We start from the raw sequence: 57,671 nt of genomic DNA, 5'->3' as shown, positions 1-57,671 counted from the left end.
CTATGCTTACTGGCGTCAGGATCGTGTTCCTGGGCGGGGACGCGAGACAGCTTGAAGTGATTCGGAAATGTGTGGAATTGGATGCGACGGTAAGCGCTGCCGGGTTCGATAAGTGGGAGACCCCTAGCCCAGGGGTGAGCCTGGAACAATTGACGGTAGAGCTGCTGAGTAATGCTGATGTATTAGTGTTGCCTACGGTAGGCTGTGATGATGAAGGAAATATTAGTGCTCTATTTTCTTCTGAGCGTTTAACGATTCTGGAGGAGCATTTCACTGCGCTGCCATCCGATTGTTTGGTCTATACCGGTATGGCTAAAAGTTACTTGCGCGGGATGTGTACCAAGCACTCACTGAAGTTAGTCGAACTGCTTAATCGTGATGATGTGGCTATTTATAACTCTATCCCGACAGCGGAGGGAGCGCTGGTAATGGCCATTCAGAACACGGATTTTACGATTCACAGCTCGAAGTCAATGGTGCTTGGTTTAGGTAGAACTGGATTTACAATGGCTCGAAGTCTACAGGGGCTGGGGGCTAGTGTAAAGGTTGGTGTCAGAAAACAAGAACATTATGCACGTGCTGAGGAAATGGGCTGGAAGCCTTTTATGACCAATGAGTTGCTGCTTCACGTACCGGATGTGGATCTTATATTTAACACGATACCAAGTATGATCATCACCGCGCAGGTGCTCTCGCGGCTTGCGCCGCATTGCGTAATTATTGATCTGGCATCTGCACCAGGCGGCTGTGACTTTCGTTATGCTGAGAAACGTGGGATTAAGGCGATGCTGGCTCCAGGACTCCCTGGCATTGTAGCTCCAAAAAGCGCTGGGATTATTATGGCAAATGCGCTGGTACAGTCGATTTCGGACGAGGCTTTAATCAAGGGGGACGAATAAAATGGATTGGCACGGAAAAACAGTAGGGTATGCGATCACTGGATCTCATTGCACTTTTGCTGAGGTAATGCCACAAATTCAGCGCTTCGTAGACGGGGGAGCAAACGTAGTACCTATAGTTTCTGCATCTGTATTAGGAACAGACACCCGCTTTGGGACATCGCAAAATTGGTTAAAACAGTTGAAAGATATAACAGGGAATGATATCATTTCTACAATTGTTGAAGCGGAGCCGCTGGGTCCTTCCAAGCTGCTGGATGTGCTGACAATAGCACCTTGCACAGGAAATACAACGAGTAAACTGGCTAATGCCATGACGGATAGTCCCGTGCTAATGGCAGCTAAATCGCAGATGCGCAACGGACGTCCACTAGTTCTAGCGATATCTACAAATGATGGATTGGGCCTAAATGCCGCAAATATTGCTAAGCTTCTGGTGGCTAAACATATTTATTTTGTACCATTCGGTCAAGATAACCCTGAGGGTAAACCTAACTCGCTCGTGGCACGCATGGATCTTATCCCGGAAGCTTGCTATGCCGCTTTGCAAGGTAAACAACTACAGCCGATGATCATCGAACGGTTTCATTCAGCTTAGAAAATTAACAGAGCTCGGCTGATTTTGTTGTGGAGAATAAAAGGGGAGATGCACCAAATGAGCAATGAGAAGTGCCAAGATAACGTAGTGGAACCAGCTAAGTTCATTGCTATTTAAAAAATATAAGCAGTATTGCTACCGTCCTCAGGTTAGAGGGCGGTACAGCCATTTACCAACTTACTTAACGAATAAGCTCACGTACCGTAATCTTTTCACGAATGATTAGTGTGTTTGCTTTGATAATAATGGGGGAATTATACATGGGTATTCTGGTACAAAAATTCGGAGGAACATCGCTATCCACACCGCAAGCTAGAGAACACGTAATCCGTAATGTCAAAAGGGAGCTGGCAAGTGGCTATAGTCTTGTAATTGTTGTATCCGCTATGGGCCGTCGCGGAGAGCCTTACGCAACTGACACTTTGCTGGATTGGGCCGTGCAGAACGGAGATGCACTTCCAGACCGGGAAAAAGATCTCTTGATGTGCTGTGGTGAAATTATTTCAGCTACTACTCTATGTGGGCTGCTAGAGAATGAAGGCATCGCTTCTACAGTATTAACGGGAGCTCAGGCAGGATTTCTGACAGACAGCAACTACGGTAATGCCAGAATTCTGGATGTACGTCCGGAACGTATTCTCCGTGAGCTGCGTGAAGATAAGGTAGTTATTGTTACCGGGTTCCAGGGCCAGACTGAAGCGGGTGATTTGACAACTTTAGGCCGTGGCGGCAGTGATACCTCTGCTACAGCACTGGGTGCTGCTCTTCATGCTGATATGGTGGATATTTATACGGATGTTAACGGGATTCTTACAGCAGATCCACGGATCGTTGAAGATGCTAAGCCATTAACTTACGTTAGTTATACTGAAATATGCAATATGGCTCACCAGGGAGCAAAAGTTATTCATCCACGTGCGGTTGAGATTGCTATGCAGGCACAGATCCCAGTACGTGTTCGTTCAACCTTTTCAGAAGCTGAAGGTACGTTAGTTACGAATCCAGAAGGATTTAACGATATCCAAGCAGGGGGTATTGTGGATCGATTCGTTACAGGGATTGCTTATGTCAGCAACGTTACACAGATTTCTGTGGAATGCCCGGACGGTAACGGAACCGGAGTGCAACTGCAAATCTTTAAGAGTATGGCAGATAACGGGATAAGCGTTGATTTTATTAATGTAACACCTACGGAAGCCCTTTATACGGTTTTTGATGACAAATCAGAGAAGGCCATTTCTGCTCTACAGCAGCTGGGTTTACGACCTAAGAGTTTATCGGGTTGTGCCAAAGTTTCTGTTATCGGGGGCGGAATTAATGGTGTGCCTGGTATTATGGCGCGCATCGTTGAGGCGCTTAGCTCACAAAACATTCAAATTCTACAATCCGCGGATTCGAATACAACGATATGGGTGCTTGTGAAAAAAGAAGATATGGTGCAGTCCCTGCGTTCGCTGCATGCTATGTTTGAATTGCACCGCTGACAAGGAGGAATTCAAAGTGGATTTCGGAAGATTAATAACAGCCATGGTAACCCCTTTTGATGGGGATGGAGAAATCAACTGGGATGTAACTTCACAGCTTGTCGATTATTTGATTGAGGTACAGAAATCAGAGGCTTTAGTTGTCTGCGGAACGACAGGGGAATCGCCTACGTTAAGCGATGAGGAAAAGCTGCAGCTGTTTTCTTTTGTGCTGGAAAAGGCGAACGGACGTTGTAAAGTTATTGCTGGAACTGGCAGCAATAACACGAAGCATTCCATTCATCTGACGAAGGAAGCGGAGAAAATAGGCGTAGATGGAGTGCTTTTGGTCGTTCCTTATTATAATAAACCGAATCAGGAAGGCCTTTATCAGCATTTTTCCACGATTGCTTCAGAGACTTCATTACCAGTGATTCTATATAATGTTCCAGGTCGAACAGGTGTAAGTATGAGCGTGGCCACTACCCTGCGACTTGCTGAGATTCCGAACATCGTTGCTACGAAAGAATGCGCGTCTGTAGATCAGGTAACACTTATTGCCTCTGCTTGTTCAGATGATTTCCGTGTATATACGGGTGATGATGCTTCAGGTCTTGCCAGTCTGGCTGTTGGTGGATATGGAATTATAAGTGTATCTAGTCATGTGGTTGGTGCGCAGATGTCAGAAATGATTTACGCTTATACCTCCGGCAAAGTTCAGCTTGCTGGAGAGATTCATCGCCAGCTGTTTCCAATTTTTAAAGGAATGTTTGAATGCCCACAACCGCTGCCCAATCCTTCAGCTGTAAAATATGCTTTAGGACTCAAGGGGATCCCTGTGGGTGGAGTCAGATTGCCGCTTATTTCGCCAACCGAAGCGGAAGCGGCTTTTATTGAGGCACTATTTCACTAAGAATTAATCATTGCTGATGTACGTTCTAAACCGGCTACTCTATTGGGGGAGCCGGTTTTTGCATTTATATTTTTTTTCTGAAATATTGAGGTGAATTTAAGGAAAGAATTTGGATACGAGGCGGATGACTTGTCTTTTGCCAAAAAAATCATGTATAATGATCTTAAGTGACTGGGTGCGGTTAAAATTAAATATGCGGTAATCTTCCGTCAATGTAATACATTGTGAGACAGGATAGGTCCCAAGATGAGTCTGTTTAAATAAATGACATGTCTTCGCGCGAGGGGCGCGACGGTGAATTTTGACGGCGTTTGTCCGCTTCAATATGAACTTTACTGCCCGGAATCGGGAGCTTTCGCATTGCGCATTTTACAGATTTCAGGAATTTCCTCGTCGATTGGAAGTTATTGGCTGTTTGAAAGAAATGTGTTCAGCGCCGCTGAAATAATCGAAGTTCGATATTTACCAATAAAAGTATGACGTCCAACATCATAGGAGGGTTAGATTCATTTGTCCAAAAAAAACAACAACGATAAATTGACGATTTTCGCATTGGGCGGAGTCGGAGAAATCGGGAAAAACATGTATGTTATTCAATACGGAGCTGACATTGTAGTCGTGGATTCGGGACTCAAGTTTCCGGAAGAGGATATGCTCGGTATTGACATCGTAATTCCTGATATCTCGTATTTGACAGAGAACCGTGACAAGGTAAGAGGTATTGTGCTTACTCACGGACACGAGGATCACATCGGTGGTCTGCCTTATGTCCTGAAAAATTTGAATGTTCCAGTTTATGGAACAAGATTAACTTTAGGCCTTGTAGAGAACAAATTGAAGGAAGCGAACCTGCTGGGGGACACCAAACGGATTCTGATCAACGAAGATTCAGAAATTCAATTGGGGAACTCACTTAAAGTAACTTTCTTTAGAACCAACCACAGTATTCCTGATTCCGTGGGTGTATGCATTGAGACTCCGGAAGGAAATGTTGTTCATACGGGCGATTTCAAATTTGACCACACCCCAGTCAACGGTCAATTTGCAAATCTGCATCGGATGGCAGAGATTGGCCAAAAGGGCGTACTTGCTCTTTTGTCGGATAGTACAAATGCTGAGAAACCAGGCTTTACCCCATCTGAGAAGAATGTCGGTATTGTGCTGGAAGATATTTTCCGCAAGGCTGAGCAACGTGTCGTTGTAGCAACTTTTGCTTCCAATGTGCATCGTATTCAACAAGTGGTTAATGCAGCAGAATCTACGGGTCGTAAGATTACAGTAATTGGCCGTAGTATGGTCAACGTTGTATCCATCGCTTCAGAGCTTGGATATTTGAACGTACCTGACGGAATGCTGATCGAACCGGAAGAAATGAATAGAATGGCAGCAAATCGTGTAGTTGTTCTTTGCACAGGCAGCCAAGGCGAGCCAATGTCTGCATTGACACGTATGGCACGTTCTAGTCATCGTAAAGTAGATATCCTGCCAGGCGATACCGTTATTATTGCGGCAACACCTGTACCAGGTAATGAGAAGTATGTAGGCCGTACTATCGATGAATTGTTCCGTCTTGGCGCTAATGTGATTTACAGCGGTTCCAACTCCGGCGTTCACGTATCCGGTCACGGTAGTCAAGAAGAACTTAAGCTGATGCTTAACCTGATGAAACCGAAATTCTTCATTCCGATCCACGGTGAATACCGCATGCAGCGCAAACATGCTTTGCTGGCTGAATCCGTTGGCGTAGAACCACAGAACATTTTCATCACTGAAATCGGTGAAATTGTTGAAATCCAAGGCGGTGCCGCTCGTAAGGCTGGTAAAGTAACAGCTGGTAACGTATTGATTGACGGACTAGGTGTAGGCGATGTTGGTAACATTGTATTGCGTGACCGTAAGTTGCTGTCTCAAGATGGTATCTTGGTTGTCGTGGTTACACTTAGCAAGCAGAATGGTGCAATTGTTTCTGGACCTGACATCATTTCGCGTGGTTTCGTTTATGTTCGGGAGTCCGAAGGGCTGCTCGACGAAGCTAACCGAATTGTATCCAGTACATTGCAACGCCTGATGAGTGAAAAAGTAAATGAGTGGGCTTCCCTTAAAACAAGTGTAAAAGATTCGCTGGGCCGTTTCTTATATGAACAAACGCGCCGCAGACCGATGATTTTGCCAATTATCATGGAAGTGTAAGGAGAGTTTCTCCTTCAATGAATATATAGCTAGGGCTGAGCCCCTTTTCCCCGGAAATATTGGACGGTTTCCACGGGAGAAGGGGTTTTTGTATATTCAAAAGCTGAAAATTGCATAATGCAGCACCCTGAAATGTCATACTAAGGATTGTTAGTAAGGCAACAGCAGACTAGAGCTGCATATAACAAGGGAGAGCTGCGAAGATGAACTACATCGAAGGATCAAATGGAGCAAAAAATGAGGAAGTTGTCCCAGGAGAAACTAATCCGAACCCTAATGAAAATATGCCGCCCACTACAATGGGAGCGATTAAGGAGCTTGGACAAACAGTAGTCCCAAGTGGAGAGCCTGATATTTTTTGCTTAACGATTATTGGTCAGATTGAAGGACATATTGTTATGCCTCCACAGAACAAAACAACAAAGTATGAGCATATCATTCCGCAGCTGGTGGCAGCTGAGCAGAATAAAAACATCAAAGGCCTGCTTATCATTTTAAATACGGTAGGTGGAGATGTAGAAGCGGGATTAGCAATTGCGGAAATGATTGCATCTCTCTCAAAGCCAACAGTAACCGTAGTCATTGGAGGCGGGCATAGCATCGGGGTGCCGATTGCAGTTTCCTCCACTTATTCGATTATTGCTGAAAGTGCAACGATGACGATTCATCCGATTCGAATGAATGGTTTAGTGATCGGAGTGCCGCAAACGTTCGAGTATATGGAGAAAATGCAGGAACGTGTCGTTAAATTTGTGACTTCCCATTCGCGTATTTCTGAAGAACAGTTCCGTGATCTCATGTTTAAGACAGGTGAGCTCAATCGTGATATAGGGACGGCCGTGGGGGGCTTGGATGCCGTTAAATATGGTCTGATGGATGAGGTCGGCGGGATCGGAGCTGCTCTAGCACATCTCAACCGGATGATTGGCGGGGATTTCTCAGCATCGACTCCAGGAGGGATTACGCAATGACACTGTACACAGTAGTTGCAATGGATCAGGTGTGGGAGGGGGCATTTAACAATTATGCTGCAACCCTAGAAGTGAGTGTGCAGGGCATGCTGATGCAGGTTGAACCGATGGAGGAGGGGCGTGCGCGGATCGTGAGATTATTGGATTGTCCACTGAACCGTTATCTAGATCCGGCGTTCTCTCCAGGTTCGATAATTACATTAACATAAAGATTCATTTTCTGACAAAAGAGAACATAGGTACGCCACGCCATTATATGGTATAATGTTGTTCCGGGGGTGGCTGGCGTGGCTAAACGAAAAAAGAAGAAGAAAAAAGCGCTGCTCGGCAGCGTTTTAAAATATGAAATATATGGAATTTTATTAATAACTATTTCCGTCATTGCACTGTCTGGTGAAGCAGCCGTAGGACGCTCACTTTCAAGTATGGCGGGTTACTTATTAGGGAGATTTTATTTTGTGTTGCCGCTTGTCGGCATTTTTTATGGACTTATGGTGATGATCCATCGAAGATGGCCTTCCTCGTGGAACAGCAGGCATACTGGCGTGCTTCTGCTTCTATTGTCTATGTGCCTTATGAGCACAATATCTGCAATGGAGCAGAAGCTTGGCCCGTTGTCTTTATTACATCCCGGCAATGTAATGACACAAATACATAATGATCTTTCGGGATCACTTTCACCTGGCTCGAACGACAGCAATGTCTATATGCTGGGGAAGGATATAAGCGGAGGGTACATCGGCGGGTTGGAGTATGCAGCGTTGTTATGGCTTTTTGGTAGTCTGGGCGCTAAGCTGCTTATGATCGTCATGCTGGCGATCAGCTTTATGCTAATTACCAACTTGTCCTATGTGGAGATTTTTACGCTTTTGCGAGTGCGCTTGGTTAAGTTTGTGGAGGGGATCCGTCTCCATGCTGCAAACCGTCCGAAGGCGGTTCCGGTAGCGGCCAGACCTTCTAGAGCCGCTGCTCCAGCTAAAGCTCGGCAGGTGAAGCAGCCTGTCTATGATGACGAGGATGAAGAAGACGAAGACGATCGGTATTTGCCTAATCGCAAACAACCTGTCCTTTTGAAAAAAATATCTGGCTGGTTCTCAGGCTCCACGCGTTCACAGGTGGAAGCAGATCCTGAGGATGACGATCAGGGTCCAATTGTGACAAGTGCTTCAACCGGTCCGATTATTTCGGGATTAACTCCAGATAGTCGTGTAATTCCATTAGACGATATCGATCATGATTTTGATGATGCGGATCTGGATATTGAACCTGTGACGCCTATTATTCGTGACTTCTTTGAACATATCCGTTCAGAAGGGTTAAACGAAGAAGATCGGGAAGAGTGGAGTGAATTCTCACCCACTGCTCGTGGTGAAGCAGCTAAACCTGCTGTAGCCGGACCTAATGCCGTTAAGCAACAGCCTACGGATGAGTCTGAGGAGAATGTAAGCATAGACTTGGAAGGCCTACTAGGTGCTTCTCCAGATGGAGAGATTATTCCCGCTCCTCCAGCACCACCGCCACCGAAGCCATATAAGCTGCCATCGTTCCGTCTTCTAGCCAAACCTAACAATGGTGGCAAAGCTGGAGATCAGAATGATTATATGCAGACAGCCCGTAAGTTAGAAGCAACACTTGAAAGCTTTGGGGTACGGGCTAAGGTGCTGGAGGTAGTAAGAGGCCCAGCAGTTACGAGGTATGAGATACAACCGGATATTGGGGTTAAGGTTAGCCGTATTGTAAATCTGACGGATGACATTGCCCTTGCACTTGCAGCCAAAGACATTCGGATGGAAGCACCGATTCCGGGTAAATCTGCGATTGGGATAGAAGTTCCGAACTCTGAGGTGTCTATTGTTACCATGCGCGAAGTTATGGAAACACAGATTTTTCAGGAGGCTGAATCCAGATTATCGATTGCTTTTGGCCGTGATATTTCCGGCCAGACCATTATTGGAAATCTGGCTAAGATGCCCCATTTATTGGTGGCCGGTGCAACGGGCTCCGGTAAATCTGTCTGCATCAACGGGATTATTACAAGCATCTTATACAAAGCAAAACCTGATGAAGTCAAATTCCTCATGGTCGATCCAAAGATGGTAGAGCTGAATGTGTATAATGGAATTCCCCATCTTCTGGCTCCGGTTGTCACAGATCCCAAGCGGGCAAGTCTTGCTTTGAAGAAGATTGTTGTGGAAATGGAGAAGCGTTACGAGCTATTCTCCAAATCGGGAACACGGAATATGGAAGGTTATAATAAGCTAATGGCTGAGAATCCAGCGGCAATTCTCCCGTATATCGTTGTTATTGTGGACGAGCTTGCGGATTTGATGATGGTTGCAGCCAATGATGTTGAGGATGCAATTTGCCGACTTGCACAAATGGCGCGGGCGGCTGGAATTCATTTAATTATCGCTACACAACGACCTTCAGTAGATGTCATCACAGGTTTAATTAAAGCTAATATTCCATCCCGGATCGCTTTTGGCGTATCGTCCAATGTGGATTCACGTACCATTTTGGATATGCCCGGTGCAGAGAAGCTGTTAGGCCGAGGTGATATGTTGTTCTTGCCAATGGGCGCATCTAAACCTATTCGTGTACAGGGAGCTTTTATGAGCGACCAAGAAGTAGAGACTATCGTTCAATATGTCAGCAGTCAAGGTGAAGCCGAATACGATGAGTCCATCGTTCCTGAAGTGGATGATACAATCACTGAGGATCAGGAGCCACAGGATGAATTATACGAGCAGGCCGTACAAATTGTGCTGGAGGCTAAGCAGGCTTCAGTGTCGCTGCTACAGCGTCGCATGCGGGTCGGTTATACCCGTGCAGCCCGGTTGATTGACTCTATGGAGGCTCGTGGGGTCATCGGTCCTTACGAGGGCAGCAAGCCGCGTGAGGTACTAGTGTCACTTGAGCAATATCAGCATAACAAGATCAGCTCGTAAGCTGGACAAGCCTGTCGAAACCTTCTATAGACAGTAAAAGAGATGGCCACTTTAGAAGTGGACCATCTCTTTTTTTGTATGTTGAGTACTTATTTGACCCTTGGCGCAGCAAGCAAAGCTTCAACAATATAATCCAGTTGCACATTTAGAGAATAGATATCACTGTAATATCCTAATCCAAAATCAATTTCCATCAAACGGCCTTCTTTTACGGCAGGGATATTGTTCCAAATTGGGTTTTGGGTCAGATCAGCCATACCATCATAAGAGGACCGGAAGATATAATCACCGCTGTATTTGCTAAGGACTTCAAAGGATACGGATTCCCCATCCGCACCTGTTGCCGTATCTATTTTCTGTTGGATGATCTCCGGCGCCTTCATGCCTAAATATTCATAAATGATTTGCGAACCACGTCCGAATTGTTTGCTCGCCACAACAGCCATACTATTGTCTTTTCCACCTTCCATGATGGATATTGTGTGATCCAGAATACCAGTTTCTTGCAGCTTTTGTTTGCTGTCTTCAACTTTTTTATGGAAATCAGTAAATAATTCTTTTGCTTGATCTTCTTTGCCTACGACTTGTCCAATAAAGGACACCCGTTCTTCTGTTGACATTCTTTCATACGGAACTAACACTGTTGGTGCAATTTGGTGGAGGGCTTCATAAGTTTCCTCTGACGGCACGATGATAAGATCGGGATTTAGAGCAAGGATTGCTTCAGGGCTAGCCTCAAACCAGGTACCAAGCTTTTGCACATCTTTTAGCTCATCTTCAAAAGCAGCACCCTCGGATACATCGGATACGCCTATAGGTTTAATGCCTAGAGCCAGTACATCACCGAGCAAATAAAGAACTACGACTCTTTGTGGACTAGTGGGAACGGCAATGTCTCCTTTAACTGTGGAAATTATCCGGGTTTGTGCTTCGACAGCAGCTTTGTCTGTATTTGCCCCTGTACTTGTTTCTGCTGAAGGGGTTGGTGTCCCGTTGCTTGACGCATTTAAATTTGTGGTTCCTGTGGAACAAGCGCTTAACACTATGGTAAAGCATAATAAAAGGGTGAGCAGTAATGATGGTTTGGCATTTCTAAACATTGGTAATTCCCCTTCTCCGTTATATTGATAATGATTATCATAATCGATATAACGGAGAGGTTGTGTTCGGGCAATGTCAATTTGTGCACCTTGGGATGGCATATCACGCCAGCTAGGTTGGGTGATCAATTTATTTTTGTATCGGACAGGGGAGATTCCGTAATATTTTTTAAACATTTTTCCTAGATAATAGCCATCAGGATAACCTACTGCAATTGCGATGTCATGCAAGCTCGCCTCTGTGTTCAGGAGCAGTATTTTCGATTTTTCCATGCGGATGCTGATTAAGTACTGAGCAGGGCTAGTCTGCAGCCTTGTTCTGAATAATCTGGATAATGTTCTAGGGCTGCTGTTTACCGCTTTAGCTAACTTTTCAAGAGAGAAGGTTTCCTTATAATAAGCCTGCATATAGCGAATGGCTTGATCTAGCGGATCAGGTTGGATTAACTGTGTTTCCAGCGTATACAGCTGCCTAAGCATCTCATAAATCCATTGATAAAACAGTGTTTTAACATGCAGCCGATCCAAAAGACCTGCTTTGCCCCAATCAGTAAACATGTTCTCCATCTTATCAAATAAGGGCAGTGGACTAGTAGGTGTAAATCCATATTGGAGATTAAAGGGATTATTGTGTTCCATAATTTTCTTTAGATTGTTGTGTGAGGCGAGTGAAAGGTTTGCTTTATATAAAATTAAGTAATACTCCAGTAGTTCCTCCGTGCGTAAAAATTGAATGTTCATTCCTTTTCCACCATGAAGGATATGAAAGTTGCCGATCTCGTGCGGGACCTCGTCAATCAGTATTTCGGCCTTGCCGTTTATGATCAACAAGAATGCGCTTGAGGGCAGCTGATAATGTGAATTCAGATCACCTGATCGTTGAAAAGTATGGCGTATATCAATAATTTCTATTAGTGCGTGGTTCCACAATAAAATGTGGTCCTTTAAATTCATGATTAATATCAACTCCAACGTTTTCTTATTTCGATTATAGTTGATAATTATTCTCAATTACAATGAAATGCTATTACTTCTTTTTTAGGAATGCATAGGATGTCCTGACAGTCGTCATAATAACTTTAGCCATCCATGCAGAACTCACAAAAGAAAGGTAGAGCGAACCCCTATGAAGAAACATAAGTTGTGGATCTTTGCTTCTTTAACCCTTGCACTTGCTGCCGCGCCGTTTGCAGGAATGCTGCTCCAGGGTAATGGCATAGTACAGACCAAGCAAAGTGCTGCTGCGTCATTTGTCCATGAACTAAATCATCCTGAAGAAGAGGCCTTGCCTGCCTTCAGCACGACTCCGATTAAACTCGGTTCTTCTGGTCAGGATGTTTATGAGTTGCAAGGACGTTTAAAACATCTGGGCTTTTATGAAGGGAAAATAGACAGTCAGTTTGGTCCGAAAACGAAAAATTCAGTAACGTGGTTTCAATGGAAGTTTGGAATGAAGTCTGATGGCATCGTAGGCGCTAAGACTAAGCTGAAATTGTATAACGCAACTAAGAATTGGAAGCCGACAGAATCGGCTTCAGCAACCGGAAATAATACAGCAAACAACAACACCGGTAACAAAACTAATACAACTAATAATTCGGATTCAGCGTCCCTGTCTTCAGGGAATACGATGGGATTATCAGAAAATGATCTCAAAATTATGGCTAATGCCGTCTATGGTGAGTCGAGAGGTGAACCTTTCGAAGGTCAAGTTGCTGTTGCTGCAGTAATCTTGAACCGGGTAAAATCTCCGAGCTTTCCAAATACACCGTCTGGCGTTATTTTTCAGCCTGGAGCTTTTACAGCTGTAGCTGACGGGCAGATTTATTTGGAGCCAAATGAGCAGGCACGAAAAGCAGTACAGCAAGCGCTGAATGGCTGGGATCCTTCGGGTGGGTGTTTGTATTATTTCAACCCTAAAACGGCGACCTCCAAATGGATTTGGACTCGTCCACAGGTCAAGACTATTGGCCAGCATATTTTCTGTATGTAGATAAGTAAAGAAGTAAATCCAGAGAGCAACCGGGAAGAGGCATCCGGTTGCTTCCTTACTTTGGAATGGTTTAGAATGGTTATTAATTCATAAACATGTTAATGAGCAACTATCCACGCGGTAAAGGAGTTTTGGACTTGACTAATAATGTATTTCAGCATGGCAACGTGGCAGGTATGCGTATTCACGTGATGCCTACCAAGGCGTTCAAGACCTACGCCATCTCACTTTATGCCGGTGTCCCACTTAATGAGGATACGGTCACCCCTACAGCACTTGCTCCATTTGTGCTCCGCAGAGGTACCGCTTCTTATCCAGAGACTACTCAATTCCGCGAGCGTTTGGAGGAGCTGTATGGCGCTGGATTTGGTTTTGATATTTATAAAAGAGGCGATTATCAGATTGTTCAGTTTCGCATGGACACCATTAATGACTCCTTCGTGCAGAGTCAGGAGAGCTTGCTTGAACAATCCTTTGCTTTCCTAGGAGAAGTCCTGACCCGTCCGTTGGTGGAGGATGGAAGCTTCCGTCCTTCCTATGTTGCAACAGAGCGAGAAACAGTGCGCAAGAAGCTGGAATCTATCGTAAATGATAAGATTCGTTATGCTGCGGAACGCTGTATCGAAGAAATGTGCCGTAACGAGCCTTATCGTCTTCATCCACTGGGTCAAAGAGCGGATTTGGATCGGATTACCCCAAAAAGTTTGTACGAATCTTATAACTCATGGTTGGATGGAGCTATTTTGGATCTCTATGTTGTGGGAGATACGACTACTGAGGAAGTTGAAAAGCTTGTGCAGCATCACTTCGGACGCATTCAGTCGGAGGTGGGCTTATATAGCTCCAAGTTTGTCCCGGTATCCGTCAGTGAGGTGCGGACGGTAGAGGAGAAGCTGGATGTCAGTCAGGGCAAGTTGAACATGGGTCTGCGCACATCGATTACGTATAAGGACGATACATATGCGTCCGCACTTATGTACAACGGAATATTAGGAGGGTATCCACACTCTAAACTTTTCGTCAATGTACGGGAGAAGGCCAGTCTTGCATATTATGCCTCTTCACGCTATGACGGTCACAAGGGGATTGGAACGATACAATCAGGCATAGAAACGCAAAATTACAACAAAGCTGTTGAAATTATAGAAAAACAATTGGAAGAGATGAAAGCTGGCAATATCACAGACTTGGAGTTAAGCCAGACGAAAGCCATGATCCGTAATCAGCTTTCCGAAATTCCGGATTCTGCTTTTGAGATGATCTCTTACGACTTCAACCGCCAGTTGTCAGGAAAAGAACGGACAGCGGATCAGCTGCTAGAAGAGGTGGAACAAATCGGTGCAGGGGAAGTAAAAGCTGCAGCGGAGACCTTTCAGCTGGATACGATTTATTTCTTGACAGGGAAGGAGGAATAGAGATGGAACAAATTCAATACGACAGACTTCAAGAGACCCTTTATCATGAGGTGATGGATAATGGGCTTCAGGTTTATGTATTGCCAAAACCAACATTTCAAAAAACTTACGCCACATTTGCAACTAAATACGGTTCTGTAGATAACCATTTCCATGTCGCAGGTGGAGAAGAGACCACTGTTCCTGATGGTATAGCTCACTTTTTGGAGCACAAAATGTTTGAAGAGCCTGAAGGCGATATTTTTGCCACTTTTGCCTCAAATGGAGCTTCAGCTAACGCTTTTACAAGTTTCGATCAGACGGTTTATCTTTTCTCGGCAACAGAGAACATAGAGACCAACCTTAGTACACTCGTTGATTTTGTGCAACGACCATATTTTACGGATGAGAATGTAGAAAAGGAAAAAGGGATCATTGGTCAAGAAATCAATATGTATGCAGATAATCCAGACTGGCGCGTATACTTTGGCCTTATTGAGGCGATGTATTCGAAACATCCGGTTCGGATTGATATTGCCGGAACTATAGAGTCGATTAGTACGATTACGAAAGAAACACTGTACACTTGTTACAATTCTTTTTATCATCCCAGCAATATGCTGTTGTTCGTAGTGGGTGGTGTGGATCCGGAGAAGGTATTCTCCTTGATTCGCAGCAATCAGCAGGGGAAATCTTATGGTAAACAAGGTGAGATTAAGCGTATTTTTGAAGAGGAACCGGAACAAGTCGCTACGAAGCGCTTAGAAAGCAAACTGGCTGTTTCGATGCCTAAGATTATGTTTGGATTTAAGGAAAAAGTTGATGGTCTTACAGGTGAAGCTGCGCTTAAGCGTGATTTGGCCACCAAGCTTATGCTTGATTTGCTGGTTGGCAGCAGCACAGCGTTGTACCAAAAGCTCTATGATGAAGAACTGATCTCAGACAGCTTTGGCCATGAATTTAATAGTTCAGAACAATATGCTTTTTCAGCTATGGGTGGAGATACCAAGGACCCTGATTTGCTTCTAAAACGAATAAAAGAAGAAGTGGATCAGATCTTAAAGTCTGGCTTTGCTGAGAAGGATTTCGAGCGGGCACGGAAAAAGAAAATAGGCGGATATTTGCGCATGCTGAACTCCCCTGAAAGTATCGCACATGAATTTACACGTTACCAATTCCGCGGTGGTGATCTGTTTGAAGTTCTGCCTATTTACGAATCGATTACTTTAGCTGAAGTGAATGAGCGTTTACATGCCCATGTAAATTGGGAGCAGCTCGCTGTTTCACTAGTGGTGAGTCCTTAAATGGCGCTTTTGGGAGAGAGCAACAAACCATTAGGAGAAATGACAGTTCTGGTGACAGGGGGCAGCGGGGGAATCGGTGGTGCCATTGCAGAACGGTTTGCCTCTGTAGGCATGAATATTGTTATTCACTACAAGCACTCACATGAAGCTGCTAATGATGTCGCTCGGCGTTGTATGGCCCTTGGAGCAAAGGTAATGACTGTAAATGCGGATATGAAGGATCGCAGTCAGATTGTACGAATGGCGGAGAAGCTTGAAAGTAATGGAATGCAGCCGGATATTCTTGTTAACAATGCCGGTAAATCACATTATGGGATGCTGGCTGATGTGAGTGAAGAGGAATGGGACGATATTATGGCCATTAACTTGAAAGGTACCTTTATGTGCAGCCAGATTTTTATGCCGTACATGGTATCCCAGCGTTATGGCCGAATCATCAACGTTTCCTCCGTGTGGGGAATATCGGGAGCCTCTTGCGAGGTCGCTTATTCAGCCAGTAAGGGTGGAGTAAATGCTTTTACCAAGGCGTTAGCCAAAGAATTAGCACCTTCTGGCGTAACTGTAAACGCGGTAGCTCCAGGAGCGGTTAATACGAATATGTTGTCTAACCTCCAGGAGGATGAGGTCCGGATGCTTGAGGATGAGATTCCGGCGGGACGTTTGGCTACTCCTAATGAAATCTCCTCACTGATTTACTTTTTGGCCCTGCCAGAATCCGGGTATATTACTGGACAGATCATTAGCCCTAACGGTGGCTGGATTACGTAATGCTTAACTTGGAGAAAAGCTCCAGCATAAGAATCTATCTTCTGAGACATATTATAAGTGTTGTTTTTTAATCTCTCGTAAGGCGGCTTACAGCCTGTATGCAGGTGTTTGACCGTAAACATGAAGGAGGATTTAAGATGACACAAGACGATAGCGTAATCAAAAATTTTGACACCTGGAAGAAATTCCTAGGTAAACGGGTTGTACAGGCGGAGAAACTTGGGATGAGTCAAGACACAATCTCAAAGCTGGCTTTTGAAATCGGGGAATTCCTTGATGAAAAAGTGGATCCAGCTAACACTCAAAACCGTGCGATCAAAGAGCTATGGGATGTCGGCAACGATGAAGAAAAGCAAACGATTGCTAAACTCATGGTCAAGTTGGCGAAAGACAACGCCTAAGCTTGCGGAAAAGCTCCCCCTGTGGGAGCTTTTCTGCAATTATTACAGGACTGACCTTGCCTTTCATTTTTATTTTATATATCATTAACATGACCCGTGTAAAAGACCGCTTTGCCGGGGCAGCTTTTTTTGCTGTATTGGCAAAGGGTAGGGAAAAGGAATCTATGAGGTGTACAAGTGGAATATAAACAGTGGTATATGGAATACAAGATTCACAAGAACAGACCCGGTCTGCTTGGTGATATCGCTTCAATGTTAGGGATGCTGGAAGTTAACATTCTGACGATTAATGGAGTCGAAGGAAAAACTCGCGGAATGTTGCTGGAGACCAATGATGATGAGAAAATTATGCTGATGGGTGAAATGCTCAAAAAAGTTGATAATATTACAGTTTCAGCTCTGCGGTCTCCAAGGCTCGTGGACAAGCTGGCTGTGCGCCATGGGCGATATATTGAACGGGATTCAGATGATCGGAAGACGTTTCGTTTCACCCGCGATGAGCTAGGTTTATTGGTTGATTTTCTCGGTGAGCTGTTTAAAAAAGATGGGAATCAGGTTATAGGACTTCGTGGTATGCCCCGTGTAGGAAAGACGGAATCCATTATAGCTGGCAGTGTCTGTGCTATGAAACGCTGGACATTTGTCTCGTCCACACTATTGCGGCAGACGGTGCGCAGTCAATTGGCTGAAGATGAGATGAACCCACATAATGTATTTATTATTGATGGTATAGTCAGTACGATCCGCTCTAATGAGAAGCATTATAATTTATTGCAAAATGTTATGAGCATGCCAAGCACAAAGGTTATTGAGCATCCAGATATTTTCGTACGCGAATCTGAGTATAGTTATGATGACTTTGATATTATTATTGAGCTGCGGAATAATCCAACTGAAGAAATCTTGTACGAGTCATTTACGACGAGCTACAGTGATGATTTATAGAACACAAACGATGAAGAATACACTTCCGAGCATGTTTTTTTATAAAGCTGGTTAAGGAAGTTTACATTCATAGAACTTACAGGAGGTGATGGTATGTCGGAACTGGGCCGGCAATTGAAAGAGGCACGTCTGCAAAAAGGGATGAGTCTTGACGATGTCCAGGAAGTAACAAAAATTCGCAAAAAGTATTTGGAAGCCATCGAGTCTGGAGACTACAAGGTGCTTCCAGGAAGTTTTTATGTGAGGGCGTTTATCAAAACGTATGCAGAAGCAGTAGGCATGAGTCCTGACGAACTGCTTGAGGAGCATGGGAACGTACCTGCACCACCCGCAGACACGACCATGGAGACGGTGATTCAAAAGCGCAGCCGTAGACCCGAAACCGAACGGAATGCAAAATGGCTGCCAACAGTGCTGATGTGGACATTCCCTATATTGATTATTGTAGTGATTTACATTTATGCTTCTAGTTTAAACAAAGCAGACCCTGATCAAGTTGATCAAACAAATATCACAAATAATGTGCAGGATCCTAATACAGCACAAACTTCTCCACCCGCATCAGGAGGCGGTGTTGTAGCACCTACTTCCTCGGCAGGTGCAGAAGCAACTACTGAGCCAACTACGGAGCCTACGCCAACACCGACACCAACGCCGTCTCCTCAATCTATCACGGTTACACCAGATGGGAAGTCAGGCAAAACAACGAAATTTAAGGTTACAGCTCCTGCCGGAAGCGAAGTTAAGGTTGAGATTGTTGCATCTGGAGTAAGCTGGCTTGAAGTTTATAAAGGCGAGAACTCTAAAGGTGAAAAACTCTCCTTCGGAAATACTGCAGCAGGAGAAACTATGAGCTTCGTTCTGGGCAGTGAAGGTATGTATATTAAGTCTGGGTATTCCCCAGCAACTGAGATTACCGTAAATGGTCAAGTAATCACGGATGAGAAGACGTCCTCACGTCTCCTGCTTAATCTTGACGACGGTTCTGGAAGTGAAGGTACTCAAAGTGAAGGGACAGGCGAATAACAAATAGGATGTATAGACTTTGTCTTTAGGGAGAACATAAGACTGTTTTCAGTTTTAGCCAAAGTGAGGTGTACATCTTATGACAGTTAGCTGGATTGTAGCTGGCCTTGGGGTTGTTGTCAGTCTTATCGGATACTATTTGACACCAGGTGCTTGGGGATACGGAATTCTCGGATTCGGTATTGCACATATTGTGCTAGGAATTCTGGATATGTTTCGTAATCCGGTCCGAAGCAGATAGAAGCTGTAGAAATGAACGTCTCCAACGATTTACTTCCGTTGGAGACGTGTTTCTACCCTTTGAACCAAACTCACTCGAAGGAAAAGCTCCACTTAGTGGGGCTGTTTTCTATGTCGGGTGAGCTACATAATGATTTATCCAAAATTAGACTTAATAGTACCATTCTCTTATAATAGTAGCAGACTAATTGTATAAAGGACGTGGAGTTTAATGAGTTCAGAATGTTCATTTGATATTGTATCCAAAATGGATATGCAGGAGTTAACGAATGCTATTCACCAAACAGAGAAAGAGATCGACAACCGCTTTGATTTTAAGAACAGCAAAAGCAGTCTGAAGATGGAGAAAGACGCACTTATTATCGCCTCTGAAGACGAATATAAGCTAAATGCTGTTATTGATATTTTACAATCAAAGATGGTGAAAAGAGGCATTACCCTAAAGAATCTGGATTTCGGTAAAGTAGAACCGGCTTCCCTGGGATCTGTGCGTCAACGTTTAGGGCTTAAGCAAGGCATTGATCAGGAGAATGCGAAAAAGATTAATATTCTGATCCGTGATTCAAAATTAAAGGTGAAGAGCCAGATCCAAGGGGATCAAATTCGTGTGACTGGTAAGAGCCGCGACGATTTGCAGCAGATTATTCAGATCTTGCGTAAAGCTGATTTACCACTGGATTTACAATTCATGAACATGAAATAGAATTTTGTGCCCCGCAGTGCTTATTAGCACTAACAACGCGGGGTGCTTTCTGTTTTTTTGACACCTATTTATTGCTATAATATACTTGCTTATGTAGAAATGGATTAGCCTGATTTAGGCAATTTGTATGAACGATTTAGGGGAGGAAAACTTCAGTGAATTTGCCCAACCGCATCACGCTAGCTCGTATTTGCCTGATCCCGATTATGATGTTTTTTTTACTGGTGGATTTCAGTTTTTATCCAGAACCGATACATTGGGGCTCGTTTCAGCTATCTGTTAATCATTTGGTAGCAGCTGTAATCTTTTTGCTTGCGGCCAGCACGGATGGAATAGACGGCTACATTGCTAGGAAATATAATATGGTCACCAATCTCGGTAAACTCCTTGATCCACTTGCGGACAAACTGCTGGTATCTGCAGTTCTGATTTCACTTGTGGAGCTAGGCAGATGCGATTCATGGATTGCTATTGTAATCATCAGTCGTGAGTTTGCAGTCACCGGACTTCGCCAGATTGCATTGCTAGAGGGAAAAGTGGTTGCCGCCAGCAAATGGGGCAAGATAAAGACGGTTGTACAAATTGTTGCGATCTCACTGCTGTTGTTGAATAATTTCCCATTTCAATTTGTCAGTATTCCTGTAGACGATATTGCTATTTGGGCCGCAGCGCTGATCACTATTTATTCTGGAATTGATTATTTTGTGAAGAATAAGGATCTGCTACAGCTGCATAATGCGTAAGCATGTAAGCTGGATATACAAGGAAAGGTAATAGGTGAAGCACCTATTACCTTTTTTGAAATCCAAAAGCAGTGTACCTACATTATAACGAGGAGGCGAAAGCCAGGTATGAAAGCGGAGATTATTGCAGTAGGGACAGAGCTTTTGCTCGGTCAAATCGTGAATAGTAATGCCCAGTTTTTGTCTATAGAGCTAGCTGCCATCGGGATCGATGTATACTTTCAAACCGTTGTCGGTGATAACAGCAGCCGCCTGCAGCAAGCCATCGAGATCGCTCAGAGTCGGGCCGACGTTATTATCTTTACGGGCGGAATTGGCCCCACTGAGGATGATCTGACTAAAGACGCACTGGCTGCATCGCTAGGTAGAACGCTCCATATTGATCGTTTGGCGATGGATCATGTACAACGTTTCTTTGATGATCGTAAGATCGTTATGACCGAAAATAACCGCAAACAGGCACTTATAATTGAAGGAACTACACCGTTGCCGAATGAAATCGGTCTTGCGGTTGGGATTGCTTTTGAGCATGAGAAGAAATATTATATTGTGCTTCCAGGTCCACCTCGTGAGATGAAACCGATGTTCGTTGATAAAGCAGTACCGTGGCTACAGCAGCAAGCTTTGACGAACGAAACACCGCTTTATTCAAAAATGCTCAAATTTGCCGGCATTGGAGAATCGTTGCTGGAGGACAAGCTCATTGAACTGATTCGCAGTCAGACTGATCCAACGATTGCTCCGTATGCCAAAGAGGGAGAGGTAACTGTTCGTATTTCGACAAAGGCCCCTTCTGAGCATGAAGCTACAAAGAAGCTGGAGATACTGGAACAACAAATCAAGGAGATTTTGCCGGAACATTTGTATGCGAACATTGATGTACCGCTGGAGCAATTGATTGTGGATTGGATGGCGGATGCCGGCCTGACCTTAAGTGCGGCAGAGAGCTGCACCGGAGGTTTGCTGATGGAGAGCATAACAAATATTCCAGGCAGTGCTTCGATGTTTGCCGGCGGAATCGTCTGCTATTCGAATGACCTAAAGAAAAAGCTACTGAATGTGCCAAGTGCTTATTTGGAGGGACCCAATGCTCCTGGAGCCGTAAGTCGAGAGGTTGCCGAGGTGTTAGCTGACCAAGTGAGAATGATTGCAGACAGCGATTTTGGCTTATCTGTTACAGGTGTAGCCGGACCGGGTTATTCTGAACGCAAGCCTGTTGGACTTGTATTTATCGGCTTGGCTGAACGGGGACGTAAGACAGAGGTCTATGAGCTTAATCTTAAAGGTACACGGGAAAATATCCGGTTGCGTACTGTTAAGGCTCTGCTGTATCGCCTCTGGCGGAGACTTGAGGAACGCAAGGTGGAGACACCTCTTGAGGGTTCAGACTTGTAATGGGAGATTAGCCCAGTTATAATATACACATACGGAAGAACCGTGGCACTGAGATTTCTTTGCTGCGGTTTTTTGTATATTTGCAGAGATTTTGATCACGATGGCTACTCATGATCATAAGTCGTTGATGTCCGGTGAAGTGGGGAATTTAATTAACTTCTATCTCCGGAGGGAGGCTTACAATAAAAGGGATAAATAACGCCCAAGACAAAAAAAACGAATGTATGTTCGAAAAAAAGCTTGGCAAGACCTTAAAAACACGTTATTATATTACTATAAACAGTGAAGGAAGTGGTCTGATTGTCAGATCGTCGTGCAGCGCTTGATATGGCGCTTCGTCAAATAGAAAAACAATTTGGTAAAGGTTCGGTAATGAAACTGGGAGAATCCACGCATATGCAAGTGGAAGTTGTACCTAGCGGATCTTTGGCACTTGATATTGCGTTAGGTATAGGCGGACTTCCAAAGGGACGTATTATTGAAGTATATGGACCGGAATCTTCAGGTAAAACAACAGTTGCTCTTCATGCTATTGCAGAAGTGCAAAGACAAGGCGGACAAGCTGCATTTATCGATGCCGAGCATGCGCTTGATCCGAAATATGCACGTAACTTGGGCGTAAATATCGATGAGTTGCTGCTTTCTCAGCCAGACACGGGTGAACAAGCGCTGGAAATCGCCGAAGCACTCGTTCGTAGTGGAGCCGTTGATATTATTGTCGTTGACTCCGTTGCTGCTTTGGTACCTAAAGCTGAAATTGAAGGCGATATGGGTGATTCCCACGTTGGACTGCAAGCTCGCTTGATGTCTCAAGCACTTCGTAAGCTTTCTGGTGCCATTAGCAAATCCAATACGATCGCTATCTTTATCAACCAGCTTCGTGAGAAGATCGGTGTTATGTTCGGTAACCCTGAGACAACTCCGGGTGGTCGTGCATTGAAATTCTACTCTTCTGTACGTTTAGATGTACGTCGCGTAGAGAGCATCAAGATGGGGAACGATGTGGTTGGTAACCGTACTAAGATCAAGATTGTGAAGAATAAAGTAGCTCCTCCATTTAAACAGGCTGATGTTGATATCATGTACGGTGAAGGGATTTCCAAAGAGGGAAGTCTTGTAGATATCGGTACTGAAATGGATATCGTGAATAAAAGTGGTGCATGGTATTCCTACGAAGGCGAGCGTCTCGGTCAAGGTCGTGAGAATGCTAAACAGTTTTTGAAGGAACATCAGGATATAGCCCTTATTATTGAGAATAAGATCCGTGAAGCAAGTAATTTATCCACTATTGTTGCTGCGCCGAAGAATGAGGATATTATTGCAGAGCAAGAAGAAGAAGAGAAATTGCTTCTCGAAATCGAATAGTATATTAAGCAATAGGACGCCCTGTGATTGATTGTTGCAGGGTGTCTTTTCTTAACAAGTAATGAAAGTAAGACGATAACTGATCTATTGCTATGAGGTGACAAACAACTATGGTAATACAACTGGATTTTGAAGCAGAAGAACAAGATGAGCAGGTGTTATCTGATTTTCCTGAAGGAGAACTCTTAGAGATCACTAAAGTAGAACGTCAAAAGAAATCTGATCACCGTTATATCATACATTTCGGAGCATATAACATGACTGTGCACGAGGACGTCATGATTAAATATCGAATGATTTCTGGTAATTCTTTTATGAAGGCCGATCTGGAGGAAATTGTTGTAGCTGATGAGCGTCAGCGAGCTTATGTAGAAGGCCTCCGTTATCTGGAACGTAAACCACGCACCGCTATGGAAATGACTCGCCGTTTACGCCAGAAGGAAATAGGAGAGACTATTATTGCGGAAGTGGTGCAGCGGCTGCAGGAGGAAAGACTTCTTGATGACCCTTTATATGCTAAGCAATGGGCCGAGCAACGAATAGCGAACCAGCGAAAAGGGAAGATGTGGATTCGACAAGAGCTACGTGAGAAAGGGATTGACAAAACCCTTATATCGGAAGCTTTGGAGAATATTACTCCTGAACAAGAGCTGGAGAGTGCACTCGAAACTGGGCGCAAGAAATGGAATCTCATCCGTGGAGACGCTTCTGATAAACGAAGAAAGACTGGAGCCTTCCTTATGCGCCGTGGATTCTCGGGCGATATGGTTCGCCAAGTGATCAATACTTTACTTGCGGAAGACAATTATGAAGGTGAAGATGAGGAGTTTTACTAGAATCACTGATTCTCTTGACATTAATGCGTATATCGACTCTCTTGACAATGTCTTTTTATAAATAATAAAATATAACATGAATCGGCATAAAATTAGAATCCTTTTTCCTTCCCAAAAAGGAGACTGTTTTAAACGGTTCACGTACAACTCATATGAAATGTAATCGCCGGATAAGGCGGGCAGTGTGCATGTGCAGCATGTGCAGTATGGCAATCGGTTGTTTACCGGTTTTTTGTATGGTGATGAACGGATAGTTAAACAACTGCACAATTCCCAGGGATATACCTTGGAGAGGAACCAACGAGGAGGTGAACAGATGCTGGAATCATGGATCTGGGTCATTATCGTTCTCGTTGTAGCTGCAATATTCTTTGGGTTCGGTTATTTTATTCGTAAATCCCTTGCAGAAGCTAAAATCCAAAGCGCAGAAAGAGAAGCCGTTGTCATCGTTGAGAATGCGAAGAAGGACGCTGAGGCGCTGAAGAAAGAAACAGTATTGGAAGCTAAGGACGAAGTCCATAGAATCCGTACTGAAGCTGAGAAAGAAACTCGTGAACGTCGGAATGAAATCCAACGGCAAGAGAGACGTTTGCTGCAAAAGGAAGAATCTCTGGATAAAAAAATGGAATCGCTTGAAAGAAAAGAAGAACAAGTAGCTAACAAAGAGAAACGAATTGATGAAACCCAACAGCAAATTGATGTTATTTACAAAAACCAAGTCACTGAATTGGAACGTATCTCCAATTTAAGCATCGAAGATGCAAGAAGTATCATTCTTAGCAATGTTGAGCAAGAAGTTCGCCATGAAACGGCACAAATGATCAAAGAAATTGAACAGCAGGCGAAAGAAGAAGCGGATAAGAAATCCCGTGAAATCATTACACTCGCTATCCAACGCTGTGCAGCTGATCACGTAGCGGAAACAACGGTTTCAGTTGTTACGTTGCCGAATGAAGAGATGAAAGGTCGGATTATCGGTCGTGAAGGCCGTAATATTCGTGCTTTGGAAACTCTTACAGGTATCGACCTCATTATTGATGATACGCCGGAAGCAGTTATTTTGTCGGGATTTGATCCAATCCGCCGTGAAGTGGCCCGTACGGCACTTGAGAAATTGGTGGCTGATGGACGTATTCACCCCGCTCGTATTGAAGAGATGGTGGAGAAATCCCGCAAAGAAGTGGACGAACGGATTCGGGAATATGGTGAGCAAGCTACTTTCGAAGTGGGCGTTCACGGTTTGCATCCAGATTTGATCAAGATTCTGGGGCGTCTGAAATTCCGTACAAGCTATGGTCAAAATGTATTGAAGCACTCCATGGAGGTTGCTTATTTAACAGGACTGATGGCCGGTGAGCTTGGGGAAGACATCGTGCTTGCAAAACGTGCAGGATTACTCCATGATATCGGCAAAGCGCTGGATCATGAAGTGGAAGGTTCGCATGTTGAGATTGGCGTTGAACTAGCGAAGAAATATAAAGAACATCCGGTTGTTATCAACAGTATCGCATCTCATCATGGAGACTGCGAAGCTACTTCGGTTATTGCTATGTTGGTTGGTGCCGCTGACGCATTGTCGGCAGCTAGACCTGGTGCTCGCCGTGAAACACTGGAAACGTATATTAAACGTCTAGAGAAACTGGAAGAAATCTCAGAGTCGTTCGAAGGCGTTGAGAAATCATTTGCTATTCAAGCGGGCCGTGAGGTGCGCGTGATGGTACAGCCAGAGAAGATTGACGATGCAGAGGCATTCCGTCTTGCTCGCGATATTACGAAGATGATTGAAAGTGAACTGGATTATCCAGGACATATCAAGGTTACCGTTATTCGTGAGACACGGGCTGTTGAATACGCTAAATAGGCAATAAGTAGATAACATACGCTTTGGAAATAACGATATTTATGATCGTTTCCTGGTACATGTTTCTGCTAGGAATATAAGGTTAAAGGATAAGATATAACTTATACTTTCTTATATTTGATGAAAATTGGCCCCTAAGCGGGGCCTTTTTTCTTTTAAATATGAAGACTTATCCGCTAGATGGAGAGGTTAAGATTAGGAGGAGAGAAACATTAAAGTACTATTCATTGGAGATATCGTAGGTAGTGTGGGCAGGAAGGCACTTCGGGAGATGTTGCCCTCATTAAAAAGCAAATATCAACCACATATAATCATAGTTAACGGTGAAAATTCTGCTGCCGGTAGAGGTATTACTAAAGCGATCGCAAATGAATTTTTTAACTGGGGCGTTCACGGAATCACCATGGGTAATCACACATGGGACAACAAGGATATCTTCGAGTTTATCGACGATGAGGCTCGGATTATCCGTCCTGCTAACTTTCCTCCAGGAACACCGGGAAGAGGATATACAGTTGTTAAAGGTAACGGCAAAGAGCTAGCTATAGTTAACCTGCAAGGCCGTACATTTTTGCCTGCGATTGATTGTCCTTTCCGTGTGGGTGAAGAAATTGTGGAAGAACTGCGTAGAGATCATAAATGCATTCTCGTTGATTTCCATGCAGAGGTTACCTCTGAGAAAATCGCCATGGGCTATTTCATGGATGGTCGCGCGTCAATTGTAGTAGGGACCCATACTCACGTTCAGACGAATGATGATGTGATTTTGCCGGGTGGAACGGCTTACTTGACCGATGCGGGCATGGTTGGTTCAAGCGAAGGGATTCTGGGTATGGAAAGAGATGCAGTACTTTATAAGTTCACTACACAGCTTCCAGCACGATTTGTTGTTGATGAAGGCAAATGGCAGCTTCACGGTTTATTTGCAGAATTAGACGAGAATACTGGCGCGGCTACCCGTCTGGAGAAAATACGGCTACGTGAAGATGAATGGGTAATGAGCTAGTAGTAGGATAAGATAAGCGATTTTCCGGGTAATTTCGCCGAATAAGGGTAAAGTGTGATATTTATTATATCGAAAAAGAGTATCTATTGTACCATTTTCTCCAGAGTAGTCCGCAAAAAGAAGGAATTATTTCTTCTCTCGCGAATAACATCTAAAGTAGTGGAAGAACACCATTATTTTCCCAGGGGAGGTACTTACTATGGATGTATTAAAAGTATCAGCTAAATCCAATCCAAATTCCGTCGCCGGCGCTTTAGCAGGTGTTCTTCGTGAACGTGGATCGGCCGAATTACAAGCTATTGGAGCTGGAGCACTGAATCAAGCAGTCAAAGCAGTTGCCATTGCCCGGGGATTTGTTGCACCAAGCGGAGTAGATTTGATCTGCATTCCGGCATTTACAGACATTGTGATTGATGGAGAGGATCGAACCGCGATTAAATTGATTGTAGAACCCAGATAATAGAAGCATAGAACGGATGAACCTGTTTACTTATGTAAACAGGTTTTTTGCTTTTGATATATAGTCTGGTGTTTTTAAGCATAGAATCTGGAATAGGGCTGCATGAAAGCGAGGGCTTGGGATGAGAACCGATAAGCTACAGGTTGCGGATTTTCATTGTGATGTGCTGAGTAAAATGCAAGCGTCACCGGATATGAATTTTATGAACGATCCTCGGTTGGATGTTACCGGAGAGCGGTTGGTAGCGGGCGGTGTGGAATTGCAGATTTTTGCAATATACCTTTCGGCAAGTAGAGGTAGACCTAGCTTTGAGAATGTTTTAGGACAAATTGATTTGTTCCGGCAAAAAATAATAGGCTCAGAGAGCCTTCAGTGGCTGCGTTGGAAGGAGGAGGTAGGAAAACGAACAGCTGGAGCATCCCCGTGGGGAATGCTCTCTCTGGAGGGTGTAGACGGTCTAGAAGGGAACTTGTTTTATGCACAGCTCTGCTATGAGCTTGGCGTGCGGTTTTTGGGGATCACTTGGAATTATGCCAATTGGGCAGCGGACGGTGTTCTGGAGCAGCGCAACGGCGGTTTTACGGAGAAAGGGCACAAGCTGATTGAATGGTGCAACGACAGTGGAATGCTGCTTGATGTGTCGCATTTGTCTCAAGCAGGTTTTTGGGAGCTAGCCGACTTAAGCACACGTCCGTTTATAGCTTCCCATTCGAACGCTGCAGCAATCTGTGGGCATGTTAGAAATTTAAATGATGAACAGATTAAAGCTTTGATTGCAATGGACGGAAGAATGGGCCTGACCTTTTATCCGTGGTTTGTATGTGATGATGGAAAAGCTCGTATGAATGATTTGTTAAAGCATATTGATCATGTATGTAGTCTAGGTGGCGAGAAACATATGATGTTTGGTTCGGATTTTGACGGCATTGACACTTGGGTAGAGAACATGGAGCATCCGGGAAAGTACCCTGAGCTCGCGGAGCACCTGCTTCGTTACTATCCAGAAGCTTCCGTAAAAGGTTGGTTATATGAGAATGCGGTCTCCTACCTGCGCACAAACTTACCTTCTCAGGTGTCCAAATCATGACAATCCTGTTCTAAAAGTATGAATTATCGAAAAAAAGGCCCTCGTTATGATGTGGGGCTTTTTATTTTTGGTTAAGAAGATGTATAATGGTTAATGGCTTGTACAGATACTAGAGAAAATACAAGGAGTGACTTTACTATGAGTAAGACTGTACCCGTAGGTGTGTCGGCTAGACATATTCACCTTACGCAAGAGCATGTGGAGGCTTTGTTTGGCCCAGGATATCAATTAACGGAGTTCAAACCCCTCTCTCAACCAGGACAGTTTGCAGCAAATGAGCAAGTAGCAGTTATCGGCAGCAAAGGTAAATTTGACAAAGTAAGAATTTTGGGACCTGCTCGTCCGGCTTCCCAATTAGAAATTTCCCGTACTGATTCCTTCGCACTTGGCGTGAAAGCTCCAGTTCGCGAATCTGGAAATATTGATGGAACACCTGGCATTACGCTTAAAGGACCTGCTGGCGAAGTAGAATTGGAACAAGGCGTTATCATCGCCGCTCGTCACATTCACTTCCATACTTCTGAAGCTGAAGCTTGGGGCATTGCTGATAAGCAATTGCTTAAAGTTCGTCTCGGAGGCGACCGTGGTCTCGTATTGGAGAACGTAATTGCACGCGTATCAGACAGCTTTAAACTGGATATGCATATTGACACTGACGAAGCTAACGCTGCAGGTGCCAACAACGGCGATACTGCTGAAATCGTAGAATAGTCATCATAGTTATAGCAAAGATAAGAAGCGGGGGAGAAATCCTCCGCTTTTTTTGTGTGGCAGATCCGCATGCTGTAAGGATTGCGTGTTTGATCGGCGTGCTGTAAAGATTGCATGTCTGATCTGTGTGCTGTAAGGATTGTGTGGCTGAACTGCGTGCTGTAAGGATTGCGTGATTGATCGGCGTGCTGTAAAGATTGCATGTCTGATCTGTGTGCTGTAAGGATTGCGTGTTTGATTGGCGTGCTGTAAAGATTGCATGTTTGATCTGTGTGCTGTAAAGATTGTGTGGCTGAACTGCGTGCTGCAAGGATTGTGTGGCTGAACTGCGTGCTGTAAGGATTGCGTGGTTTACCCGACCGCTTGTACGTATCGGACTGTATCGCAGCTATTTCAGCATTTTGATCTATTTTGTCAAGGTATCGGACGGCATAGCTCTTATTGCTTTATATTTGTACTGATTTGGGCTTCAAAAGTGTGAATAACTGCATCTGAGTCCGATAGCATCGCCAAAATCAATGAATCTTCAAAATAAGGGTGTCTGAGTCCGATAGGTCAGCAGGATCAACATGATCAAAAGGATCAACATGATCAACATGATCAACAGCAGGATCAACAAAAGATACGCCGCAGGGATAAATTGAGGAGGAGTATTTTACGATTAGCAAAATATTTCTGTAAGAGTAGAACGGATTGTATCCTGAAATGGATTATTAATGAAAATTGGTGTGATGATAAAGAAAATCTATTATTATGTAACTTATTGTGTTATGATTATGGTTTATGACGTGATAAAAGGATTTATTGTTAAGAATATATGTATTAGAAATTAAGGAGACCCAATGACATTTAATGAACTGAATATTGTGCCTGCAATTTTGAAGGCTTTAAGCAAAGAAAACTATACATCACCTACACCAATACAGGAGCAGTCGATTCCAGCTGTATTAGCGGGTAGAGATTTACTTGGATGCGCGCAAACGGGAACAGGAAAAACAGCTGCATTTTCCGTGCCAATTATTCAATTGCTAAGCGAACAATCCAACCCAAACAAATCCAATAATGTGCGACGCATTCGCTCGTTGATTTTAACACCGACAAGAGAACTAGCGATTCAAATTGCTGATAACATAAAAGCGTATAGCCAATATACAGATATCCGCTCTGCTGCCATTGTTGGCGGTGTGTCACAGAAAGTGCAAGAGCGCGCACTGAATCAAGGTGCCGATATTCTTATTGCTACCCCTGGTAGACTTATCGACCTGATCAATCAGAAACGTGTAGATCTGCAATATGTACAAATTTTAGTTCTGGATGAAGCTGACCGGATGCTGGATATGGGCTTTATTCATGATGTGAAACGAATCATTGCCAAAATGCCTACGAAGAAGCAGACTTTGTTTTTCTCGGCAACGATGCCAACTGAAATTTCTAAATTGATCAAAACATTGCTTGTGAATCCAGTCAAGGTAGAAATCACACCCGTGTCATCTACTGCGGATAGAATCAATCAATCGATCTATTTATTAGAGAACGGAAATAAGCAAAACCAGTTGAATCTGCTATTACAGGATAAATCCATCGTTTCAGCTTTGGTGTTTACTCGTACCAAACGTGGTGCAGACCGTGTTACCCGAGATCTGGCTAAAGTGAACATTGCTGCTCAAGCTATACACGGCAATAAATCACAAAATGATCGCCAAAACGCCTTGCGGAATTTTAAAAGTGGTGCGACACGTGTTCTCGTAGCTACGGATATAGCTGCCCGCGGAATTGATATTGATGAGCTGTCTCACGTAATCAACTTCAACTTACCGAACATTCCGGAAACCTATGTGCACCGGATCGGTCGTACAGGCAGAGCGGGATTGAGTGGAACGGCAATTTCCTTTTGCGAAGCTGAAGAGCTTCCTTTCCTGAAAGATATTGAAAAATTGATTGGAAAATCGATTCCGGAAGTTAAGGATCATCCTTATCCGATGTCTCGTAAAACGCAAATGAAGACAGATCGTTCGGCGAAACCATCAGGTTCGAAAGCAGCAGCTTCGAGACCATCGTCTTCGAGACCGTCGAATTCCAAACCAGCAACTGCTAAACCTGCGGCAACAAAACCGGCAGCAACAAAATCAGCGGTCAAACCAGCAAAAGCAAAACCTAAGTCTAACCCTCCATTGAAGCCAAAGTCCGAGTGGTTCACAAAAGGAAGACAAAAAACGAGCAGCAGATAAGTTAGTTTGAATCCGTATCGTTTCTATAGCAAAATAAAAAAACCGTCAGAGTAAATCTGATGGTTTTTTATGTTTTAAGTCCTGATGATTTACAACAAAAACCAGCCGCTAAACAGTTCCTCACTGTACAACGGCTGTTGTTATTTCATTTATGCGGTTGCTTCAATTGTATTGTCCTGAACATAGGGGCTCAGTTCTTGCTGAAGTCCTGTGCTGATGGAAGTCATAGGGAGGCGAAGCGTATCCGAGGACAGTAGGCCGTTTTGGCTAAGCATCCATTTGATTGGAGCAGGATTCGATTCCTTGAACAATAGGCGGATGATCGGCAGTAGTTGTTCAAAGCTTTCTTTAGCGAAGTCCACTTGACCAGATGTAAAGGCTTCAAAGATACGAAGGCATTCTGCTGGATAAACGTTGGCAGTAGCGAGCATACCCCCAGCTGCTCCGCAGCTAAGCATTTCATAAAAGAGGGAATCATCGCCGCCAAGCACAGGTTTGGCACCTGTACGTACTAACTCCGTAACCATTTTTGTACTGCCTGAGCAGTCTTTTAAACCGACAACATTATTCATTTCTAGGATTGTACGTGCTGTATCTACCGTCATGGCGGTACCTGTACGACTTGGAATATCATAAGCCATGATAGGTATGCCTACTTCTGCAGCTTTGCGGAAATGGGCAATGATACCCTCTTGTGAAGGACGACTATAATAAGGTACGACTACTAGTGCACAATCAGCACCAAGCTTTGCAGCAATTTCCGTGCGTGCAACCGTAGAGGCTGTATCATTGGTACCTGTACCAACTACTAAGGGGATTGATGTGGATTGTAGAAGCTCACGGGAAGTGTTTACTAGAAGCTGCATTTCATTTACGGTTACAGTGGGCGATTCTCCGGTGGTTCCATTAACGACCAGACCTTGTATGCTGTTGTTAATAATGTTCTTTACATAACGCTGATACGAATCCAAATCAACTTCACCAGCAGCATTGAACGGGGTGACCACGGGGACATAAACTCCATAAATCTGTTGTTCTGTAAGCATAAATTATCGGCCTCCAAAATATTTTAATTCCTCTACATACACTTTACCATGGAAAGTAGCATCGTCGTTAGCTATAATAAATGATATGGATCATCAAAAATATTGATGTTAGGGTGAGGTAATGGATTTAACCTATTTACGAACCTTCCGCGAGGTGGCTAAACGTCAGAGCTTTACGCGAGCTGCTGAAGAATTGGGATATGCACAATCAAGTGTGACGATGCAGATACAGAAGATAGAGAAGGAATATGGAGTACCTTTAATAGAAAGGCATGGCCGTCAGCTGCGGCTTACCCCTCCAGGAGAAGAGTTATTGAAGCTGTTCGTGGAGATTTTGGATTTGTATGATCGTTCAAAAGAAACCATCGCCCAGCAAATCGGAGGAACGATAACTATTGGGACGATAGATTCTTTAGCGGCCTTTTATTTACCTCCTTACCTGCAGCAGCTAAGGACTAAATTTCCTAAGCTGGATATTCATCTGCAAACGATGCAGGAAGCTAATCTTCTTGCCAAAATAAAAGATGGCGAAGTAGATCTAGGCTTAATGTTGGATCGCACCACTGCGGATTCCATCCTTGAGCGTACGATCGTCAGAGATGAGCCACTTGTATTGATAGCCCCCATTCATCATCCGCTTGCCCAGATGGATACGGTAACCCTACACGATCTGAATAACTGTGAACTAATAGTCTCGGAGGAAAGCTGTATTTACCGCAGTCTGTTCGAGAATTTGTTAAAAGAGCACGGGATCATCTTCCGCATAGGTTTTGAGCTTTCGAATCTGGAGGCCATCAAACGTTGTGTAATGAATGGTCTTGGAATTGCTTTGTTACCAAAAATCGTGGCAGAGGAAGAAATTGAACGAGGAAGCTTGGCGGAGCTGTCCTTTATTCATCCCGAAATTCACTTTGATCTGCAGCTTCTGATGCACCCTAAGAAGTGGAAATCACAACCGCTGCAATTTTTAATCCAAATGTTGCTTGCAAATCATTAATTTATTCCCATCAGGATCTTTCACAACAAACCAATGCTCATCTTGAATTTCAGTTACTAGCTCTACACCGAGAGCCTTCACATAATTGAAAGAGGCTTGCAAATCATCGGTCAGTAACAAAAAAGCTGGTGTTGTAATGGGCGGTGTTCCTTCAGGTTCTAAGCCGCCCCACAACGGCATCGTATCCAGGATGATTCCAGTGTTTCCCTGCATAGGCAGCGGGCATAAATGACCGTTCATGATCTTACAATCTGTCTCTGGAAGCCCCAGGACTTGGCAATACCAGCGACGGGATTTTTCAATATCATGTACGGGAATGAATACACTGCCAATTAAGTTCTTTACGGGGCTTTTTATTGTGGAATTTAAAGCGGACATTGCTTGTTCATTCATTTAAAGACCTCCCAAATCCGAAATGGATAAACCTTTATTTGGAAATTATGTATCTAATCTATTTAAATCATACAATCAATAGGATTGCAAGGGAATTGTAAATGGTTTTATTTTCATATGAAAGTAGCCAAAAAATTTGACATTGAAAATCAGTTTATGTTATATAAAAAGAAGAATTAGCACTCATCTAAGAAGAGTGCTAATCACGGAATGATGAATAATAAGGTTATTTTGAAAGGAGATTTATTTATTCATGGCCAAAAAAGAGTTTAAAGCCGAATCGAAAAGATTGCTGGAAATGATGATTAACTCCATTTATACACAACGGGAAATATTCCTGCGTGAGCTGATTTCCAATGCAAGTGATGCGATTGATAAGATCTATTACAAAGCATTAGCTGATGAAGGCCTGGTCTTCAATAAAGAGGATTATTATATTAAAGTGACCGCCGATAAGGCGAACAGAACCTTGACGATTTCCGATACAGGTATCGGGATGACACAAGAGGAGTTAGAGAATAACTTAGGTACAATCGCGAAGAGTGGATCTCTTGCTTTTAAGAAAGAGAACGAAGCTAAAGATGGCCACAACATCATCGGGCAGTTCGGGGTGGGCTTCTACGCTGCGTTTATGGTGGCTGATGACGTTATAGTGATCAGTAAAGCATTAGGCAGTGACGAGGCCTTTAAATGGGAGTCTAAGGGCGCTGACGGCTATACCATCGAGACTGTCGAGAAGGATTCTGTCGGTACTGATGTGATTTTGAAGATTAAAGAGAATACGGAAGAAGATCAATATGATGAATATTTGGAAGAATATCGCCTGAAATCCATCATTAAAAAATACTCCGACTTCATCCGTTTCCCAATCAAAATGGACGTGAAGGAGCAAAAGCCAAAAGAAGGCACGGAGAACGAGTTCGAAGAAGTTGTTCAAGAACAAACCGTAAACAGCATGGTGCCAATCTGGCGCAAGAACAAAAGCGAGCTTACTACAGAAGATTACGATAACTTCTATGCAGAGAAACGTTACGGCTTCGATAAGCCGCTTAAACATATTCATATCAGTGCTGATGGTGCTGTAGTGTACAATGCAATCCTGTTCATCCCAGAAAATACGCCGTTTGACTATTACACAAAGGAATATGAAAAAGGACTTGAGCTCTATTCCAACGGTGTGCTGATCATGAACAAATGTGCGGATCTGCTGCCTGATTACTTCAGTTTTGTAAAAGGTATGGTGGACTCAGAGGATCTTTCCTTGAACATTTCCAGAGAGATGCTCCAGCATGACCGTCAGCTGACTCTGATCGCTAAGAACATTAAAAACAAGGTAAAAAGCCAACTGCAAAGCCTGCTGAAGGATGAAAGAGAGAAATATGAGCAGTTCTATAATGCTTTTGGCAGACAGCTTAAGTTTGGTGTTTATAACGATTATGGGATGCACAAAGACACCCTTCAAGATTTGCTGATGTTCTACTCCTCTAAGGAGAAGAAGCTGGTTACGCTGGACGAATACGTCTCAAGAATGCCAGAAGATCAGAAGTATATCTACTATGCTTCCGGAGAGTCGATCGACAGAATCGAGAAGCTCCCGCAAACCGAGCTTGTATCGGATAAAGGGTATGAAATTCTCTACTTCACTGATGATATTGATGAATTTGCGATCAAGATGATTCAGTCTTATAAGGAAAAAGAATTTAAATCCGTATCCAGCGGAGATCTGGGGATCGAAGCCGACGAAGCGGACAAGCCAACGGAAGCGGAAGAGAACGAAAACAAGGAGCTTTTTGAAGCGATGAAGGACATCCTGTCCGGCAAAGTGAAAAATGTTAAAGCTTCCAAACGTTTAAAGACTCATCCGGTATGTCTTTCTGCCGAAGGTGAACTAACCATCGAGATGGAGAAAATCCTGAAATCGATGCCGAATGGCCAAGAGGTGCAAGCGGATAAGGTACTCGAAATCAACATCCATCACGAAGTGTTCCAGTCCTTGAAGGCGGCAGCAGAGAACGACAAAGAAAAGCTCGGTTTATATACGAACCTGCTGTACAACCAAGCCCTGTTGATCGAAGGTCTACAGGTTAGTGATCCTGTTCAATTCACCAATGATATTTGCAAAATCATGAAATAATATGAAGTACAGAGACCATCCAATTGTATTATGATTGGGTGGTCTTTTTTATTTCAGCATTTCATTTTGTTGTGCGAAAAAGGTAGTAATCAATTTCAGAGTCATTTTTTGTGCAACTGCTAATCGAATAGATGATTTCACCGTGTGTGCTTTTTTTACTCGTCACTTCGGAGCAGGTATCGGTTCTGACTCCTGTGTTGCTTCCACCGAATGCATCATTAGAGGTATCATAGCTATAATTAATCACGTTACCGTCAAATTTCAAATCCTTAAATATGGGATCGCCTTCATCTGTGTAACTTGTAACGCGTATATTGTCTGCTTTTTTGCTGGAGAGATTCGTTATAAATTGCTCAAATTTATCTAGGTTGTACACTTTTTCAAAAGAAACAATATCCCCTCTACTGATGGCTTCTTTGGAAGTATAGGGTTCACTTTTGGGAACAGAATTAACTTTATTATCGGAACAACCCCATACTCCTGCTAGTAAAAGAACAGTGAGTATAAGTAAATTTACTTTTTTCACTGAAGGACCTCCTTGTAACGTTGTAACGTATTTATATAAAAGACGGAGATTAACTGGAAAAGTTACAGTGAGCTTGATGTTTCATATTGACAATAAACTACAAATTGAGTATTATTTTCTGTAACTTGAATATGTAAAAGCAAAGAAGAGAAAGAGTACCACGGCAATTCTTTCAACAGAGAGCTCCGGTCGCTGAAAAGGAGTAAAGAAAACCCTTGGGAATATGGTCTCAGAGCTGCGCATCGAAACCTTATGGGTTGTAGGCTGCGCCGGAACCTGCATCCGTTACAGTGCTAGGGTATAAACGTTAATTAACGTCGTACCTGAAGAGGTAAATGTCATGAGGCATTTATAAAATTAGGTGGTAACACGTGAGTAGAACTCTCGTCCTTTGTGGATGGGAGTTTTTTTGTTGTCTAAAAAAGGAGGAGAAGGTTAATGAGTAATGTGTTTATAGGTGGTGCTTGGCCGTATGCGAATGGATCTTTACATTTGGGGAGATTATCCAGCGTGTTGCCTGGGGATGTGCTGGCACGATATTTTCGCTCCAAAGGGGATAACGTATTATATGTATCAGGCAGTGATTGCCATGGCACACCCGTAGCAGTTCAGGCTGCAAATGAAGGGATTACGCCCGGAGCTTTTGCAAGCAGATATCATGAAGAGTTTCTGAAGTGTTTTGAACAGCTGGGATTTAGTTATGATCTATATACTCGAACCGATCAACAGCAGCATCATAAGGTCGTGCAAGAGTTGTTTACAAAGCTGCTAGAGAATGGTCATTTATATAAAAAAACCATTGCGCAATGTTACTGCGAGGTGGATCAGCGCTTTTTGCCAGACAGATATGTGGAAGGGACTTGTCCGGTATGTGGCCAGCGGGCGCGAGGGGATCAATGTGATTATTGTTCTACGATTCTAGATCCTGCCGATTTGTTAGACAGAGTCTGCAAATTATGTGGGAATACACCAACAGAACGGCCGACAGAACATTATTATCTTAGCTTATCTAATTTTCAGTCTGAATTAACGGAATATGTAGAGGAAGCACAATTTTGGAGAGAAAACGCTATAAAACTGACCAAACGTTATTTACAAGAAGAGCTGCAGGACCGCGCGGTAACAAGAGACTTGTCTTGGGGTGTAGATGTTCCTGTGGCTGGATTTGAAGATAAAAAAATTTATGTTTGGATTGAGGCGGTAAGTGGTTATTTATCAGCCAGTAAGCAGTGGGCTGCACAGTCCGGAGGAAGCTGGGAGGATTTTTGGTTAGAGGAAAAAGGGGAGAATACCGCTTATTATGTGCATGGGAAAGACAATATTCCTTTTCACACCTTAATATGGCCGGCTGTGTTATTAGGAGCAGGGGGTCTGCATTTACCGGACAGGATTATATCTAGCGAATATTTAACCCTTGAAGGGCAGAAGTTCTCCACTAGCCGAAATTGGGCGGTCTGGATACCTGATATTTTAGAGCGGTATCAGCCAGATTCTATTCGTTATTTCTTAATTGCCAATGGACCCGAGAAGCGGGACACGGATTTTTCCTGGAGAGAGTTTATTTATAGCCATAATGGAGAGCTGCTTGGAGCATTTGGTAACTTTGTGAATCGTTCTTTGGCTTTTGTAGATAAGTTTTATGAAGGGAAAGTGCCGAATGGGCAATTGGATAAGGGGTGGAAGGACAATATCGACCTCTTGTATTTGGAATCAGGGCGGCTTATTGAGGCTGGGAATCTTAAAGATGCGCTGGAGTATATTTTTTCTTATGTGCGCAAGGCAAACCAGTATTTCGATCTGCAAAAACCTTGGATACAGATAAAAGAGGATCAGGTTTCTTGTGATTCTGCAATATACACATGTGTGCAGATTATTGCGAACTTAGCGAATTTGTTGCATCCGTTTCTACCGTTCTCTTGTGACAAGATCAGGGGGTTCCTGTCGTTAGCACTACCGAATTGGCAGCCTTGCTCGGTGCCCCCTTACCAACAGGTTACTGATTTACAATTATTGTTTGAACGAATTGATATTAGCCGTATTAAGGAAGAAGAGGATAGGCTAGATCAACAGCAAGTGAATAAATAGAGCTGGTATTTATCCATTCCTGAAGCTTTCAATAAACTTGGAAGCTAATGATGATAAGTATTTATCCTTAATCCAGACGGCGGCGACCCGTGTGCGTAGTGATTCACTACTGATTTCTTTATAGATCAAATTACTGTTACTCGTTAATTCGAAAGCGGATTTGGGGATGATTCCGATGCCAAGACCAGCGTTTGCCCAGAGCAGTGTTGTCCTAGCATCATCATTCATACAGAAAATCAGCGGATCAAAGCCGTTCTCAAGACATGTTTCCCGGATAAGCTGCTCAAAACGGCGGTAGATAATAAGCGGCTTATCCTTTAGCTCACCGATCTCCATAAAGTTTTCATCCGTTTTCCAGTCATACTCAGGTGTCATTACGGCAATCATAGGTTCAGCTTGTGTGTAAAGACATTCTAAATTTGTACCATTAAAGGGTGTCCTAACAATCCCGACTTCGACAATACCTTTATTCAAGAGGTCAATGATTCTAAAGGTATTTCCTTCATGTATCTCAAACTTTACACCTTTATAGGTTTTGTGAAATTCACATAGCCGATCTTGAAGCAACGTAGCTCCAGAGGAAGAAACTGTACCAATGGCTAGGGTTCCTTTTAAACCTTTGACAAAATCAGTGAGCTCACGGGCAGTGGAATCTGCCAGCTCCAGAATTTGTTGGGCACGGTCCCGCAAAATGGCTCCAGCTTCAGTGAGCTGCACGCTGCGTGGACCTCGTTCCACTAGCTTTACACCTAGTTCTTCCTCCAGGAGCTTTAGCTGCTGGCTCAGCGGAGGCTGGGCCATTTGCAGTTTTTTGGCTGCAGATGTAATCTGTCCTTCCTCAGCTATCGCCATAAAATATTTAAGTTGTCTAATATCCATATAAAAATCCTCCGAACTTGAGATATGCTAATCGTATGGGAGCGATACGAATCCAATATTATTAATATGTGAGTAGATATGCCATAATCATAACTGTTCTTATACATATTTCAAGTGGTTAAATACTTCTTATGTTGGGTGTGGATGAATTTGTTCAAAATTGCAGTATATTTAAAGCCGTACAAAAAAGAAGCGATCATAGGACCGATCTTTAAACTGATGGAAGCGATTCTGGAGCTGATTTTGCCTACCATTGTCGCATTGATCATCAACAACGGGGTTGGCAATCATGACAGCGCCTATGTTTACCGCATGGGTGGCCTAATGGTGCTGATGTCACTGCTTGGCTTCGGCTGCTCCATGGTATGCCAATACTATGCAGCCCGGGCTTCACAGGGATTCGGTACGACACTACGCAATAAGATGTTTAGACATATTACATCTTTGTCGTATGCTGAGCTGGATACCTTAGGTACGCCTACACTGATTAATCGGATTACCAATGACGTAAACCAACTGCAAATCGCTGTGGCTATGCTGATTCGTCTAGTTATTCGTGCTCCGTTTATCTGCATCGGGGCTATCCTAATGTCGATGATTTTGGATTTTAGATTATCGCTGATTCTAATAGCGGCAACACCGGTTTTTGGCATTATTTTATATTTTATTATCACCCGCAGTGCTCCTTTGTACCGAAAATACCAACAGAAGCTGGATGCCCTAGCGCTCGTACTGAGTGAGAATTTGTCGGGGATTCGAGTGATTCGTGCTTTTGCCAAAAGACGTACAGAAAAAGAACGTTTTGATGCCTCATCCGAGGATTTGACTACTACAGCGATCCGGGTTTCACGGATTTCCGCTTTGCTTGGGCCGATGACTACACTTGTAGTAAATGCGGCGATCATAGCTATTTTGTGGGTAGGCGGAATTCATATCGATGGGGGCCGATTGTCTCAAGGGGAGATCATTGCCTTCATCAATTACATCACTCAAATCTTGCTGGCGCTGATAGTGGTCTCTAACTTGGTCATTATTTTTACAAAAGCCTCATCCTCAGCTAATCGTGTAAATGAAGTCTTGGGAGTTAAGGTATCCGTGTCCGAGGAAGGAAATGTTGTGATTGCTGAACCTGATCGTGCTGTCCCTGCTATACAATTCGATCACGTATCCTTTGGGTATAATACGACAGGTGAATCGGCATTAGAGGATATATCTATAGTAATTAATCGCGGAGAGACTGTGGGCCTGATTGGCAGTACGGGTTCAGGTAAGTCTACTTTTGTGAATATGATCCCTCGTTTTTATGATGTGGTGCAAGGTGAAGTGAAAGTGGATGGTGTGAATGTCCGAGATTACAAGCTGCACCAGCTTCGTGAGAAAATAGGGATTGTACCACAAAAAGCTGTGCTGTTTACAGGAACAATCACTGAGAATATACGTTGGGGCAAGGAAGATGCTACTGAGGAAGAAATCATGCAGGCAGCCTCTATTGCTCAAGCGGAGGAGTTTATACGTAAATTACCTGAAGGCTTGAATACGCAAGTATCTCGTGGTGGATTAAATTTATCCGGTGGACAAAAGCAGCGCTTAACCATAGCTCGTGCAGTAGTAGGTAAGCCATCGATTCTTATTCTGGATGACTCCTCCAGTGCGCTGGATTTCTCCACAGATGCGGCACTTCGTAAGGCTCTTAAAGAGAGCAGCCAGGAAATGACCGTGCTCCTTGTCTCGCAGAGGGTAAGCACTGTAAGACAAGCGGATAAAATAATGGTATTTGAGGAAGGGCGGATCGCCGGTGTCGGAACCCATGAGGAGCTGATGCAGGGTTGTGAAGTGTATAAAGAAATCTGCCTGTCCCAGCTATCAAGTGAGGAGTCGGGCCAATGAACAAAAATAACATTTGGAAAAGATTAATTGTATACACAGGGCATTATAAAAAAATAGCTATAGGTGCAGTAGTCTGCGCAATACTCAGTGTGATTGCCAGTCTAATTGGCCCACTGCTTATCGGCAGCGCCATCGATTTTATGATCGGGCCGGGAGAGGTTGATTTTGACGCCGTACTTAGACTGCTTTTAATTCTGGCAGGGGTGTATATTGTCGGCAGCTTTTTCGGATGGCTTCTTACCTACCTGACTAATCGAATTGCCTACCGGACTGTATATGACTTACGGCGGGAGCTTTTTGATAAATTAAATGTTTTGCCGTTAAAATTTCATGATAACCACCCGCAAGGGGACAGCATCAGCCGGTTTGTTAATGACATGGATGCGGTCTCTGATGGACTGCTGCAAGGCTTCTCAACACTGCTCACGGGGATTATCACCATCGTGGGGGCAATTGCACTCATGTTGTACATTAGTCCTTTAATGACCCTAGTTGTTCTTCTGTCAGCACCCGTTACATTTTTTGTGGCAAGATTCATTACGATGCGCTCCCAGAAGATGTTTAAGGAGCAGGCTAAAATTCTGGGCGGTCTCAACGGATACGTGGAGGAAATGATCGGCGGACAAAAAGTGGTCACTGCTTATCATTATGAAGACCGTGCACTGACACAGTTTGAAGAACGAAACGAGACTTTGTACCAGACTGGCGTGAAATCACAATTTTACGGTTCCTTGTCCAATCCGACAACACGGTTAGTAAATAATATTACTTTCTCTGTTATCGCGATGATCGGAAGTGTTATGGTGATTCGCGGGCTTGTGACGGTAGGGGATTTGTCCAGCTTTTTGATCTTCTCCAACTTGTTCGCTAAGCCGTTTAATGAAATTACAGGTGTGATTACGCAGCTTCAATCGGCAACAGCATCAGCGCAGCGGATTTTCGCCATTCTAGACCTATCGCCAGAACCAGCGGATGCAACAGACGCCAAAATTATGAATACAAGCCAAGGAACGATTACCTTTGAGAAAGTATCCTTTGCTTATAATCCTGAACGTCCTCTGATTAATGATTTCAGTCTGGAAGTGAAGCCAGGTACCCGGGTTGCGATTGTAGGGCAGACGGGAGCGGGAAAGACGACGCTGGTTAATCTGCTTATGCGTTTTTATGATGTGGATAGGGGTTCCATCAAGATTGACGGCGTGGATATCAAGACGATTACCCGTGACAGTCTGCGGCGTAATTTCGGGATGGTGTTGCAGGACACTTGGCTGTTTGGCGGCACGATTAGAGAAAATATTGCCTACGGCAAACCTGAGGCTACCCAAGAAGAGGTCATCGCTGCTGCTAAGGCTGCAAATGCTCATAGCTTCATTAAACGCCTGCCTGAGGGATATGATACAAAGATCAGTGGCTCAGGAGATAATTTGTCGCAAGGACAAAAGCAGCTGCTAACCATAGCACGAGTGATGCTCGTAGATCCGCCAATGCTCATTTTGGATGAAGCCACCAGTAGTATTGATACACTGACTGAGGTACGGATTCAGAAGGCTTTTCTAAAAATGATCGCTGGCCGGACCAGCTTTGTAATTGCTCACCGTTTGTCGACGATTCGAGAATCGGATCTCATTCTTTTCATGAAGGACGGAGACATTGTGGAGAGTGGTACGCATGACCAGCTCCTAGCCAGCGGTGGATATTACGCCAGATTATATAACAGTCAGTTCGCATCAGCTTAGACTTTGCATTTAGAAAAAGAGCATTCAATCCCGAATTTGGGGATGAATGCTTTTTTTTGATGAGTGGGTTAGTTTGGCTTAGTTACCTTACCTTACCTTACCTTACCTTACCTTACCTTACCTTACCTTACCTTACCTTACCTTACCTTACCTTACCTTACCCTTGCGGACCGTATTGCAGCTAAATGGTGTTTTTGGCGCCTTTTTTCAAAGTAACGGACTGCATAGCACTTATTCGGCTGATTTTGCAGCTAAAAGGAGCGGATATGGCACAATAGCTGCATCTGAGTCCGAACGGAGTGAAAAAGGGCATGAATTTGCGAAATAAGGGCGCCTCGGTCCGATACGTAGCAATGGCAGCCATCATCAAAGGTAGATTGCTTCTGATCCGGAGTAGAATGCTTAGAAAGTAGTTCGCTTAGTGTTCCCAAGTAGTTAGCTCGCTGTTACCAAAATCGTTTGCTTAGTGTTCCAAAGTTAGCAATCTCATCGTCACCAAAGTAGTTAGCTCATCGTCCCCAAAGTCGTTTGCTTAGCGTACCAAAGTTGCTATCTCATCGTCAGCAAAGTAATTTTTTACCCTTACGGACCGTATTGCAACTAAATTGTGTTTTTGGCGACTTTTTTCGAGGTAACGGACTGCATAGCACTTATTCGGCTGATTTTGCTGTAAAAAGGAGTGGATATGGCACAATAGCTGCATCTGAGTCCGAACGAAGTGAAAAAGGGCATGAATTTGCGAAATAAGGGCGCCTCGGTCCGTTACGTAGCAAGGCAGCCACCACCAAAGGTAGATCGCTTCTGATCCGGAGTAGAATGCTTAGAAAGGAGTTAGCTCAGCGTTCTAAAATAGTTAGCTCATCGTCAGTCTGCTTAGCGTTCAAAAGTAGTTATCTCACCGTCCCCAAAGTAGTTTGTTTGCCCTTACGGACTATGTTGCACTCAATCGTATTTTTATCCCACCCGTTAGAGGTGAAAATCTCAAAATAAAATATTTGAAAACGAATGAACTATCTGGACGGGCTAAACGTATTATAAGAAACGTATATTGAAGACGACGAAGCTACAGTAAATATGGCATATTGAGAGTGTTATGAGATTGGAAGGGGAGTGGCAAGATGTTGACAATCAAACATTTTACCAAGAGCTATAAGGGTGGCAAGAAGGCGGTAAATGATCTGAATTTGGTGGTCGAAAAAGGTGACATCTATGGCTTTATCGGTCATAACGGTGCGGGGAAAACAACAACTATCCGAGCAGTGGTCGGAGTTTTAGATTTTGAGGAGGGGGACATCGAGATTGGTGGGTACTCCATTAAAAAAGACCCTTTAGCCTGCAAAGCGATTACTGCGTACATTCCAGATAATCCGGATTTATACGATCATCTGACGGGCATTCAGTACTTGAATTTTATTGGTGATCTTTTTAGCGTATCGAAAGCGGATCGGGAGTTATTGATAAAGAGATATAGCGATGAATTTGAGATTACCTCTAATCTGGGGGATTTAATCTCCGCGTATTCTCATGGTATGAAACAGAAGCTCGCGATTATCTCCGCGCTTATTCATAAACCGAAGCTGCTGGTTCTGGATGAACCCTTTGTTGGACTTGATCCAAAAGCGGCACACACGCTCAAGAGAATCATGGCGGAGATTTGCAGTCAGGGCAGTGCGATCTTTTTTTCGACGCATGTACTGGATGTGGCCGAGAAGCTCTGCAATAAGATTGCCATTATCAAAGCGGGTGAATTGATCACTCATGGGAAAACAGAAGAGGTGAAGGGTGACAGCAGCCTTGAAGATGTGTTTTTGGAGTTGAATAAACATGATTAATATCTGGAGATTGACGAAAATTCAGCTGATCTCATCCTTTGGGTTAAATAAAGCTTTGCATACACGGGATGTGAAAGAAAGACGAAAAATGCTTTTGCTGAGCATCGGTATCTTAATAGGGATTGTCATGATGGCAGTGGTTTCGTTTGGATATAGCTTCATGATAGCAGAGACCCTTGAACAGATAGGCCGGCCAGAGCTGCTGCTTGCGATTATGATGGCTGTTACTTGCTTAATTGGATTTTTTACAACGATCTATAAGGCGAGTGGGGTATTATTTGGCTCCAAAGATTACGATCTCGTAATGTCGTTGCCTATCAAAACGAGCCATATCGTAGCAAGCCGTGTAGTTCAGCTCTACGTGCTGAATATACTGTTCTCATTGATGGTGATGGTGCCAGCAGGTGTAGTTTATGCTATAAAGGTAAATCCGGCAGTAGTGTATTATTTATTTTTCATGATAACGCTGCTATTTATCCCATTAGTGCCGATCATTGCTGCAACGATTATAGGGGCATTGATTAGTTGGATTTCCTCACGTTTTAAAGGAAGTCGTTTAATAAGTCTGATTCTGACTTTTGCCGTAATCATTGTTATTATTTTGGGCTCAGGCCAAATAAATGGGAATGACCCGCAGTTGCTTGCGGATATGAGCACACAAATTGCCGATCAAATCTTCAACTTATATCCTTTGACGGTCATGTATGTAGATGCTGTCTGCTCGTATCAGGTAGCTCCTTTATTATTATTTATAGGGATATCGTTACTTTCTTTTATGTTGTTTACCCTTATTCTCGGCAGCAAATATAAAGCAATACACACAGGTCTTACGACTTCTTACTCAAAGAATAAGTATCAAATGAGGTCACTTGCAGTCTCTTCACCGCTTTACACATTGTATAAAAAAGAGCTGCGCCGCTATTTTAGTTCTTCTATATATGTGCTAAATACGAGTATTGGAATGGTTATGTTACTTGTTTTGGCGATTACCTTACTGTTTGTTAGCTCAGAGCAATTAGGACAAATTATGGAAATACCAGAACTCTCTAACTATCTAAGCAGATTGGCGCCATTATTTGTTTCCCTCTTTGTTGCATTAAGCTGTACGACCTCGAGTTCGATTTCGCTTGAAGGTAACCATATTTGGATTTTAAAAAGCGCCCCCGTTCCGACAAAAACCATATTATTAAGTAAAATCGCAGTGAATCTCACCATTACAGTACCGATTGTGATTGTTAGTAGTGTGCTTCTTATGATTTCTCTGGGCACAGGCTGGATGGAGAGCTTGTTATTGCTAATAATCCCTGTCCTATACGCTTGTCTTACCGCAATGGTAGGTGTGATCGTTAACTTGAAGCTTCCTAAACTGGAGTGGACCAATGAAGTCTCTGTAATTAAACAAAGTGCTTCGGTCCTTGTGGCTATGATTATAGGGTTCATAAGCTTGCTAATTCCATTTGGTTTGAGTTTTCTTTTATCTGATCTAAATGGTAATCTCGTTATGTTAGGCATTGGTGTGGTGATATTAGTGGCCTGTGGAGTGATGTATAGATACATCCAGTCCAAAGGAGAACTTTTATTTCGGTCTCTTTAAAAAAAGGGCATTCCAAAAGCCGAAATCGGCTGCTGGGATGCCCTTTTTTTGTGCCAAGATTTATTTTCGTGAAAAATCCCCTATGTTCTGTTGTCGCTCTTGTTATTCTTTTTGCTCTTCTCGTTCTTGTCGCTCATTAGCTAACTGTTCAATTCCACTCACCATTATTTTTAGACCTGTATAGAACATCTTATCGGAGCCAATTTCATTAAAGATATTGTTTTCGTGCATTCGTTTTATAACATTAGGTCCATCCCCGGATAAGTGCTCAAGCGATTGTTTAAATACCTCTCTAGCATCTCCATTAGGTTCATTTTTCATGGCTAAGTCAATTCGATCCTGCTCATATTTGTCCAATTCGAAAGAGATTACATAGTTTAACACGCACGCAATTAAGGAGAATTTGTCACTATCACTTAAAGGAAGATGATCCACGATCTGAAGCAAAGTATTCAGTAAAGATAGATAATTAGGTTCAGAAGGCAAGGTTCGCATCATCAGCTGAGCCGAGCAAGGATACTTATGTAAAACCCCGCGGATTCGGTCCACAAAATTAAATAACTGTTCTTGCCAAGTACCTTCGAGATTCGCAGTTTCGAGGGCTTCTTTGGCGATCTCATTAGCCAGTGTCTGGAAAATACTCTGTTTACTCTTAAAATGCCAATAGAGAGAGGCGGCTTGTATATTTAATAGTTCTGCTAATTTACGCATACTAAATGCCTCTATGCCGATATCATCCAACAGCTCCCAAGAAGCTTTTATTATATCTTGTTCAGTAATTTGCAGATTTTTGATTCTCATCGAAACGACCTCCTGTTACTGTCTTTCTTTATCATAAGCGAAGATGGATGGCTGGTCTACCATCGTTAGATTAATGGTTTATCTTACACCGTTAGATATTTTTATTTACAAGCAAATAAACGGGTGCTATATTAATCTTACACTGTTAGTTTAAGGGTGTGATTTTTTTAAAAAAGGAGGCAGCAGTTAGCAATTTATTAGTAAAAATTAAAAAGGATGTGTATAGACCCATGAGTAATCTACAAGTGAAACAATCCCAACCAGTCACCAAAGAATTTTCTATAAAAGCAATACTTCCCATAATACTGGCACTTATAACAGGAATGCTGCTGGTTATGCTCGACAGTACAATTATGAATGTAGCGATCCCGCAGCTTGAAAAAACCTTTGATGCCAGCCTAAAAACAATACAGTGGGCCATTACGGGTTATACGCTGGCTTTATCCGTAATTATCCCATTGGCCGGTTGGTTCTCGGATAAGTTTACTGCCAAACGTGTTTTTTTAGTTTCGATCGTATTGTTTACCATAGGTTCTTTATTATGCTCAATGGCACAATCCACAACAGAGCTGATAATCTTTCGTATTTTGCAGGGATTAGGCGGAGGGATGATTGCTCCAATTGGTATGGCTATGTCATTCAAAATCGCACCTCCCGATAAAAGAGGTTCAATCATGGGATTGCTTGGACTACCGATGTTAATTGCGCCTGTTCTTGGTCCTGTACTATCAGGATGGCTGTTGGAATATGCAAGCTGGCACTGGATTTTTCTGATTAATGTTCCCATTGGTATTATTGCAATGATTGTTGGAGTGAAATTTCTTCCGGTAATAGAGAAGGGGAATAAAGCTAAATTGGATATTTGGGGTGTGATTTTATCACCACTCGCTTTCTCCAGCTTGGTATTTGGAGTGCATAGAGGGGGAGTGGACGGCTGGGGGGATCGTATAACGATTATAACTCTTGCGTTCAGCTTCATTGCTTTAGCCTTGTTTATTTTCGTGGAATTGCGCCAAAAAGAACCGTTATTGGAACTTCGCTCTTTTCGATCTCTAGAATTTAGTAAAGGTATGATTTTGACCTGGATTAATCAGTTCGCCTTATTTGGTTCGATTCTGTTAATTCCAATTTTTTTGCAGCAGGTCAGAGGTTTTTCTTCCTTTGAATCGGGACTTTTAGTTATTCCCCAAGCTTTAATATCCTTTGCTGGCATGATTATTGGAGGAAAATTATTTGATAAGTACGGAGCTCGGCCCGTTGTGTTCTCTGGACTTGTGCTGCTGTCCTCCGGACTCTTTCTCTTGTCACGTTTACAAAATGATACAAGTGTATACGTTATGATCAGTTATTTTGCCATTATGGGACTTGGCCAAGGATTAACTACTATGCAGCTCGGTACACATGTGCTTAAGGCCGCTCCGAAGGATTTGATCAGCCGTGTGACCCCGCTTACTGCCTCTGCACAACAAATTGTGGGTTCCTTTGCTGTCGCTATAATGTCGGGGTTATTGACTTCCAATATAGCTGCTCATATGAGTCAAGGGAATCAGAAGCTACCTTCTGCGGCTTTGGTTGCAGGATTCCACGACACGTTCCTAGTTTCATTGGGCTTGGCGCTGTGTGGTGTAGTTCTTAGTCTCTTTTTGCGTAATCCGAAGAACTGATCCTATCGTACTCTACCAATATTTTAGCGATGTTTATGGATTGTATCCTTGGTATAATTCAAAGATTGATAACCAAGGGGGAATCTCTTAGCCCGTGAAAAATATATTTGCTAGATTTACTATAGTAACCCTCGCTGTCGTGCTATCCGCCGGAGTATTTATTCAGCATATATCGGCCGATAACGGGGTTCCTTTTAACGATATAAACACTAGTTATGCAAAAAAAGAAATCATAGATTTATATAACCGGAATATATTAACTGGCACCTCGAATACTAAATTTTCACCTACTCAATCGATTACTAGAGCTGAATTTATTACCGTTCTTGATCGTCTGTTGAAGCTTGATCCAGCGTTGAGTCCGGTATCTCCTTATACCGACGTAGCCAAAAGTGCTTGGTATTACGGCTGGATACAGGCCGCGGTTCAGCTTGAACTGGCAAACGGCACTTCGGCAACTACTTTTGCACCCGCAAAAGCAGTCACCCGGCAGGAAGCGGCTGTGTGGATGAGCAAAGCTCTAAAGCAGACAAACACTGCAGCTACGGAACAAACTAATTTTAAGGATCGGCAACAAATTGCTAGCTGGGCAAGTGCTGCTGTAGCAAAGGTTAATGATCGCGGATTAATGAAGGGCGATAATAGCGGAAATTTTCGACCCGCGGACCCGATAACCAGGCAAGAGACGGCAGTGCTGATGGATCGGGTGCTGCAACATACAAGCTGGGCGGCAGAGCTGGAAAGTGATCCGGACAAACGTATTGTTATAGGTTGGCAGTATGGTCTCACGACGGCACAATTTGAGAATCATGTTCTGCAATCGAACGTCAATACATTATCACCACGGTGGTATTATGTTGGAAAAACAGGGGCAGTAACGGATTCGACAGATGCCTCGCTGGTAACTTGGGCAAAAAAGAATAAAAAGCAAGTCTGGGCGATGGTTGGCAATCGATCGGATCAAAAAGCGACGCATCAGATGCTGTTGAGTACAACCGCAAGGAATACGGCAGTTAATCAGTTAGCTGCTTTAGTGAGTAAATATGGATTAGATGGACTAAATATAGATTTTGAAAATGTAGCGGCCGAAGATCGTGTTTATTTGACTTCGTTTATTTCTTTATTAGCCGAGAAAATGCGTTCGCTCGATGTTATCCTGTCGCTGGATGTATCCCCTGATCTTGGAACGGATTGGACAGAAGCTTTTGACTATGCTGCCCTCGGCAAGCAAGTGAATTATATGGTGATGATGGGTTATGATGAGCATTATGACGGGAGTCAAGTTCCGGGGTCCAATGCCTCGCTTTCTTATGATCAAAGGGCTGTGAATACAATCCTAAAATTTGTACCTAGTCAAAAAGTTATATTGGCATTGCCCTTATATAATCGGGATTGGACATTGAACCAGAAGGGAACGGTTTTATCCTCTCAATATATTACGCTTCCGGAGCAAAATCAGATTATCAGCAGCTATGCATCGAGACCCGTGTGGAATCCTTCGCTGGGACAATATGTCGCGAACTACTCGAAACAAGCTATAAAACATACGATCTGGATTGAGGATGGGCGTTCATTAATAACTAAATACAACTTAGCGGTTACTAAAAAACTAGCTGGAGTAGCTTATTGGTATATAGGCGGAGAAAGTTCTGATGTATGGTCTAGCTTAAGAAACGCAGAGAAATTTTATGACTATACTTTTTAAAAATATGAAAGACTGGATGCGAATAGCCGCTTAGCTATATTGCTGTCCAGTCTTTTTATTGGGTTACGAAGGGATAACTGGTAGTATTAGATTGATTAAATCAGCCTCGCGTTACGTATTTTTTGAAGTTTTTCACTTTTAGAACTTTAACATTTTGAGCTAGAAGTTTCTTGTCGCTAACGACCCATGTGTGATCTTTGGAGTTTTTTCTACGAATCGCAGCGAAGTTATACTTATTTCCTGCATAGATCTTAAAGCCCTGTGCAGCGCAATCCGCACAAAACTTAACACATTCACCTTTATTCCAATCTGGAAAAGAAATCTGCTGGAAGACATTTCGTTTTACGAGTAGGGTGGCACCCTGAACATTGGTTACATATTTATTTTCCATATGAAGATAACGAAGCAAGAGTAGCTTCTTATCATTTAAATACATATAGTGAGCTCGTTTTCCAACGATATCAGCTTTAGTTTTATGGAGGATGTTCATACTATCCGTTAAATAGTTGGCAGAGTAATAATCGTCGTCATCAAATTTAGCGATACAGCTATAATTCGCTAAGTGCACACCAAAATTCAGACAAAACCCGAGTGAACGATATTCTGGTAGTTTATAGATCCGTACGTTTTTATGTTTTTTTGCAGCATGTATATAGTCTTCTATTTTCAAGCTATCATTATTAATGATCACGATAAGCTCTTTAGATTTGAAATTCTGTCGTTGATAGTTATCAAATATTGTTTTAATACAATCCATTCGGTTTGTACAAGTTAGAATAGACACAGCAGATGAAGTAGATTCAGCAGTTAATTTCATAACGAAATCTTTGGACGGCGTCCAACAAAATTCCTGTAGTTTTTAATATTCCGGATGATCTTGTGGTTAGCTATTAACGTACTATCACTGATAATCCATGTATGTTTTGAAGAGTTTTTTCTACGTATGGCAACGAAGTTATTTTTACTCGCAGAATAAACCTTATAACCTTTCTTTTTGCTTCTGCTGCAAAAGAGGTCATCCTCACCTACGTTTTTATTAGGAAATTTCACATGATCGAATACTTTTCGTTTGAAGACGAGCGTAGCGCCAGGGAGATGGGTAACCGTCCGGTGTTCATCATTTGCGAAACGAAGAATCAAAGTCTTTGAACCTAGTAAATACATATAGTGAGCCCGTTTTCCGAGGATATCAGCTTTAGTTCTTTTTAAGGTCAGAATACTTTCCGTCAAATAATGAGGGGCATAATAATCGTCGTCATCAAATTTGGCGATGGTATGATATTTGCATTTTGTTACGGCATAGTTTAAGCATGAACCAAGAGATTGCTGTTCAGGCTTACGAAATATCTTAATATTTTTGTGTTTTTTAGCTAAGGTTTGGTAGGGGGATAGTGGAATTTTATTATTATTGATAATAATGATAAGTTCTTTATTGGCATGTTTTTGTCTGCTGTAATTTTGAAATAGGTTGTTTAAATAATTATGGCGATTGGTACAGGTAATAATGGAAATACCTTGTTGGTTCGCCTTGTAGTGAGGTACAGCACTCATTTAACCAACCCCTCATATGCATTTTTGGGAAAAGTCTCATAATACGATATGTCCAAGTTAGGATAGAGTAACGGCATATCAACCTCTTAAAAGCAAAAATGGACTTGTTTAAAAAACACAAAACCCACAGTGATAGCTGTGGGTTTTGTAAGAGAGACACATCATATGAAATGCTTTGGAGGTTTGTTCAGAAATAAGATTCAATGATGGAAACGCCATTCTCGATTCTCGCCTTACTCTGCGTTAAATAATCTTTGGTCCAATCATCTAGGTTAGACATATCAAAACTCCGGTACATCCCCGTATAAACAATAATCTCTCTTAATCGAAGAAAAAGAGGAATTAACTTCAGCTCATTTTCTGAAATCCTGTTCTCTTTAACGTAGCCTTTTAGAAAATGCTCCATAAAACGCTGACATTGAAGCTGCCTGTCCTCCATACTATCATCCCCGTAAACGTAGACTAGATAATACAGTTGAATGGCGATATCTTCTACAAACCAGCTGTACTGAGCTTCATCAAAATCAAACAAAGTCAGCTTACCATTGTCGACCAAAAAGTTGCCTACATTGATATCCCCATGGATGAGACCATAGGTATTTATATCAGCGTCGAGATGCTTTAGCCGATCCATAAGCGCCTTACAGCTTTCTAAAACGCCACTTTGGGATGGAGGAATAAACTTCGTTACATTCTGCAGGTAGTAGTTCTGATGCCACGCATGTCTTTTGGACTGTGGTTTATAAGATTTTGCTAATCTGTGCATTTGTCCAGTGATCATGCCACACTGCTCATAGAGGTCTAGATCCTTCAGGCAGTCTGGGTAACCTATTCGTTTCCCTTGTGCTTTTTCAAAGGAAGATACCCTAAAGCATGAGTCACCAATCTCTATTTGCTCAACTAGATTACCCAGAAGAGAACCTACGGGTCTTGATACGGAAACGCCATGATCTGCTATGTATAGAATCCATTCAAGTTCAGCCGTTAACAATTCCATACTGCGCAGCGAGTTATGAGTAAATCTTAGAATATATTGATGATTGCTAAGTTGGTATTCATAAACAAAATTTTGAAATCCGCCAATGAACGTTAGCTCATCTATGGGGATACCATATTTCGTACAGGCGGCACTTACAATCTGGTCATTAAATAAGGACTTAATCTTTTGTTCCAAGGGTTCTACTCCGTTCTACATTACAATGATTTTATCGAAATCGTTCTGGAGCTTTCCTGGACTTCAATAAGCAGCGGCCGTTCTTGTGGGTTGAGATTTGGGGCATGAATGGCCAGCATAAGTCTGCCCGTCAAATCACGAAACAACATTCCATGTCCGCCATCTTTGGCATAAAGAGGCTCAGGATCATGTAGCCAAGGTCCACTAATGTCACCGCTGACGGATCGGGCTAAACCCATGGCATAACCACTAGCTCCACTGCTAGACCACAACATAAGCAGCTCACCACTGCTAGTCTGATGCATAAAAGGCCCGTCAGTTACGTATTGCCCTTCTTTGCCACCTAACGTCCAAGGAGCTTGTGAAGCCTGGAAAAGCAGCACGGGTTCACCAATACTAGCACTTAAATCCTCCTTCAGCCGAACGCCATACATTTCTCCATCCGTCACTTCAATCCATTCACGACAAAAGATCATCCAAGGTTTGTCTTCTTTATCTACATATAACGTTCCGTCAAGGCATTCCCAAGAAGCAGGGGTAATTGGATGATTGCTGATAGGGAGATAAGGACCCTCAGGGGTTTCCGCGCTTAATATTTGTGTCCCCCGTGGAACGCCATGTCTTTTAAAAGAAGCGAACATATAATATTTTCCGTTGTAGCGGTGAACCTCTGGTGCCCAGAAATGATGATCAGCCCAAAAATCAGCATCTGGACGAAAGGCAGCAATGGGTCCGGACCATTCCTGAAGATCTGAGCTGATATATACATCGAAGCCGTGAGGTGTGCCACTCCAAGCTGTTAGGCCATCTGTGCCAAATAAATAGTATTGTCCAAGTTCGGGAACAGATAGGATATAGGGATCTCTAAAGTTAATATCAGATAATGTTTTCATTAAGGTGCCCCCAATTTACAAGCTATCATCTGCTTAATTTTACAATATCTTCATTAGGCTTGGAAGCGTTACTTCATTTGCTCCCCTTGTAGCAAACGTATTTTCATTACGCCTGGTGTACAGCCGTAGTTTTTTCGGAAGACACGTATAAAATAATTAGTCTCCATGCCTAGCTGAAGCGCAATATCTTGAACGGGGATCTCCATATCCTCCGTCATTAATTGCAGCGCCCGCTCCAGCCGCAGATTCTGCAAATACTTATGCGGAGTGACCCCATATTCCTGCACGAATAAACGCTGGAAATGCTGCACGGAGTAGCCGACTGCTGCTGCAAGATTGGAGATCAGAAGCGGTTCTGTGTAATGCTCGTTGATCAGCCCGACGGCTGTAGTTAAGGCTTCATTTCGGACCGACTCGAAGGCTAGACGATTACCGGAGCCTTCTGAACTCTTGGCAGGGCGCAGCATTAAGAGCAGTCTATAGAGCGTGATAGACAACTCCTGCATCCACATCTCGTCCTGTCGATTGGGGGCAGGAGAATTCACCGTATGCCAGATTTGGCCGATTTCTTCCCAGCATTGTTCAAAACGATCCGTTCGATAAGGAACAGAAGGGAGCAGTTCAAGCGCTTCCAGCAATCCATGAGCTTGACTGCCTTGAAAGCCGATAAAGCCAACATGCCACGGTTCATGAGAGGTAGGATAATATTCATGACCACGATCTGGCGGGAAGGCAAAAGCCATCCCCGGTTCCAGTATGATTTCTGTACCACTTTCCAGATCACGAAATAACCCGGTCCCGGTCCGGATCAAAAAGATTTGATACACAGGAAATCCTGCTGGGCGCACATGATGGAATTGGATATGACGACCTACAGAGTAGGGGGATAGGGGCAACGTTCCAGAGTCGCGTGGTAATTCAATCAGAGAAAAAGGCAGCAGGTTAATCACCTCATCTTCATTTTGTGCTATCACTTCGAGACTATATTCCTACTGATTGAAATGACTTTTCTTATATTATAAATAGTATAAATGATGATTCCTGTATTAGATAGCATAAGTATCTAGCCTATCATCAGAGAATAGTCCCATTCTATAAATGGGCAGAATTGAGAGGATGATCATACACAATGAATAAAAAACATTCCCCGATAAGCAGTAAAGCTGGAGTCATGCTGCACGGTGCTGATTATAATCCTGAACAATGGCTTAAATATCCGGAAGTATTGCGTGAGGATATCCGGTTAATGAAGCTGGCGGGCTGCAATGTCATGTCCGTAGGCATTTTCTCGTGGGTATCTCTTGAACCTGAAGAGGGTATGTTCACTTTCGAATGGTTGGATGGTGTACTTGATTCTTTTGCGGAGAATGGGATTTACGCTATCTTGGCAACGCCAAGTGGTGCCCGCCCAGCGTGGATGTCGCAAAAATATCCAGAAGTCTTAAGAGTGGAGCGTAACCGTGTTCACAATTTGCATGGTTTCCGTCATAACCATTGCTTTACCTCACCAGTGTACCGTGAGAAAACTGCAATTCTGAACGCAAAGCTAGCGGAACGGTACAGCCAGCATCCAGCCATTATCGGTTGGCATATTTCGAATGAGTTCGGTGGGGAGTGTCACTGCGAGCTCTGCCAGGATGCTTTTAGAGAATGGCTGAAGGTGAAATATAATAACAGTTTGGATAAGGTGAATCATGCTTGGTGGGCTACTTTTTGGAGTCATACCTACACTTCATGGTCACAGATTGAATCCCCAGCTCCACATGGTGAGACACAAGTACACGGCTTGAATCTTGACTGGCGGCGTTTTGTTAGTGAACGGACGATTGATTTCTGCCAGCACGAGATCAATACGGTTCGTCCTTACAATCCAGAGCTGCCTATCACGACGAATATGCATATGATCGATGGCATTGATTACCGCGAGCTGGCCAAAATCCTGGATGTGGTCTCATGGGACGCTTATCCAGACTGGCATTATACCGAAGATGGTGACGATACTAGATTGGCTGCATGGACGGCGATGCACTACGACTTAATGCGTTCATTTAAAAAGAAACCGTTCCTGCTGATGGAAAGCACGCCATCCCTTACGAACTGGCAATCGGTCAGTAAGCTGAAACGTCCAGGTATGCACAAGCTGTCTTCCTTGCAAGCGGTAGCGCATGGTTCGGATTCTGTGCAGTATTTCCAATGGCGCAAAAGCCGCGGATCAAGTGAGAAGTTCCACGGGGCAGTTGTAGACCACAGTGGCCACTCCGAGACTCGAGTATTCCAAGATGTAGCGGAAGTAGGGAAGACGCTGGCGGGAATGACGGAAGTAGTGGGTACGTCCACTCCGGCGCAGACGGCGATTATTTTCGATTGGGACAACCGCTGGGCGATAAAGGATGCGCAAGGCATCCGTAATTCCGGATTACATTATGAGGAGACGGTGCTACAGCATTATCGTGCACTTTGGGAGCTGGGCATTCCAGTTGATATTATAGGCTCTGGAGATGATCTGTCTGCTTACAAGCTGATTGTTGCCCCTATGTTATATCTGATTAGTGAAGAGAATGGAAAGCGTATCGAGAAATATGTGGAGCAAGGCGGCACATTCCTCGCAACCTATTGGTCAGGAGTAGTTAACGAAACGGATTTATGTCATCTGGGAGGATTCCCTGGTCCACTGCGCAGAACACTGGGGATTTGGGCAGAGGAGACTGAAGGGCTGCACAGCCGTGATCTGAACGGGTTAGTGATGGAGGCAGGTAATAAACTTAAGCTAAGCGGTGACTACGATGCGCATGAGATTGCCGAACTGATTCATTTGGAAGGTGCAGAGGCTTTGGGGCATTATCGCAACGATTTCTATGCGGGCCGTCCAGCGCTTACAGTCAATCGTTTTGGTGAAGGAAATGCGTACCATCTTGCTACCCGTGTGAAAGACGCTTCGTTCTATGTTGAGCTATACGCAGCGATCACATCTAAGGCAGGAATTACCCGTGCGATGGAGCGTGAGCTCCCAGCAGGGGTGACTGCACAACTTCGCACAGATGGCGAAAGTGATTATGTTTTTGTGCAAAATTTCAGCGGCAGTCCGCAAACGGTAGAGCTGGATGGAGCGGAATACACAGACTTGGAAACAGGTCTTTCAGCTCCGGCCCTATTGAATCTAGCGGTGAATGGACTTGCGATGTTGAAGCGTAAAGCATTAGTATAATAAAAAGGCAGGACCTGAGTT

The 57,671-nt window shown here is 43.4% G+C and carries 48 protein-coding genes and 1 other annotated feature; of the genes, 37 read left to right on the top strand and 11 right to left on the bottom strand.

The genetic code is table 11. The features are described 5' to 3' along the window. Positions 1 to 2: 2 nt before the first annotated feature. From dpsA to MHH60_RS22145, 8 genes are all read left to right on the top strand, one after another. On the top strand, positions 3 to 899 hold the full coding sequence (dpsA, locus tag MHH60_RS22180; RefSeq protein WP_076136425.1) for a dipicolinate synthase subunit DpsA: 897 nt from the start codon (positions 3 to 5) through the stop codon (positions 897 to 899). Between the two features lies 1 nt (position 900). Continuing rightward, entirely contained in the window at positions 901 to 1,497 is a 597-nt protein-coding gene (locus tag MHH60_RS22175) for a dipicolinate synthase subunit B (RefSeq protein WP_036688443.1), read from the top strand. 260 nt (positions 1,498 to 1,757) lie between these two features. After that, a complete protein-coding gene (dapG, locus tag MHH60_RS22170; RefSeq protein ID WP_036688442.1) occupies positions 1,758 to 2,981 on the top strand; it encodes an aspartate kinase in 1,224 nt (407 codons plus the stop codon). A gap of 16 nt (positions 2,982 to 2,997) precedes the next feature. Then, positions 2,998 to 3,873, top strand: coding sequence for a 4-hydroxy-tetrahydrodipicolinate synthase (gene dapA / locus MHH60_RS22165; RefSeq protein ID WP_076136426.1), 876 nt, complete (start codon positions 2,998 to 3,000; stop codon positions 3,871 to 3,873). Between the two features lie 510 nt (positions 3,874 to 4,383). After that, positions 4,384 to 6,063: a ribonuclease J gene (locus MHH60_RS22160; RefSeq protein ID WP_076127859.1), complete on the top strand. Its 1,680-nt coding sequence runs from the start codon at positions 4,384 to 4,386 to the stop codon at positions 6,061 to 6,063. 203 nt (positions 6,064 to 6,266) lie between these two features. Continuing rightward, positions 6,267 to 7,034 (top strand): ClpP family protease, encoded by a 768-nt coding sequence (locus MHH60_RS22155; RefSeq protein WP_076136428.1) that lies wholly within the window; start codon positions 6,267 to 6,269, stop codon positions 7,032 to 7,034. Beyond that, positions 7,031 to 7,243, top strand: a complete 213-nt coding sequence (locus tag MHH60_RS22150) for a YlzJ-like family protein (protein ID WP_076136429.1) — start codon at positions 7,031 to 7,033, stop codon at positions 7,241 to 7,243. The genes MHH60_RS22155 and MHH60_RS22150 overlap by 4 nt, the downstream gene beginning before the upstream one ends. A 78-nt stretch (positions 7,244 to 7,321) precedes the next feature. Beyond that, a complete protein-coding gene (locus MHH60_RS22145) occupies positions 7,322 to 9,982 on the top strand; it encodes an FtsK/SpoIIIE family DNA translocase (RefSeq protein WP_076136431.1) in 2,661 nt (886 codons plus the stop codon). Positions 9,983 to 10,071: 89 nt separating this feature from the next. On the opposite strand, the gene MHH60_RS22140 is transcribed toward MHH60_RS22145, so the two are convergent. Continuing rightward, positions 10,072 to 12,036 carry an AraC family transcriptional regulator gene (locus MHH60_RS22140; protein ID WP_076136433.1) on the bottom strand — a complete coding sequence of 655 codons (1,965 nt, stop codon included), beginning with the start codon at positions 12,034 to 12,036 and terminating at the stop codon, positions 10,072 to 10,074. 172 nt (positions 12,037 to 12,208) lie between these two features. Between MHH60_RS22140 and sleB the strand changes: the two genes are divergently transcribed. The 19 genes from sleB (at position 12,209) to MHH60_RS22045 (ending at position 31,548) form a co-directional block, all read left to right on the top strand. After that, a complete protein-coding gene (gene sleB, locus MHH60_RS22135; RefSeq protein WP_036688421.1) occupies positions 12,209 to 13,075 on the top strand; it encodes a spore cortex-lytic enzyme in 867 nt (288 codons plus the stop codon). A 176-nt stretch (positions 13,076 to 13,251) separates the two neighbouring features. After that, the gene (gene yfmF / locus MHH60_RS22130; RefSeq protein ID WP_232061535.1) at positions 13,252 to 14,490 is read left to right on the top strand and encodes an EF-P 5-aminopentanol modification-associated protein YfmF; all 1,239 of its coding nucleotides are present in this window, start codon (positions 13,252 to 13,254) and stop codon (positions 14,488 to 14,490) included. Positions 14,491 to 14,492: 2 nt separating this feature from the next. Beyond that, positions 14,493 to 15,773 carry an EF-P 5-aminopentanol modification-associated protein YfmH gene (gene yfmH, locus MHH60_RS22125; RefSeq protein ID WP_076136435.1) on the top strand — a complete coding sequence of 427 codons (1,281 nt, stop codon included), beginning with the start codon at positions 14,493 to 14,495 and terminating at the stop codon, positions 15,771 to 15,773. Continuing rightward, positions 15,774 to 16,541 (top strand): elongation factor P 5-aminopentanone reductase, encoded by a 768-nt coding sequence (gene ymfI / locus MHH60_RS22120; RefSeq protein ID WP_036688412.1) that lies wholly within the window; start codon positions 15,774 to 15,776, stop codon positions 16,539 to 16,541. It begins immediately after the preceding gene. Between the two features lie 137 nt (positions 16,542 to 16,678). Continuing rightward, positions 16,679 to 16,942 carry a DUF3243 domain-containing protein gene (locus tag MHH60_RS22115; protein ID WP_036688409.1) on the top strand — a complete coding sequence of 88 codons (264 nt, stop codon included), beginning with the start codon at positions 16,679 to 16,681 and terminating at the stop codon, positions 16,940 to 16,942. A 177-nt stretch (positions 16,943 to 17,119) separates the two neighbouring features. Continuing rightward, complete coding sequence (locus MHH60_RS22110; protein ID WP_036688406.1) at positions 17,120 to 17,887, top strand: DUF3388 domain-containing protein; 768 nt, start codon at positions 17,120 to 17,122, stop codon at positions 17,885 to 17,887. A gap of 93 nt (positions 17,888 to 17,980) precedes the next feature. Further along, positions 17,981 to 18,913 carry a helix-turn-helix domain-containing protein gene (locus MHH60_RS22105; protein WP_076136437.1) on the top strand — a complete coding sequence of 311 codons (933 nt, stop codon included), beginning with the start codon at positions 17,981 to 17,983 and terminating at the stop codon, positions 18,911 to 18,913. A 79-nt stretch (positions 18,914 to 18,992) separates the two neighbouring features. Further along, positions 18,993 to 19,154 carry a hypothetical protein gene (locus MHH60_RS22100; RefSeq protein WP_169744781.1) on the top strand — a complete coding sequence of 54 codons (162 nt, stop codon included), beginning with the start codon at positions 18,993 to 18,995 and terminating at the stop codon, positions 19,152 to 19,154. A 210-nt stretch (positions 19,155 to 19,364) separates the two neighbouring features. Then, a complete protein-coding gene (locus tag MHH60_RS22095) occupies positions 19,365 to 19,856 on the top strand; it encodes a YajQ family cyclic di-GMP-binding protein (RefSeq protein WP_036688400.1) in 492 nt (163 codons plus the stop codon). Between the two features lie 155 nt (positions 19,857 to 20,011). Beyond that, complete coding sequence (gene pgsA, locus MHH60_RS22090; protein ID WP_036688397.1) at positions 20,012 to 20,599, top strand: CDP-diacylglycerol--glycerol-3-phosphate 3-phosphatidyltransferase; 588 nt, start codon at positions 20,012 to 20,014, stop codon at positions 20,597 to 20,599. Positions 20,600 to 20,707: 108 nt separating this feature from the next. Next, complete coding sequence (locus tag MHH60_RS22085) at positions 20,708 to 21,994, top strand: competence/damage-inducible protein A (RefSeq protein WP_076136439.1); 1,287 nt, start codon at positions 20,708 to 20,710, stop codon at positions 21,992 to 21,994. Positions 21,995 to 22,294: 300 nt separating this feature from the next. Then, positions 22,295 to 23,359, top strand: a complete 1,065-nt coding sequence (gene recA, locus MHH60_RS22080; RefSeq protein ID WP_076127879.1) for a recombinase RecA — start codon at positions 22,295 to 22,297, stop codon at positions 23,357 to 23,359. Between the two features lie 110 nt (positions 23,360 to 23,469). After that, positions 23,470 to 24,195 carry a regulatory protein RecX gene (locus MHH60_RS22075; protein WP_076136440.1) on the top strand — a complete coding sequence of 242 codons (726 nt, stop codon included), beginning with the start codon at positions 23,470 to 23,472 and terminating at the stop codon, positions 24,193 to 24,195. Between the two features lie 316 nt (positions 24,196 to 24,511). Continuing rightward, entirely contained in the window at positions 24,512 to 26,056 is a 1,545-nt protein-coding gene (rny, locus tag MHH60_RS22070) for a ribonuclease Y (RefSeq protein ID WP_370510565.1), read from the top strand. Positions 26,057 to 26,267: 211 nt separating this feature from the next. After that, positions 26,268 to 27,062 (top strand): TIGR00282 family metallophosphoesterase, encoded by a 795-nt coding sequence (locus MHH60_RS22065; RefSeq protein ID WP_076100408.1) that lies wholly within the window; start codon positions 26,268 to 26,270, stop codon positions 27,060 to 27,062. Between the two features lie 199 nt (positions 27,063 to 27,261). After that, complete coding sequence (locus tag MHH60_RS22060; protein WP_019910496.1) at positions 27,262 to 27,522, top strand: stage V sporulation protein S; 261 nt, start codon at positions 27,262 to 27,264, stop codon at positions 27,520 to 27,522. A gap of 121 nt (positions 27,523 to 27,643) precedes the next feature. After that, entirely contained in the window at positions 27,644 to 28,609 is a 966-nt protein-coding gene (locus MHH60_RS22055; RefSeq protein WP_076136442.1) for a dipeptidase, read from the top strand. Positions 28,610 to 28,747: 138 nt separating this feature from the next. Next, the gene (gene pduL, locus MHH60_RS22050; RefSeq protein WP_036688383.1) at positions 28,748 to 29,320 is read left to right on the top strand and encodes a phosphate propanoyltransferase; all 573 of its coding nucleotides are present in this window, start codon (positions 28,748 to 28,750) and stop codon (positions 29,318 to 29,320) included. A gap of 842 nt (positions 29,321 to 30,162) precedes the next feature. Then, on the top strand, positions 30,163 to 31,548 hold the full coding sequence (locus tag MHH60_RS22045; protein ID WP_081389049.1) for a DEAD/DEAH box helicase: 1,386 nt from the start codon (positions 30,163 to 30,165) through the stop codon (positions 31,546 to 31,548). Between the two features lie 149 nt (positions 31,549 to 31,697). Here the strand turns inward: MHH60_RS22045 and dapA (MHH60_RS22040) are convergent, their stop codons facing one another. After that, the gene (gene dapA / locus MHH60_RS22040) at positions 31,698 to 32,594 is read right to left on the bottom strand and encodes a 4-hydroxy-tetrahydrodipicolinate synthase (protein WP_076136443.1); all 897 of its coding nucleotides are present in this window, start codon (positions 32,592 to 32,594) and stop codon (positions 31,698 to 31,700) included. Positions 32,595 to 32,715: 121 nt separating this feature from the next. Between dapA (MHH60_RS22040) and MHH60_RS22035 the strand changes: the two genes are divergently transcribed. Next, positions 32,716 to 33,591, top strand: coding sequence for a LysR family transcriptional regulator (locus tag MHH60_RS22035; protein ID WP_076136445.1), 876 nt, complete (start codon positions 32,716 to 32,718; stop codon positions 33,589 to 33,591). Here MHH60_RS22035 and MHH60_RS22030 read toward each other — a convergent pair. Next, positions 33,562 to 33,984: a VOC family protein gene (locus MHH60_RS22030; RefSeq protein ID WP_051491575.1), complete on the bottom strand. Its 423-nt coding sequence runs from the start codon at positions 33,982 to 33,984 to the stop codon at positions 33,562 to 33,564. The two genes, MHH60_RS22035 and MHH60_RS22030, sit on opposite strands and share 30 nt — an antisense overlap. A gap of 253 nt (positions 33,985 to 34,237) precedes the next feature. Here MHH60_RS22030 and htpG point away from each other — a divergent pair, with 253 nt between their 5' ends. Then, a complete protein-coding gene (gene htpG / locus MHH60_RS22025; RefSeq protein WP_076106327.1) occupies positions 34,238 to 36,118 on the top strand; it encodes a molecular chaperone HtpG in 1,881 nt (626 codons plus the stop codon). Between the two features lie 61 nt (positions 36,119 to 36,179). Here the strand turns inward: htpG and MHH60_RS22020 are convergent, their stop codons facing one another. Further along, positions 36,180 to 36,644, bottom strand: a complete 465-nt coding sequence (locus MHH60_RS22020) for a DUF4362 domain-containing protein (protein WP_076136447.1) — start codon at positions 36,642 to 36,644, stop codon at positions 36,180 to 36,182. Positions 36,645 to 36,777: 133 nt separating this feature from the next. Continuing rightward, positions 36,778 to 37,039: a binding site (T-box leader), on the top strand. 43 nt (positions 37,040 to 37,082) lie between these two features. Between MHH60_RS22020 and metG the strand changes: the two genes are divergently transcribed. Further along, positions 37,083 to 38,729 carry a methionine--tRNA ligase gene (gene metG, locus MHH60_RS22015; protein ID WP_076136448.1) on the top strand — a complete coding sequence of 549 codons (1,647 nt, stop codon included), beginning with the start codon at positions 37,083 to 37,085 and terminating at the stop codon, positions 38,727 to 38,729. Positions 38,730 to 38,738: 9 nt separating this feature from the next. Here the strand turns inward: metG and MHH60_RS22010 are convergent, their stop codons facing one another. Then, a complete protein-coding gene (locus MHH60_RS22010) occupies positions 38,739 to 39,608 on the bottom strand; it encodes a LysR family transcriptional regulator (protein WP_076136450.1) in 870 nt (289 codons plus the stop codon). A 150-nt stretch (positions 39,609 to 39,758) separates the two neighbouring features. Here MHH60_RS22010 and MHH60_RS22005 point away from each other — a divergent pair, with 150 nt between their 5' ends. The 4 genes from MHH60_RS22005 to MHH60_RS21990 all read left to right on the top strand — a co-directional run bounded on the left by MHH60_RS22005 (position 39,759) and on the right by MHH60_RS21990 (position 46,657). Then, a complete protein-coding gene (locus tag MHH60_RS22005) occupies positions 39,759 to 41,495 on the top strand; it encodes an ABC transporter ATP-binding protein (protein WP_076136476.1) in 1,737 nt (578 codons plus the stop codon). Beyond that, positions 41,492 to 43,231, top strand: coding sequence for an ABC transporter ATP-binding protein (locus tag MHH60_RS22000; protein ID WP_076136451.1), 1,740 nt, complete (start codon positions 41,492 to 41,494; stop codon positions 43,229 to 43,231). The genes MHH60_RS22005 and MHH60_RS22000 overlap by 4 nt, the downstream gene beginning before the upstream one ends. A 1,118-nt stretch (positions 43,232 to 44,349) precedes the next feature. Then, the gene (locus MHH60_RS21995) at positions 44,350 to 45,063 is read left to right on the top strand and encodes an ABC transporter ATP-binding protein (protein ID WP_076136453.1); all 714 of its coding nucleotides are present in this window, start codon (positions 44,350 to 44,352) and stop codon (positions 45,061 to 45,063) included. Further along, on the top strand, positions 45,056 to 46,657 hold the full coding sequence (locus MHH60_RS21990) for a hypothetical protein (protein WP_076136454.1): 1,602 nt from the start codon (positions 45,056 to 45,058) through the stop codon (positions 46,655 to 46,657). The genes MHH60_RS21995 and MHH60_RS21990 overlap by 8 nt, the downstream gene beginning before the upstream one ends. Before the next feature lie 102 nt (positions 46,658 to 46,759). Here the strand turns inward: MHH60_RS21990 and MHH60_RS21985 are convergent, their stop codons facing one another. Then, positions 46,760 to 47,458, bottom strand: a complete 699-nt coding sequence (locus MHH60_RS21985; protein ID WP_076136456.1) for a TetR/AcrR family transcriptional regulator — start codon at positions 47,456 to 47,458, stop codon at positions 46,760 to 46,762. Between the two features lie 230 nt (positions 47,459 to 47,688). Here MHH60_RS21985 and MHH60_RS21980 point away from each other — a divergent pair, with 230 nt between their 5' ends. Beyond that, a complete protein-coding gene (locus tag MHH60_RS21980) occupies positions 47,689 to 49,122 on the top strand; it encodes an MDR family MFS transporter (protein ID WP_076136457.1) in 1,434 nt (477 codons plus the stop codon). Between the two features lie 94 nt (positions 49,123 to 49,216). Continuing rightward, complete coding sequence (locus MHH60_RS21975) at positions 49,217 to 50,827, top strand: S-layer homology domain-containing protein (protein ID WP_081389051.1); 1,611 nt, start codon at positions 49,217 to 49,219, stop codon at positions 50,825 to 50,827. Between the two features lie 100 nt (positions 50,828 to 50,927). Here MHH60_RS21975 and MHH60_RS21970 read toward each other — a convergent pair whose 3' ends face one another. From MHH60_RS21970 to MHH60_RS21950, 5 genes are all read right to left on the bottom strand, one after another. After that, on the bottom strand, positions 50,928 to 51,644 hold the full coding sequence (locus MHH60_RS21970; RefSeq protein ID WP_076136459.1) for a glycosyltransferase family 2 protein: 717 nt from the start codon (positions 51,642 to 51,644) through the stop codon (positions 50,928 to 50,930). Further along, positions 51,641 to 52,378 (bottom strand): glycosyltransferase, encoded by a 738-nt coding sequence (locus MHH60_RS21965; protein ID WP_076136461.1) that lies wholly within the window; start codon positions 52,376 to 52,378, stop codon positions 51,641 to 51,643. Before MHH60_RS21965 ends, MHH60_RS21970 begins: the two co-directional genes overlap by 4 nt. Positions 52,379 to 52,565: 187 nt before the next feature. Beyond that, positions 52,566 to 53,552 (bottom strand): phosphotransferase enzyme family protein, encoded by a 987-nt coding sequence (locus MHH60_RS21960; RefSeq protein WP_076136463.1) that lies wholly within the window; start codon positions 53,550 to 53,552, stop codon positions 52,566 to 52,568. A 20-nt stretch (positions 53,553 to 53,572) separates the two neighbouring features. After that, positions 53,573 to 54,445 (bottom strand): glycoside hydrolase family 43 protein, encoded by an 873-nt coding sequence (locus MHH60_RS21955; RefSeq protein ID WP_076136465.1) that lies wholly within the window; start codon positions 54,443 to 54,445, stop codon positions 53,573 to 53,575. A 68-nt stretch (positions 54,446 to 54,513) separates the two neighbouring features. After that, complete coding sequence (locus MHH60_RS21950) at positions 54,514 to 55,419, bottom strand: helix-turn-helix transcriptional regulator (RefSeq protein WP_256715162.1); 906 nt, start codon at positions 55,417 to 55,419, stop codon at positions 54,514 to 54,516. A 155-nt stretch (positions 55,420 to 55,574) separates the two neighbouring features. Here MHH60_RS21950 and MHH60_RS21945 point away from each other — a divergent pair, with 155 nt between their 5' ends. Further along, the gene (locus tag MHH60_RS21945; RefSeq protein WP_076136467.1) at positions 55,575 to 57,650 is read left to right on the top strand and encodes a beta-galactosidase; all 2,076 of its coding nucleotides are present in this window, start codon (positions 55,575 to 55,577) and stop codon (positions 57,648 to 57,650) included. Positions 57,651 to 57,671 lie beyond the last annotated feature (21 nt).

Source organism: Paenibacillus sp. FSL H7-0716 (genome assembly GCF_038002705.1).
Classification (GTDB): Bacteria; Bacillota; Bacilli; order Paenibacillales; family Paenibacillaceae; genus Paenibacillus_AQ; species Paenibacillus_AQ odorifer.
This window is presented reverse-complemented; position numbering and strand designations above follow the sequence as displayed.

What these genes read in the sequence shown, in the direction of transcription:
- MHH60_RS22115 (WP_036688409.1), top strand. Translation starts at nt 16,679, where the DNA reads ATGACACAAGACGATAGCGTAATCAAAAATTTTGACACCTGGAAGAAA.
- pduL (WP_036688383.1), top strand. Translation starts at nt 28,748, where the DNA reads ATGAGTAAGACTGTACCCGTAGGTGTGTCGGCTAGACATATTCACCTT.
- dpsA (WP_076136425.1), top strand. Translation starts at nt 3, where the DNA reads ATGCTTACTGGCGTCAGGATCGTGTTCCTGGGCGGGGACGCGAGACAG.
- MHH60_RS21995 (WP_076136453.1), top strand. Translation starts at nt 44,350, where the DNA reads ATGTTGACAATCAAACATTTTACCAAGAGCTATAAGGGTGGCAAGAAG.
- MHH60_RS22000 (WP_076136451.1), top strand. Translation starts at nt 41,492, where the DNA reads ATGAACAAAAATAACATTTGGAAAAGATTAATTGTATACACAGGGCAT.
- MHH60_RS22100 (WP_169744781.1), top strand. Translation starts at nt 18,993, where the DNA reads ATGACAGTTAGCTGGATTGTAGCTGGCCTTGGGGTTGTTGTCAGTCTT.
- sleB (WP_036688421.1), top strand. Translation starts at nt 12,209, where the DNA reads ATGAAGAAACATAAGTTGTGGATCTTTGCTTCTTTAACCCTTGCACTT.
- MHH60_RS22105 (WP_076136437.1), top strand. Translation starts at nt 17,981, where the DNA reads ATGTCGGAACTGGGCCGGCAATTGAAAGAGGCACGTCTGCAAAAAGGG.
- MHH60_RS21985 (WP_076136456.1), bottom strand. Translation starts at nt 47,458, where the DNA reads ATGAGAATCAAAAATCTGCAAATTACTGAACAAGATATAATAAAAGCT.
- MHH60_RS22045 (WP_081389049.1), top strand. Translation starts at nt 30,163, where the DNA reads ATGACATTTAATGAACTGAATATTGTGCCTGCAATTTTGAAGGCTTTA.
- MHH60_RS22085 (WP_076136439.1), top strand. Translation starts at nt 20,708, where the DNA reads ATGAAAGCGGAGATTATTGCAGTAGGGACAGAGCTTTTGCTCGGTCAA.
- MHH60_RS21990 (WP_076136454.1), top strand. Translation starts at nt 45,056, where the DNA reads ATGATTAATATCTGGAGATTGACGAAAATTCAGCTGATCTCATCCTTT.
- MHH60_RS22140 (WP_076136433.1), bottom strand. Translation starts at nt 12,036, where the DNA reads ATGAATTTAAAGGACCACATTTTATTGTGGAACCACGCACTAATAGAA.
- htpG (WP_076106327.1), top strand. Translation starts at nt 34,238, where the DNA reads ATGGCCAAAAAAGAGTTTAAAGCCGAATCGAAAAGATTGCTGGAAATG.
- MHH60_RS22030 (WP_051491575.1), bottom strand. Translation starts at nt 33,984, where the DNA reads ATGAATGAACAAGCAATGTCCGCTTTAAATTCCACAATAAAAAGCCCC.
- MHH60_RS22150 (WP_076136429.1), top strand. Translation starts at nt 7,031, where the DNA reads ATGACACTGTACACAGTAGTTGCAATGGATCAGGTGTGGGAGGGGGCA.
- MHH60_RS22075 (WP_076136440.1), top strand. Translation starts at nt 23,470, where the DNA reads ATGGTAATACAACTGGATTTTGAAGCAGAAGAACAAGATGAGCAGGTG.
- MHH60_RS21955 (WP_076136465.1), bottom strand. Translation starts at nt 54,445, where the DNA reads ATGAAAACATTATCTGATATTAACTTTAGAGATCCCTATATCCTATCT.
- MHH60_RS21970 (WP_076136459.1), bottom strand. Translation starts at nt 51,644, where the DNA reads ATGAAATTAACTGCTGAATCTACTTCATCTGCTGTGTCTATTCTAACT.
- MHH60_RS22155 (WP_076136428.1), top strand. Translation starts at nt 6,267, where the DNA reads ATGAACTACATCGAAGGATCAAATGGAGCAAAAAATGAGGAAGTTGTC.
- ymfI (WP_036688412.1), top strand. Translation starts at nt 15,774, where the DNA reads ATGGCGCTTTTGGGAGAGAGCAACAAACCATTAGGAGAAATGACAGTT.
- dapA (WP_076136443.1), bottom strand. Translation starts at nt 32,594, where the DNA reads ATGCTTACAGAACAACAGATTTATGGAGTTTATGTCCCCGTGGTCACC.
- MHH60_RS22055 (WP_076136442.1), top strand. Translation starts at nt 27,644, where the DNA reads ATGAGAACCGATAAGCTACAGGTTGCGGATTTTCATTGTGATGTGCTG.
- MHH60_RS21965 (WP_076136461.1), bottom strand. Translation starts at nt 52,378, where the DNA reads ATGAGTGCTGTACCTCACTACAAGGCGAACCAACAAGGTATTTCCATT.
- yfmH (WP_076136435.1), top strand. Translation starts at nt 14,493, where the DNA reads ATGGAACAAATTCAATACGACAGACTTCAAGAGACCCTTTATCATGAG.
- MHH60_RS22175 (WP_036688443.1), top strand. Translation starts at nt 901, where the DNA reads ATGGATTGGCACGGAAAAACAGTAGGGTATGCGATCACTGGATCTCAT.
- MHH60_RS22010 (WP_076136450.1), bottom strand. Translation starts at nt 39,608, where the DNA reads ATGGATATTAGACAACTTAAATATTTTATGGCGATAGCTGAGGAAGGA.
- MHH60_RS22060 (WP_019910496.1), top strand. Translation starts at nt 27,262, where the DNA reads ATGGATGTATTAAAAGTATCAGCTAAATCCAATCCAAATTCCGTCGCC.
- dapG (WP_036688442.1), top strand. Translation starts at nt 1,758, where the DNA reads ATGGGTATTCTGGTACAAAAATTCGGAGGAACATCGCTATCCACACCG.
- metG (WP_076136448.1), top strand. Translation starts at nt 37,083, where the DNA reads ATGAGTAATGTGTTTATAGGTGGTGCTTGGCCGTATGCGAATGGATCT.
- yfmF (WP_232061535.1), top strand. Translation starts at nt 13,252, where the DNA reads ATGCGTATTCACGTGATGCCTACCAAGGCGTTCAAGACCTACGCCATC.
- rny (WP_370510565.1), top strand. Translation starts at nt 24,512, where the DNA reads ATGCTGGAATCATGGATCTGGGTCATTATCGTTCTCGTTGTAGCTGCA.
- MHH60_RS21945 (WP_076136467.1), top strand. Translation starts at nt 55,575, where the DNA reads ATGAATAAAAAACATTCCCCGATAAGCAGTAAAGCTGGAGTCATGCTG.
- MHH60_RS22035 (WP_076136445.1), top strand. Translation starts at nt 32,716, where the DNA reads ATGGATTTAACCTATTTACGAACCTTCCGCGAGGTGGCTAAACGTCAG.
- MHH60_RS21980 (WP_076136457.1), top strand. Translation starts at nt 47,689, where the DNA reads ATGAGTAATCTACAAGTGAAACAATCCCAACCAGTCACCAAAGAATTT.
- MHH60_RS22095 (WP_036688400.1), top strand. Translation starts at nt 19,365, where the DNA reads ATGAGTTCAGAATGTTCATTTGATATTGTATCCAAAATGGATATGCAG.